At 68.1% G+C, this 55379-nt stretch carries 65 protein-coding genes and 1 riboswitch (2 of these 66 only partly in view); of the genes, 46 read left to right on the forward strand and 19 right to left on the reverse strand.

The annotated features are described in order from the left end of the window. Window positions 1-364, reverse strand: partial view of a class I SAM-dependent methyltransferase gene (locus tag O7605_RS29235; protein ID WP_269742192.1) — the 5' portion only. 296 nt of this gene lie to the left of the window's left edge; 364 of the gene's 660 nt are visible here — the first part of the coding sequence; its start codon is at window positions 362-364; its stop codon lies beyond the left edge, outside the window. Window positions 365-660: 296 nt separating this feature from the next. On the opposite strand from O7605_RS29235, the gene O7605_RS29240 reads away from it, so the two are divergent. Both O7605_RS29240 and O7605_RS29245 read left to right on the forward strand, forming a co-directional pair. Then, the gene (locus O7605_RS29240; RefSeq protein WP_269742193.1) at window positions 661-1338 is read left to right on the forward strand and encodes a hypothetical protein; all 678 of its coding nucleotides are present in this window, start codon (window positions 661-663) and stop codon (window positions 1336-1338) included. After that, complete coding sequence (locus O7605_RS29245) at window positions 1335-1685, forward strand: hypothetical protein (RefSeq protein WP_269742194.1); 351 nt, start codon at window positions 1335-1337, stop codon at window positions 1683-1685. Before O7605_RS29240 ends, O7605_RS29245 begins: the two co-directional genes overlap by 4 nt. Window positions 1686-1805: 120 nt before the next feature. Here O7605_RS29245 and O7605_RS29250 read toward each other — a convergent pair whose 3' ends face one another. Then, window positions 1806-2129: a VOC family protein gene (locus O7605_RS29250; protein ID WP_332317192.1), complete on the reverse strand. Its 324-nt coding sequence runs from the start codon at window positions 2127-2129 to the stop codon at window positions 1806-1808. A 245-nt stretch (window positions 2130-2374) separates the two neighbouring features. On the opposite strand from O7605_RS29250, the gene O7605_RS29255 reads away from it, so the two are divergent. From O7605_RS29255 to O7605_RS29265, 3 genes are all read left to right on the forward strand, one after another. Further along, window positions 2375-3265, forward strand: coding sequence for an alpha/beta fold hydrolase (locus tag O7605_RS29255; protein ID WP_269742195.1), 891 nt, complete (start codon window positions 2375-2377; stop codon window positions 3263-3265). Window positions 3266-3415: 150 nt separating this feature from the next. After that, window positions 3416-5149 carry a hypothetical protein gene (locus O7605_RS29260; RefSeq protein ID WP_269742196.1) on the forward strand — a complete coding sequence of 578 codons (1734 nt, stop codon included), beginning with the start codon at window positions 3416-3418 and terminating at the stop codon, window positions 5147-5149. A 15-nt stretch (window positions 5150-5164) separates the two neighbouring features. Beyond that, the gene (locus tag O7605_RS29265) at window positions 5165-5827 is read left to right on the forward strand and encodes a hypothetical protein (protein WP_269742197.1); all 663 of its coding nucleotides are present in this window, start codon (window positions 5165-5167) and stop codon (window positions 5825-5827) included. Window positions 5828-5909: 82 nt separating this feature from the next. Here the strand turns inward: O7605_RS29265 and O7605_RS29270 are convergent, their stop codons facing one another. Beyond that, a complete protein-coding gene (locus tag O7605_RS29270) occupies window positions 5910-6497 on the reverse strand; it encodes a TetR/AcrR family transcriptional regulator (RefSeq protein ID WP_443083974.1) in 588 nt (195 codons plus the stop codon). 145 nt (window positions 6498-6642) lie between these two features. On the opposite strand from O7605_RS29270, the gene O7605_RS29275 reads away from it, so the two are divergent. The 3 genes from O7605_RS29275 (at window position 6643) to O7605_RS29285 (ending at window position 9779) form a co-directional block, all read left to right on the forward strand. Continuing rightward, a complete protein-coding gene (locus tag O7605_RS29275; protein ID WP_269742198.1) occupies window positions 6643-7662 on the forward strand; it encodes an aldo/keto reductase in 1020 nt (339 codons plus the stop codon). Between the two features lie 290 nt (window positions 7663-7952). Beyond that, window positions 7953-8996 carry a hypothetical protein gene (locus tag O7605_RS29280; protein ID WP_269742199.1) on the forward strand — a complete coding sequence of 348 codons (1044 nt, stop codon included), beginning with the start codon at window positions 7953-7955 and terminating at the stop codon, window positions 8994-8996. A gap of 69 nt (window positions 8997-9065) precedes the next feature. Further along, window positions 9066-9779, forward strand: a complete 714-nt coding sequence (locus O7605_RS29285; RefSeq protein ID WP_269742200.1) for a VOC family protein — start codon at window positions 9066-9068, stop codon at window positions 9777-9779. Between the two features lie 264 nt (window positions 9780-10043). On the opposite strand, the gene O7605_RS29290 is transcribed toward O7605_RS29285, so the two are convergent. Next, on the reverse strand, window positions 10044-10307 hold the full coding sequence (locus O7605_RS29290) for a hypothetical protein (protein ID WP_269742201.1): 264 nt from the start codon (window positions 10305-10307) through the stop codon (window positions 10044-10046). A 167-nt stretch (window positions 10308-10474) separates the two neighbouring features. Here O7605_RS29290 and O7605_RS29295 point away from each other — a divergent pair, with 167 nt between their 5' ends. The 3 genes from O7605_RS29295 to O7605_RS29305 all read left to right on the forward strand — a co-directional run bounded on the left by O7605_RS29295 (window position 10475) and on the right by O7605_RS29305 (window position 13685). Next, the gene (locus tag O7605_RS29295; protein WP_269742202.1) at window positions 10475-10972 is read left to right on the forward strand and encodes a sigma-70 family RNA polymerase sigma factor; all 498 of its coding nucleotides are present in this window, start codon (window positions 10475-10477) and stop codon (window positions 10970-10972) included. An 11-nt stretch (window positions 10973-10983) separates the two neighbouring features. Next, window positions 10984-11964: a hypothetical protein gene (locus O7605_RS29300; RefSeq protein WP_269742203.1), complete on the forward strand. Its 981-nt coding sequence runs from the start codon at window positions 10984-10986 to the stop codon at window positions 11962-11964. Between the two features lie 641 nt (window positions 11965-12605). Beyond that, a complete protein-coding gene (locus tag O7605_RS29305) occupies window positions 12606-13685 on the forward strand; it encodes a trypsin-like serine peptidase (protein WP_269742204.1) in 1080 nt (359 codons plus the stop codon). 387 nt (window positions 13686-14072) lie between these two features. On the opposite strand, the gene O7605_RS29310 is transcribed toward O7605_RS29305, so the two are convergent. Beyond that, window positions 14073-14513 carry a hypothetical protein gene (locus tag O7605_RS29310; RefSeq protein WP_269742205.1) on the reverse strand — a complete coding sequence of 147 codons (441 nt, stop codon included), beginning with the start codon at window positions 14511-14513 and terminating at the stop codon, window positions 14073-14075. Between the two features lie 238 nt (window positions 14514-14751). Here O7605_RS29310 and O7605_RS29315 point away from each other — a divergent pair, with 238 nt between their 5' ends. The 4 genes from O7605_RS29315 (at window position 14752) to O7605_RS29330 (ending at window position 17406) form a co-directional block, all read left to right on the forward strand. Beyond that, entirely contained in the window at window positions 14752-15330 is a 579-nt protein-coding gene (locus tag O7605_RS29315) for a hypothetical protein (RefSeq protein ID WP_269742206.1), read from the forward strand. A 308-nt stretch (window positions 15331-15638) separates the two neighbouring features. Then, window positions 15639-16037 carry a PadR family transcriptional regulator gene (locus O7605_RS29320; RefSeq protein WP_269742207.1) on the forward strand — a complete coding sequence of 133 codons (399 nt, stop codon included), beginning with the start codon at window positions 15639-15641 and terminating at the stop codon, window positions 16035-16037. Then, on the forward strand, window positions 16012-16671 hold the full coding sequence (locus tag O7605_RS29325) for a hypothetical protein (protein WP_269742208.1): 660 nt from the start codon (window positions 16012-16014) through the stop codon (window positions 16669-16671). Before O7605_RS29320 ends, O7605_RS29325 begins: the two co-directional genes overlap by 26 nt. A 381-nt stretch (window positions 16672-17052) precedes the next feature. Beyond that, the gene (locus tag O7605_RS29330; protein WP_269742209.1) at window positions 17053-17406 is read left to right on the forward strand and encodes a DUF1801 domain-containing protein; all 354 of its coding nucleotides are present in this window, start codon (window positions 17053-17055) and stop codon (window positions 17404-17406) included. A 158-nt stretch (window positions 17407-17564) separates the two neighbouring features. Here the strand turns inward: O7605_RS29330 and O7605_RS29335 are convergent, their stop codons facing one another. Beyond that, window positions 17565-18074 (reverse strand): O-acetyl-ADP-ribose deacetylase, encoded by a 510-nt coding sequence (locus O7605_RS29335; protein ID WP_269742210.1) that lies wholly within the window; start codon window positions 18072-18074, stop codon window positions 17565-17567. Window positions 18075-18221: 147 nt separating this feature from the next. Between O7605_RS29335 and O7605_RS29340 the strand changes: the two genes are divergently transcribed. The 3 genes from O7605_RS29340 to O7605_RS29350 all read left to right on the forward strand — a co-directional run bounded on the left by O7605_RS29340 (window position 18222) and on the right by O7605_RS29350 (window position 21009). Next, window positions 18222-18953: a DinB family protein gene (locus O7605_RS29340; protein ID WP_269742211.1), complete on the forward strand. Its 732-nt coding sequence runs from the start codon at window positions 18222-18224 to the stop codon at window positions 18951-18953. 281 nt (window positions 18954-19234) lie between these two features. Further along, window positions 19235-20563 carry an IS4 family transposase gene (locus O7605_RS29345; RefSeq protein WP_269738909.1) on the forward strand — a complete coding sequence of 443 codons (1329 nt, stop codon included), beginning with the start codon at window positions 19235-19237 and terminating at the stop codon, window positions 20561-20563. Window positions 20564-20652: 89 nt separating this feature from the next. Beyond that, window positions 20653-21009 carry a hypothetical protein gene (locus O7605_RS29350; protein WP_443084014.1) on the forward strand — a complete coding sequence of 119 codons (357 nt, stop codon included), beginning with the start codon at window positions 20653-20655 and terminating at the stop codon, window positions 21007-21009. A gap of 54 nt (window positions 21010-21063) precedes the next feature. Here O7605_RS29350 and O7605_RS29355 read toward each other — a convergent pair whose 3' ends face one another. Both O7605_RS29355 and O7605_RS29360 read right to left on the reverse strand, forming a co-directional pair. After that, window positions 21064-22182, reverse strand: a complete 1119-nt coding sequence (locus tag O7605_RS29355; RefSeq protein ID WP_269741614.1) for an IS630 family transposase — start codon at window positions 22180-22182, stop codon at window positions 21064-21066. 184 nt (window positions 22183-22366) lie between these two features. Next, a complete protein-coding gene (locus O7605_RS29360; protein ID WP_269742213.1) occupies window positions 22367-23008 on the reverse strand; it encodes a hypothetical protein in 642 nt (213 codons plus the stop codon). A 146-nt stretch (window positions 23009-23154) separates the two neighbouring features. Here O7605_RS29360 and O7605_RS29365 point away from each other — a divergent pair, with 146 nt between their 5' ends. The 3 genes from O7605_RS29365 (at window position 23155) to O7605_RS29375 (ending at window position 25030) form a co-directional block, all read left to right on the forward strand. Continuing rightward, the gene (locus tag O7605_RS29365; RefSeq protein WP_269742214.1) at window positions 23155-23808 is read left to right on the forward strand and encodes a hypothetical protein; all 654 of its coding nucleotides are present in this window, start codon (window positions 23155-23157) and stop codon (window positions 23806-23808) included. An 86-nt stretch (window positions 23809-23894) separates the two neighbouring features. After that, window positions 23895-24539 carry an alpha/beta fold hydrolase gene (locus O7605_RS29370; protein ID WP_269742215.1) on the forward strand — a complete coding sequence of 215 codons (645 nt, stop codon included), beginning with the start codon at window positions 23895-23897 and terminating at the stop codon, window positions 24537-24539. A gap of 131 nt (window positions 24540-24670) precedes the next feature. Beyond that, window positions 24671-25030 carry a hypothetical protein gene (locus O7605_RS29375; protein ID WP_269742216.1) on the forward strand — a complete coding sequence of 120 codons (360 nt, stop codon included), beginning with the start codon at window positions 24671-24673 and terminating at the stop codon, window positions 25028-25030. A 343-nt stretch (window positions 25031-25373) separates the two neighbouring features. Here the strand turns inward: O7605_RS29375 and O7605_RS29380 are convergent, their stop codons facing one another. Both O7605_RS29380 and O7605_RS29385 read right to left on the reverse strand, forming a co-directional pair. After that, on the reverse strand, window positions 25374-25949 hold the full coding sequence (locus tag O7605_RS29380; RefSeq protein ID WP_269742217.1) for a DinB family protein: 576 nt from the start codon (window positions 25947-25949) through the stop codon (window positions 25374-25376). 114 nt (window positions 25950-26063) lie between these two features. After that, window positions 26064-26777, reverse strand: coding sequence for an alpha/beta hydrolase (locus tag O7605_RS29385; protein ID WP_269742218.1), 714 nt, complete (start codon window positions 26775-26777; stop codon window positions 26064-26066). Window positions 26778-26970: 193 nt separating this feature from the next. Between O7605_RS29385 and O7605_RS29390 the strand changes: the two genes are divergently transcribed. The 16 genes from O7605_RS29390 to O7605_RS29465 all read left to right on the forward strand — a co-directional run bounded on the left by O7605_RS29390 (window position 26971) and on the right by O7605_RS29465 (window position 40786). Continuing rightward, on the forward strand, window positions 26971-27270 hold the full coding sequence (locus tag O7605_RS29390) for a transposase (protein WP_269742219.1): 300 nt from the start codon (window positions 26971-26973) through the stop codon (window positions 27268-27270). A gap of 2 nt (window positions 27271-27272) precedes the next feature. After that, on the forward strand, window positions 27273-28157 hold the full coding sequence (locus O7605_RS29395; RefSeq protein ID WP_269742778.1) for an IS3 family transposase: 885 nt from the start codon (window positions 27273-27275) through the stop codon (window positions 28155-28157). A 55-nt stretch (window positions 28158-28212) separates the two neighbouring features. Then, window positions 28213-28794 carry a hypothetical protein gene (locus O7605_RS29400; RefSeq protein ID WP_269742220.1) on the forward strand — a complete coding sequence of 194 codons (582 nt, stop codon included), beginning with the start codon at window positions 28213-28215 and terminating at the stop codon, window positions 28792-28794. A 329-nt stretch (window positions 28795-29123) separates the two neighbouring features. Beyond that, complete coding sequence (locus O7605_RS29405; RefSeq protein ID WP_269742221.1) at window positions 29124-30299, forward strand: IS110 family transposase; 1176 nt, start codon at window positions 29124-29126, stop codon at window positions 30297-30299. A 111-nt stretch (window positions 30300-30410) separates the two neighbouring features. After that, window positions 30411-30974 carry a sugar O-acetyltransferase gene (locus tag O7605_RS29410; protein ID WP_269742222.1) on the forward strand — a complete coding sequence of 188 codons (564 nt, stop codon included), beginning with the start codon at window positions 30411-30413 and terminating at the stop codon, window positions 30972-30974. A 161-nt stretch (window positions 30975-31135) separates the two neighbouring features. Next, window positions 31136-31564, forward strand: coding sequence for a hypothetical protein (locus O7605_RS29415; protein WP_269742223.1), 429 nt, complete (start codon window positions 31136-31138; stop codon window positions 31562-31564). Beyond that, on the forward strand, window positions 31561-32424 hold the full coding sequence (locus O7605_RS29420; RefSeq protein WP_269742224.1) for a DUF5984 family protein: 864 nt from the start codon (window positions 31561-31563) through the stop codon (window positions 32422-32424). Before O7605_RS29415 ends, O7605_RS29420 begins: the two co-directional genes overlap by 4 nt. A gap of 99 nt (window positions 32425-32523) precedes the next feature. Beyond that, window positions 32524-33165 carry a DUF7003 family protein gene (locus tag O7605_RS29425; protein WP_269742225.1) on the forward strand — a complete coding sequence of 214 codons (642 nt, stop codon included), beginning with the start codon at window positions 32524-32526 and terminating at the stop codon, window positions 33163-33165. A 170-nt stretch (window positions 33166-33335) separates the two neighbouring features. Continuing rightward, window positions 33336-33557: a hypothetical protein gene (locus O7605_RS29430; RefSeq protein ID WP_269742226.1), complete on the forward strand. Its 222-nt coding sequence runs from the start codon at window positions 33336-33338 to the stop codon at window positions 33555-33557. A 372-nt stretch (window positions 33558-33929) separates the two neighbouring features. Then, window positions 33930-35249 (forward strand): IS701 family transposase, encoded by a 1320-nt coding sequence (locus O7605_RS29435; protein WP_443083905.1) that lies wholly within the window; start codon window positions 33930-33932, stop codon window positions 35247-35249. A 127-nt stretch (window positions 35250-35376) separates the two neighbouring features. Then, entirely contained in the window at window positions 35377-36696 is a 1320-nt protein-coding gene (locus O7605_RS29440; RefSeq protein ID WP_443083905.1) for an IS701 family transposase, read from the forward strand. A gap of 35 nt (window positions 36697-36731) precedes the next feature. Next, window positions 36732-36849: riboswitch (SAM riboswitch) on the forward strand. Continuing rightward, on the forward strand, window positions 36808-37491 hold the full coding sequence (locus O7605_RS29445; RefSeq protein WP_269742779.1) for a GNAT family N-acetyltransferase: 684 nt from the start codon (window positions 36808-36810) through the stop codon (window positions 37489-37491). It overlaps the preceding riboswitch by 42 nt. A 138-nt stretch (window positions 37492-37629) precedes the next feature. Next, on the forward strand, window positions 37630-38241 hold the full coding sequence (locus O7605_RS29450) for a DUF6368 family protein (protein ID WP_269742227.1): 612 nt from the start codon (window positions 37630-37632) through the stop codon (window positions 38239-38241). A 128-nt stretch (window positions 38242-38369) separates the two neighbouring features. Continuing rightward, on the forward strand, window positions 38370-39227 hold the full coding sequence (locus O7605_RS29455; protein ID WP_269742228.1) for a phosphotransferase family protein: 858 nt from the start codon (window positions 38370-38372) through the stop codon (window positions 39225-39227). After that, a complete protein-coding gene (locus O7605_RS29460; RefSeq protein WP_269742229.1) occupies window positions 39224-39568 on the forward strand; it encodes a hypothetical protein in 345 nt (114 codons plus the stop codon). The genes O7605_RS29455 and O7605_RS29460 overlap by 4 nt, the downstream gene beginning before the upstream one ends. A 267-nt stretch (window positions 39569-39835) precedes the next feature. After that, complete coding sequence (locus tag O7605_RS29465; protein WP_269742230.1) at window positions 39836-40786, forward strand: phosphotransferase enzyme family protein; 951 nt, start codon at window positions 39836-39838, stop codon at window positions 40784-40786. A 121-nt stretch (window positions 40787-40907) separates the two neighbouring features. On the opposite strand, the gene O7605_RS29470 is transcribed toward O7605_RS29465, so the two are convergent. Then, the gene (locus O7605_RS29470) at window positions 40908-41435 is read right to left on the reverse strand and encodes an SRPBCC family protein (protein ID WP_269742231.1); all 528 of its coding nucleotides are present in this window, start codon (window positions 41433-41435) and stop codon (window positions 40908-40910) included. Between the two features lie 167 nt (window positions 41436-41602). Here O7605_RS29470 and O7605_RS29475 point away from each other — a divergent pair, with 167 nt between their 5' ends. The 6 genes from O7605_RS29475 (at window position 41603) to O7605_RS29500 (ending at window position 46080) form a co-directional block, all read left to right on the forward strand. After that, complete coding sequence (locus O7605_RS29475; RefSeq protein WP_269742232.1) at window positions 41603-41962, forward strand: hypothetical protein; 360 nt, start codon at window positions 41603-41605, stop codon at window positions 41960-41962. Window positions 41963-42070: 108 nt separating this feature from the next. Next, complete coding sequence (locus O7605_RS29480) at window positions 42071-42580, forward strand: hypothetical protein (RefSeq protein WP_269742233.1); 510 nt, start codon at window positions 42071-42073, stop codon at window positions 42578-42580. Between the two features lie 208 nt (window positions 42581-42788). Then, window positions 42789-43529, forward strand: coding sequence for a glyoxalase (locus O7605_RS29485; protein WP_269742234.1), 741 nt, complete (start codon window positions 42789-42791; stop codon window positions 43527-43529). Window positions 43530-43948: 419 nt separating this feature from the next. After that, a complete protein-coding gene (locus tag O7605_RS29490) occupies window positions 43949-44785 on the forward strand; it encodes a hypothetical protein (RefSeq protein ID WP_269742235.1) in 837 nt (278 codons plus the stop codon). A 13-nt stretch (window positions 44786-44798) separates the two neighbouring features. Beyond that, entirely contained in the window at window positions 44799-45479 is a 681-nt protein-coding gene (locus O7605_RS29495; RefSeq protein ID WP_269742236.1) for an AEC family transporter, read from the forward strand. Between the two features lie 139 nt (window positions 45480-45618). Beyond that, window positions 45619-46080, forward strand: coding sequence for a GNAT family N-acetyltransferase (locus tag O7605_RS29500; protein WP_269742237.1), 462 nt, complete (start codon window positions 45619-45621; stop codon window positions 46078-46080). A 121-nt stretch (window positions 46081-46201) separates the two neighbouring features. Here the strand turns inward: O7605_RS29500 and O7605_RS29505 are convergent, their stop codons facing one another. After that, window positions 46202-47791, reverse strand: coding sequence for a DUF6194 family protein (locus O7605_RS29505; RefSeq protein ID WP_269742238.1), 1590 nt, complete (start codon window positions 47789-47791; stop codon window positions 46202-46204). Between the two features lie 54 nt (window positions 47792-47845). Here O7605_RS29505 and O7605_RS29510 point away from each other — a divergent pair, with 54 nt between their 5' ends. Beyond that, window positions 47846-48580, forward strand: coding sequence for a MerR family transcriptional regulator (locus tag O7605_RS29510; RefSeq protein ID WP_269742239.1), 735 nt, complete (start codon window positions 47846-47848; stop codon window positions 48578-48580). A gap of 97 nt (window positions 48581-48677) precedes the next feature. On the opposite strand, the gene O7605_RS29515 is transcribed toward O7605_RS29510, so the two are convergent. Next, window positions 48678-49910: a nuclear transport factor 2 family protein gene (locus tag O7605_RS29515; RefSeq protein WP_269742240.1), complete on the reverse strand. Its 1233-nt coding sequence runs from the start codon at window positions 49908-49910 to the stop codon at window positions 48678-48680. Window positions 49911-50004: 94 nt separating this feature from the next. After that, a complete protein-coding gene (locus O7605_RS29520) occupies window positions 50005-50430 on the reverse strand; it encodes a winged helix-turn-helix transcriptional regulator (RefSeq protein WP_269742241.1) in 426 nt (141 codons plus the stop codon). A 142-nt stretch (window positions 50431-50572) separates the two neighbouring features. Between O7605_RS29520 and O7605_RS29525 the strand changes: the two genes are divergently transcribed. Beyond that, on the forward strand, window positions 50573-51085 hold the full coding sequence (locus O7605_RS29525) for an SRPBCC domain-containing protein (RefSeq protein WP_269742242.1): 513 nt from the start codon (window positions 50573-50575) through the stop codon (window positions 51083-51085). A 177-nt stretch (window positions 51086-51262) separates the two neighbouring features. Here O7605_RS29525 and lepB read toward each other — a convergent pair whose 3' ends face one another. Next, the gene (gene lepB, locus O7605_RS29530) at window positions 51263-51784 is read right to left on the reverse strand and encodes a signal peptidase I (RefSeq protein ID WP_269742243.1); all 522 of its coding nucleotides are present in this window, start codon (window positions 51782-51784) and stop codon (window positions 51263-51265) included. A 163-nt stretch (window positions 51785-51947) separates the two neighbouring features. Between lepB and O7605_RS29535 the strand changes: the two genes are divergently transcribed. Further along, window positions 51948-52493, forward strand: a complete 546-nt coding sequence (locus O7605_RS29535) for a GNAT family N-acetyltransferase (RefSeq protein ID WP_269742244.1) — start codon at window positions 51948-51950, stop codon at window positions 52491-52493. A 17-nt stretch (window positions 52494-52510) separates the two neighbouring features. Here the strand turns inward: O7605_RS29535 and O7605_RS29540 are convergent, their stop codons facing one another. The 4 genes in view from O7605_RS29540 to O7605_RS29555 are tightly spaced (at most 14 nt apart) and all read right to left on the reverse strand, a layout consistent with a single transcriptional unit that may run on beyond the window. Then, window positions 52511-53086, reverse strand: coding sequence for a hypothetical protein (locus O7605_RS29540; RefSeq protein WP_269742245.1), 576 nt, complete (start codon window positions 53084-53086; stop codon window positions 52511-52513). Next, window positions 53083-54423, reverse strand: a complete 1341-nt coding sequence (locus O7605_RS29545; protein ID WP_269742246.1) for a hypothetical protein — start codon at window positions 54421-54423, stop codon at window positions 53083-53085. Before O7605_RS29545 ends, O7605_RS29540 begins: the two co-directional genes overlap by 4 nt. Then, the gene (locus O7605_RS29550) at window positions 54420-55226 is read right to left on the reverse strand and encodes an ABC transporter ATP-binding protein (protein ID WP_269742247.1); all 807 of its coding nucleotides are present in this window, start codon (window positions 55224-55226) and stop codon (window positions 54420-54422) included. Before O7605_RS29550 ends, O7605_RS29545 begins: the two co-directional genes overlap by 4 nt. A gap of 14 nt (window positions 55227-55240) precedes the next feature. Continuing rightward, window positions 55241-55379, reverse strand: the 3' end of a protein-coding gene (locus tag O7605_RS29555) for a zf-HC2 domain-containing protein (RefSeq protein WP_269742248.1). Its footprint extends 668 nt past the window's final position; only the last 139 of its 807 coding nucleotides appear in the window; its start codon lies off the right edge, out of view; the stop codon is at window positions 55241-55243.

The following is a 55379-nucleotide window of genomic DNA, read 5'->3' on the forward strand; positions in this document are numbered from 1 at the left end:
CCAGGAAGATCAACGAGTACCAGCACACCACCCCGGCCAGCGACGCGTCCCCGAACGGCAGTTCCCGCAGATCCGCGACCGCGTACCCGAAACCCGGATGCTCCCGCCGCGCCACCTCCACCATCCCGGGCGACAGATCCACCCCGCACGGCGCCAGGCCCCGGCCCGCGAGGTACGGAAGGAGTCGCCCGGTGCCGCAGCCCACGTCCGCGACCGCCACACCCACCGTCAAGGTCAGCTCGGCGAACAGGTCGAGCATCGTCCGCTCGACCGGCATGCTCTCCAGCACCCCGACCAGGTTCTCCGCATACCACTCCGACAACACATTGTGCGCGTCCCGCAGTTCCTCCGTACCGGCGTCCATCCCCCGCTGCCCCTCCCGTCCTCAGCCGTCGTGGCGGCGAACCTACCTCAGAACGCAGAGCCGAGCAGAAGGGAGCGCCGGAGGCCCCTGTTGACGCCGGCGGGTCAGGTCGTTGATGTCCAGGCGACGCGAACCGTTCCTGTCGCTGCCGGCTGACCGCACCGGCGTCGCGGTCGGCGACCCGGGTGCGGACGAGCCGGCATGTCGCGTCACGTCGCGCAAACCGTTAGGCTCACGGTGACCTACCTGGCGCTCAGGGGAGTCCGCGTTGAGGCGCGCTCACTGAGGAGTCTGCCATGGCATCTGCGCCGGGTCCGGTCACCGGGCAACCGATCTGGGACATGCTCGGTACCAGAATGCCGAGCGGGGTCCTCGGGCTGAGCGACCCCGACGTCCATCTGATCGACGGCCGCTGGGTCATGTTCATCGGCGGGTTCTCCACCAGTTTCCGTAACCGGCTCTACCAGGCACGCCTGCCCGCCGACACCGGACCAGAGCAGGCCGGCTGGGTGCTCGACCGGCGTCCGATCATCGCCGACCCGCCCAAAGGGGCGTGGGACGCGGGCGGCATGCACACCCCGAGCTACGTGCCACCCCACCATGCACACGGTGCGCGCATCTACTACGCGGGCCGCGGCGGCGCACGACACTACGGCCGGGGCAGCGAGTACGTGATCGGCGTCCTCACCCAGGATCCCCGAGGGCGATGGGCGCGACACGCGGCGCCGGTTCTGCGCGGATGGCCAGGCCGACCCAGCGTGCTCGAACCGCTCGTCATCGCCGTCGACAGCGGTTACCGAATGTGGTTTCTCGCCACACCGCACGAAGTCGCCCCCGGTGAGCAGCCCGACTACGAGCTGCGCGTGACTGACAGCACCGACGGTATCCGGTGGGATCCTTCCCGCCGCTTCACCGCAACCGAGGAAGGCTACTTCGACAACGCGGTCTACCCGACCCGGACGGGTGGGAGATGACACTCGCCCGCGGTACCAACCTGCACGGCACCACGCCCTACCCCGACCAGGGACTGTGGGTGATGCGAGCCGCGACGCCGTCGCCGGACCGCGCGGCCTGGTCGACGCCACAACGCGTTCTCGACACCGCCGCGCCCGCCATCCCATCGTGGATGGCGCGCGGAGTCTGTGGCCCCTCGGTCATCCCGCTCTCCGGCAGGCGACGACTCGTCTTCGTCACCGGCACCTACGACGTCGAATCCTGGTGGCAGGCCGCCCGACTGCGGATGACTCACGCACGACGTGTCGCTGTGCCATCACCCTTTTTTCTCGCCACCGGCACCATGAACGTGACCTACGTGAAGTGACCGCTCCAGTGCGTTCGCACCGGCAGGTTCAGACGCCGGCGAGACGAGCTGCCATGGCGGCGCGTAGCGGGCGCTTCGGGGCAGCGCTCCGGATGCCGAGACGTGGTGCTGACCATGGCATCAGGCGACGCAGAACTCGTTGCCCTCGGGGTCATGCATGACGACGTGCCCGAGGTCGTCGCCGTACCACTGCTCACGGACCACCGTCGCGCCGGCGGCGACCAACTCGGGCACTTTCTGCCGGATCAGTCGGGTGCGCTCGGCCATGTCCCAGGGGCCTGGACCGGCCACCCGGATATCGATGTGCATGCGGTTCTTGGCGGACTTGCCCTCGGGCACCTTGAGGAAGCCGATGGCGCGGCCCCGGCCATCCGGATCGACGATGGAGGCGTTGTCGGGCTCGTCGAAACCGGATTCCTTGACGTAGCCGAGGGCAGCGCCCAGAAGGCGGCGATCCGCTGGGGATCGTCGGCGTCACATCCCAAGGTCCAGAAAGTCGCCACGGCGCCAACGTACGCGAGCTACGACACGCTGTCATCGGGCACGACCGAGCGTCGGCCCACCCCGACGCCTGTGCCGCAACAGCACGCCCGATCGGCGGAACGTGTTGGACGAGTGCGTCTCGGCGATCTCCAGTGCGGCTGTCTGACATCGCAGAGCGGCCCGGCACGAACCGCCATACTGTCGCCATGGGCCTGGACGTGCGCAGCGACGACAACTGCCACCTGTGGGCCGAGCAGTCCGGCACCGGGCCGCCGCTGGTGCTCTGTCACGGCGGTCCGGGCCTGTGGGACTACCTCGCCCCGGTCGGCCGGCTGCTCGACGAGCATGCCCGCACCATCCGCTGGGACCAGCGCGGCTGTGGACGCTCGCAGCGGCGCGGACCGTACAGTGTCGCCCGCTTCGTCGCCGACCTCGACGCGGTACGCGACCAACTCGCCGGACCGGTCATGGCGCTGCTGGGCCACTCGTGGGGTGCGCACCTGGCGTTGCGGTACGCCATCGAGCACCCCGAACGGGTCAGCCACCTGATCTACGTGTCCGGAACCGGCATCGACCCCGAACGCGGCTGGCACCCGCACTACCAGCGGAACCTGAGACAGCGGCTCGGTCGCCATCTGGACCGCTGGGAGACGCTCGGCGCCCACGCCCGCACGCCCGCAGAACAACGCGAACGGGCGGTACTGCAATGGTCGGCCGACTTCGCCGACCCCGGCACCGCCCTGCGGCACGCCGAACGTATGGCCACCCCATGGCTGGGCATCAACCAGGACTGCAACCAGGCCCTCAACGCCGACGTCAAGCACGAACTCAAGGACTCCGACCTGGTCGTGCGGTGCCGAACGCTCGACCTGCCCGTACTGATCATCGACGGCGCCGAGGACATCCGCCCCCGCTGGGCCGTCGACTCACTGCACGAAGCGCTGCCGAACAGCCGACGGGTCAGCCTCGCCGGCTGCGGCCACCTGCCGTGGGTCGAGAACCCGCACGACTTCCGTGAAGCGGTGACCGCCTTCCTGACGCAACACAGTCACCAGACTCCCAGCCACGTTCACCGCGAACCCGCAAGTCCGCAGTAACGCTCGGATCGCGGCTACAGATCCCGCACTGACCTCGTCGACCTCACGCGACACCCACGCATTGGTATGACAGATCAGCGGCACCACCCGGTATTTACCGCAGCTTCTACATTGACTGGTGCTTGCTCGTCGTTGATGAATCGAGGTGTCATGAACTCCCCGACGCCCCCATCACCTCCGCCTTTTTCGCCAGTGCCGGCGCCGTTTCGGCCGCGACGGATCGGGCTGCTGATCGGTGGTTCGGCCCTGGCCATCCTGCTGATCTGCGCGATCAGCGCGATCATCGTCGTGCCCCGCATCACCGGTGATCTCAGTGAAGAGGAGGCACGAGTCACCGAGGCACAGGCCGCGGCGAACACCGCCGACCAGGAGTTGAGGCGGGCTGCCGAGCGGCTGCTCACCACGCCGGCGATCCGGTACGAGGGGTCGTTCACCGGACCGGACGGCGACCGCATTCGCATGGACGTCCGGGTGACCAATGAGGGCACGGTGCGAGGCAAGCTGACCACCGGCGGCCAGACCGCCGAGATCCTGGACCTGAGCGATCGCACCTTCATCCAGGTCGGCGCCGCGTTCTGGCGGAAGGCCGGGATCACCGACGGACGCGAGAAGGACTTCGCCAAGCAGTGGGTGCGCGTACCCGGCGACCTATTCGGATTCGACTTCGGTGACGTCCTGGCACCTGCTCTGTTCGCCACCGGCATGGTGCCGAGCATCGACGAGAACGGCTACCCACAGCAGGAGGAGTCACCCGAACTCGGCGCGATCCACTCGGTGGACGGCGTCGAGGCGCAAGCGGTGGTCCTCGGCGGTGTCACGTACCTGATCAGCACGGCCGAACCCAAGCAGCTGCTGGGAGTGAGCACCGTTCCGGTGACCGAGTCGGGGGGCGGCTTCCAGCCGATCGCATACCGGGTCAGTGACGTCGAGTTGCGGGCCACGCTGGAGGTCCTCACCGACGACGAGCGACAGTTGCTGTTCGACGAGGTGAAGCGTCAAATGGGCGTACTGTCGCAGGCCCTCGACAGTATCGTCCAGGTGTCGCTTACCGGTAAGGCGAGCCTCAGCCCCTGCACCACCAGCGGCTGCACCGCGAACCTGAAGCTCCGCAGCAGGGTGACGTCGGCGTCCAAATACGTGACGATCGGTAAGCAGGTCACCGTCGAGGTGGACATCACCATGACGTTGGACGGCAAGCTGGTGAAATTCTGCCCAGTGGTTCTGACCATGAAGCCGAAGGACACCAAAACGGCCCGATGCCGCGCGTCGTACTATATTCCGCCCGCTCGGAATCCCAAGACCCACCAGATTTACGCCGCGTACACGGCGGTCGCCCGGGCGGTGACCACGGCGGACGCCAAGAAGATGGCTGCGGACTTCGCCGACGAGATCGAACGCAATGGCGCGCTGGGCGTCAAGCCGCCGAACAAGTCGCACGAGTATCTGCCGCCCGGCGTGAGCCCGCCCACCCTGAACACCCGGCAGCAGCAAGCAAGGACCCGTGTCGAACAGCTCGCGAAGCAGGCCTGCGCTGACGTGCAGCGGTGGCCCGGGGAGTCCGCGCAGCACTGGGGCGACCGGGTGCACAGACGGCTCGCGGAACTCGTCGACGCGGAACCGGCGTCGGCCAACCTGTTCGCGGAGGTCGGCTACCTCAACGAGTCTCTCGCCAGACGGTGGAAGAATCCGGTCACCGGACGGGAGGGCTGGGAGAAGGGCGCCAAGGCACCGGATGTAGTGCTCGGCGTGAGCGAACTGGAACCGGAGCTCTTCCTCGATCTGAAGACCGGCGCCAAAGGGCTCGAGCTCAAGTGGTACGAAGACCTCAAGAGGCAGCTCCCGGAAAGGTACCAGAGCATTCCTGCGATCACGGTTCGATGCTGAGGAGGGGACGATCACGTGGATGTCGGCAAATGGGAAAAGGCCGTCGACGGGTACCTGCTACCCGCCCTGGGTGACGGCTGGCGGGCTGCGGACGGCCGGCTGGTGCGAGGGCTGGTCGGCTGGACCGCCCAGACGGTGCAGCCGCTACCACCACTGCGCCAACGGCCCACCTTCCAGGTGGAGGTGATCGTCTGGTTGCTCGCGGTGCCTATGACCGACGGATACACGTGCTCACGGCGCCTGGATGGCGTGTTCCCTGAGCCAGACGCCCTGGCTGGCTACGAACCGGTGATGGCCGACATCCGGGACGCCGTACTGCGGGAGGGTGTTCCGTTCCTGGACCGTTACGGGGATGTGGAGGGCTTCCTCGCTCACCAGCTGGAGCGGGAGGCCCGGGAGGCGGAGCGTGGCCTGAGCGCCCCGGAAATGCGGGCGTCCGAGCAACTCGTCTACCTGCATGTGATCCGCGGGGACTGGGACGCGGCGCTGGTCGCGGCAGCGCAGGCCGAGGAGGCCGGGGAGCTGAACCGTTCCAAGCCGCACCCGCTGCCCTGGAAAGAGGAGAGCCTTGCACGCGTTCGTGCGGTGATCGCCCTTGGCCCGGCCGGTGGCCGCGAGGCCCTCGCCCGGAACGCGGCCGCGACGGCGGCCGCGTTGTCCCTGCCGTACGACATGTAGCTCCCTGGAGCTCGGGCACGCACTGGCGATGAGCAGGCCGGGAACCGGCCGCCGTGGTGAATCACGGGTCCGATCCGGTCACCTATCGGACGCGAAGTCCAGCGACGAGGAGGTCGACCAGGCGGCGTGCGTCGTATCGGGGGTCGTTGCCCGCGCCGATGCAGAGATTGCCGACGCCGCGTAGCAGGCCGTAGGCGTCCATGTCGGGTCGGATCTCGTCGGCGGCGACGGCGGCGTCGAGGAGTTTGTCGCAGACCGGGACGAGCCGGTCGAGGAAGTAGGCGTGCAGGGTCTGGAAGGCGGCGTCGTCGGACTGGAGCGCGGCGGCGAGACCGTGCTTGGTGACCAGGAAGTCGACGAACAGGTCGATCCACTGCGCCAGTGCGGCGTGCGGTGTGTCGCTGTCGGCCAGTAGGGCCGGCCCCGCCTCGGCGCACGCCTCGATCTGGTGCCGGTAGACGGCGACGATGAGGTCGGCTCGGCTGGGGAAGTGGCGGTAGATCGTGCCCACGCCGACGCCCGCCCGCGTGGCGATGTCCCGCACGGGGACGTCGACGCCGGAGGTGACGAACGCCGCGGCGGCGGCGTCGAGCAGGGCCCTCTCGTTGCGCCGGGCGTCGGCCCGCTTGCGCGGGACCGGTTGCTCCGAGCCGCTGTCGATATCGGCCACGTCGAGTTACCTCCGTCACCTCGCTTGGCATCCGGAACGCTGTTCCGTATCGTACTTACCGGAACACCGCTCCGCTTGTTCAGCATAATGAACCGGGCGGGCTGCCACAAACCAACACCGCCGGACGTCTGTGAGGAGAACAGTCATGCGGTACCGCCCCTTGGGTCGCACTGGTGTGCAGGTCAGCACCCTCGTACTCGGCGCAATGAACTTCGGCAGGATCGGCAACACCACCCAGGACGACGCCACCGCCATCGTCGACGCGGCACTCGATGCGGGGATCAACCTCATCGACACCGCCGACGCCTACAGCGGCGGCCAGTCCGAGGAGATCATCGGCAAGGCCATCACCGGCCGCCGCGACGACGTCGTCCTGGCCACCAAGGCGACCCTGCCGATGGGCGACGGCCCCAACCAGCGGGGCGGCTCCCGCCGCTGGCTGGTCACCGCACTGGAGAACAGCCTGCGCCGCCTCGGCGTCGACCACGTCGATCTCTACCAGATGCACCGGTGGGATCCGACGACCAGCGACGACGAGACGCTGTCGGCGCTGACGGACCTGCAGCGCGCGGGCAAGATCCGCTACTTCGGCTCCTCGACCTTCCCCGCCTACCGCATCGTGCAGGCACAGTGGGCCGCCCGCGAGGGACGTCTGAGCCGGTACGTGACCGAGCAGCCGAACTACTCGATCCTGCAGCGTGGCATCGAGACCCACGTGCTGCCGGCGACGCAGGAGTACGGCATGGGCGTGCTGGCCTGGAGCCCGCTGGCATCGGGCTGGTTGTCCGGCGCGATCCGCGCCGGACAGGAAATCAGCACGAACCGCTCCGGCTTCATGCAGCAGCGCTTCGACGTCAGCATCCCCGCCAACCGCGCCAAGCTCGACGCCGTCGAGCAACTCGCCACAGTCGCCGACGAGGCCGGCCTCAGCATGATCCAGCTCGCGCTCGGCTTCGTCACCGCGCACCCGGGCGTGACGAGCGCGATCATCGGCCCCCGCACGATGGACCACCTCAGCTCGCAGCTCGCCGCCGCGGACACGGTGCTCTCGGCCGACGTGCTGGACGCGATCGACGCGATCGTGGCTCCCGGCGTCGACCTCGCCGCTCAGGAAAAGAACGACACCCCGCCCGCTCTGCTCGAGCCGGCGCTGCGCCGCCGCTGACCACTCCGGATGCCTGCCCTTCGCCGACACCGCCGACGCCGTGGGCAGTCTCGCCGAGGCGTCGATCACATAGCGGCCCTGGCCGGTCGGTCTGAATTGATCCCCGAGTCTCGATGGCTGCTGGCCGCTCCTGGTCGGCCGGGTCGTAGGGGGCTTCCGGGAGGCGCAACGGGACACCGAAGGGGCCGCTCCCCCGGCCGAGGGAGCGCATTCCCCGTTGTCGGGGAGGAGAGTCCGTACGTCACCGTAGAACCTTGGTTGATGACTGACGGTACTGCCAGGCCCGGGCGATGAGGGCGACATCGGCAACTGTCACCCGGATCCGGTCGTGGGCACTGGCGTGCGCTCTGTTCGTCGTCGGTGAGGTGGCTCTGCGGGTGTACTGGATCGCGGGTGGTCGGTGGGGGTATACCGCCTGCGACCGCACCGACCTGGTCGACCCGGCGGGCGGGTGCGGCGCGGCCCGGGTCGAGTCGCTGCCCTTCTGGGCGGGGTCGGGAGCGGTGGGAGTCGGTGCCGCCCTCGCGATGCTGATCGTGTGTGCGGTCCGCATCCCTGGCCGCTACCCGGCCGCGGGCAGCTGGGCGGCGGCCGCGCTGCTCCTGGCCGTCGCGTTCCCGTTGCACCTGGTCTTCGAAATCCCCGCGGCGTTGGTGGGACGCCCCTCGGACTGGCGTGACCTGGCCGCCCGGCTCGCCCTGGTGACCGGCGGTCTCCTGTTCGCCGGGCTCGCGACCGCCTGCGCTCCCCCGCGTACGGCGCGGGTGGTCCGATACCGGCCGGTGCCGCGATGGACTCGACGCTGGGCGTACGCGGCGGTCGCGCTACCGGTGGTCGGGTGGGCCGTGCCGCACGGACTGTGGGTGCTCGGCGTGCCGTTCGGCATCCCGCAGCGGCAATTGGACGACATCCACCAGCACCTCTCCAACTGGACGGGTGTGGCGATCACCCTCGTCCCACCGCTCGCCGGCCTGCTCGTCCTCGGGTTGGTCCAGCGGTGGGGACAGGAGTTCCCCGCCTGCCTACCGGGGCTGCGGGGCAGACCAGTTCCCCGGCTCCTGGCGGTGATCCCCGCCGGGATGGTGGCGCTCGCGCTGGTCACCTACGGCGTCCTGAGCGTCGCAGCGCTCGCGCGGCACGTGCTCAACGGCGACACGCCTTGGTCGGACGTGTGGGCAGGGTGGGCGGTGACCGGCACCCTGCTGGTGTTTCTCGGCTGGGGAGTGGCTCTGGGCGCCACCACCGCCGGCTACGCCCTCGCCACCGGCCTGATAGGGAGTCCGTCACAGATCCTCGTCCCCCCGACCGATCGGCATGGTCATGCGTACCACTGAACCCGGCCGCCGGGCAGGACCGTGGCCTGATCACCAGTTCGTGTCGGTGGGCTGGGGCAGGATGTGGCCATGACCGTGACAGCTCGCCTGGACCTGGCCATCTTCGACGCTGCGGACGTTGGCAAGGTCGGCTCGTTCTATGCCGAGTTGGCCGGCTGGGACATCGTCCGTCAGGACCCTGACCGGTTCGGCGTTCGGACTCCGGACGGCCAGGAGATCGAATTTCAACACGCTCCTGACCATGTCGGGCCGCGGTGGCCCGGGCAGGAGCACCCGCAGCAGTTCCACCTGGACCTGCAGACCGACGATCCCCAGGCACAGGCCGAACGGGCCGTCGCCCTCGGTGCGGTCCGGTTGGCCGACGGTCCTACCTGGATCACGCTGGCCGACCCGGCTGGTCATCCGTTCGATCTCTGCCAGGCGGACGGCGTCGGGCCGGTGATGAGGCTGTTCGCGGTGACGATCGACGCCCCCGACGCGTCAGCGCTGGCCCGCTTCTACGCCAGCCTCACCGGTATGGAGGTCACCTACGACGGCCCCGAGGGTGCGCTCGTCGCCGGTGGCGGTAAGAGCCTGATGTTCCAGCAGATCAGCGCCTACAACCCGCCCCGCTGGCCGGATCCGGCGTACCCGCAGCAAGCCCATCTCGACCTCATCGTCGACGACCTCGACGCAGGCGAGACCCGGGCACTGGAGCTGGGAGCCCGCCGGCTGAGAGCCGGCGGTGAACGCTTCAGAGTCTTCACAGACCCGGCCGGCCACCCGTTCTGCCTCATCCGCTAGCGCGCCAGGGCCACTGCCGTCCGGACGGAGGTGTCCGCCGGGCAAGTTGGCGGGTAGCGCCGGTGCGTCAACTCAGGGATGATCATCGTCATGTCCGAGCAAGGTCTAGCCGGAACCTGGCGTCGCATCATCCGAGGGGACGGCAAGTCCTGGGTCGCATTCGCCCACGGGACGTGCGTCGTACTGCCAAACCCCGGACCCAGCGTTGACCTCGCCGCCCAGGCCGTCGACATCCTGCGCGAGTACGGCCCCGTCTACGCCGGCTCACCTGCCGGAGACTTCAGTACCATCACCCTCGATCCTGGTCCCGGATGGGTGGTCTCCAGCCACCACAGTGACGTATTCACCTACGTAGGGCCGGACGAGGTCTCGGACGACAGCGATCTGGCCGTTGGTCTGTACGGACGCACAAAGCGAGACCAGGACGGCCATGAGCTTGACGTCGTACACGTCGAGGACAAACGGCCGCGGTGAATCGGGGACGAGCTCGCGCCCCAGGGCTCGCCTCAGCATGTGCGGCTCGACCATGGTTGACCTCCCTCGATCTTCGCCACTTCGGCTGTGACAGCTGCTCGATCGAGATCAGCCGTTACCACTCCGTCGATGGGTTCGCGTAGGGTTCAACACATTTGTCACCGCCATCCTCATGATCCACGGAAGATTTTTTCCTTGAGGGTAAATGGATCGGGGCGCTTGTGCGTGAACCCCGTGTGGAACGAGAACGGAAGGACTTCGCGGACTTCTATCAGGGCTTCCGGGACAACTGCCTGCGTGCCGTACTAGCTGGTACGGGCGATCGCGCGCTGGCTGAGGATCTGGTCGCTGAGGCGTTCGCGCGAGCCTGGGCCTCCTGGCCAAAGCTGAGCCACCATCCGGCACCGGCGGCATGGGTGGTGCGCACCGCCCTCAACATCCGGGTGTCCTGGTGGCGGCGACGCCGGCGGGAGGTGGCCCTCGACGGGCACGAGCGGCCGTCCCTCATCGAGGACGACCTCGACATGAACGACGCCCTGCTGGCGGCCGTTCGCCGGCTGCCGCAGCGGCAGCGTGAGGTGGTCGTGTTACGTATCTGGCTCGACCTGGACACCAGGTCCGTGGCTGCGGTGTTGGGCATCTCCGCCCCAACCGTAGCCGTCCATCTGTCCCGTGCCACCGCAACCCTGCGGGCGCAGCTTGCGCCCGCAGCCCGTTAGGAGATTCGATCATGAACGACGATGAGGTGTGGGACGCGGTGAAGCAGACCCTTTCCGACGTACAGATGGATCGTCCGGTCGAGGCGATCGAGCAGCGCGGCCGAGCCCGGCGGCGCAAGCGCCACGTGCTCGGCCTGGCCGCGGGCGGTGGCGTCGCGGCCGTGGCCGCGCTCGCCCTGGCCCTGCCATTCGGCACGGCCCCGGCTCCGACCGGCCCGGACAGTCAGGCCGGGGCCGCTTCCCCGGCATCGGCCGGCAACACCAGGCTCGTGTCCCTGGCAGCCAACCTCACCGCGGACAACGCCGCACTGCCGGGTGACGCGTCGCTGATCGTCGAGAAGGTCGACGTCCGTCGGGGCACCGTCCCATCTCGTACCCGCTACCACCTGTACACCGACAGCGGCGAGTACTACTACACGGAGGCCAGGGACGAACTCCCACGGGTGATCGCTCGTGGCGAGAACCTCGGCAACGGCTTCCACACCCGTGGGGTGGCGGCGGCGCGGTACGCGGCAGCCGGCGACCTCGCCAAAGCCCGGGAACAAATGATCAACTCTGTGTACGACGAGGGAAAGCCCCCTACCGACGCCGAACAGGACCGAACGGAGATCCTTCGGCAGAAGGGGGTCACAAACCCGCCGCCGCTCACCGATGAGGACCGGAAGAAGATCGCCGCCAACCACCTCTGGGTCAACAGCGTCGACGTGCTCTCCGCAGGGGGAGGCGACCCGAAGGTACGGGCGGGCGTGCTCCGCCTGATCTCCACCATCCCCGATGTCACCGTCGTGGACTCGACGACCGGCGGGCAGCCCACCCTGACCATCACCGCGAGGGTGTGGACGGACGACACCCAACAGGTGCTGACCATCAACGCCCAGAACGGGGTACCGATCAGTTCCAAGGTGACCTTCCCGGAGACGGGAACCACCTTCACGGGAACCTTCAAGGTCTCCCGCGTGACGGTGGCCGACATCAGCGCCAGCGAGTCCTGACCCTCGGCCCTGCACCATGCGCGCCGTCCGCTCACCTGGACGGCGCGCACGGACCGCGCCTGTGACAACCGTCGCTTGAATAGCTGGAGACGCAGTTCCTCAAGCTCATTTCAGTCCCCTTCGCGGTGCGGTGTGGTGCCGGGCCGGCCGCCTGAAGCAGCTCCAGGTCGGGCCGAGCCGGCACGCGGACGTGCATTTTGCGTTGGACCGGCCGGCTGGTGGTTTCAGCTGACTTGATCTCCATTCACCGAGACGACCCGGCGCGCGGAGCCGTAGCCGCCGTTGCCGAAGCATCCGGAATGGAGCGTTTCCCCTTCCTATATCTGTGGGCCATTCGAGCGCTTCTTCAATCGGCTGATTGCACTGCATGGGGGCAAGTCAAGGTCTGTCGCCGACCACGGACAAACTGCGATCGACCTTCGAACACCGACTTGCTGCCGAGGGGCCACGACATCGACAGTTGATCGGCGACTTCGGATCAACAACTGATCGACGGACGTCTGTCTGCTTTTCGACAACGGTGGTCCAGCGGCGTTTCACCTAGTCCAGTATGGCCGCATGACCAGCCGCAGCGAACCGAAACTCGATATCGACCGGGGTAATACCCGGCATCTCACACGGCCCGAGAAGAGGGATGTTCGATGAGAGCAGGAACAATCGGTGGTCGGCGCCTGAGGTACCCCATCCTGGCCCTGGCCTTGACCCTGCCGCTGCTGACCGTCGGCCAGCCGGCGCAGGGGGCTCCGCACGCCGACGGTGACAGCATCCGTCAGGTGGGCACGGCGGTCAGCGCCGAGGCGTGGGCGGCCGGCAGGCAGCGGCACGGCGCGCAGGTGACTGCCGACGCGGCGATCGAGGCGTACTGGACGCCCGAGCGGATGCGCAATGCCAGGCCCGTCGAGGAGTCTCCCTCGTACAAGGCCGCGGCACGGCGTTTCGCCCAGAGTGGGGGGACCTCGTCTGCCGCGCCGACCAACCGGTCCAGGCCGGTGGATGTGCCTCCGATGGCGGGACTGATGGGTACCCCGGGCATGTCCACGCAGGCCATCAACCCGAACCTCGGCTCCAACTACCCGACCGCCCGGTCGAACGGCAAGGTCTTCTTCAACATGGACGGCGGATCGTGGGTCTGCTCCGGCGCGGTCATCAACTCGGTCGGCTTCAACACCGTGTGGACGGCTGGCCACTGCATCCACGGCGGCCCCGGCAGCAGTCTCGCCACCAACTGGTCCTTCGTTCCGGCGTACGACGATGACCTGGCCAACCCTCGGCCGCACGGCACCTGGACGGCCCGCGAGCTGTGGACCTGGAGCAGTTGGATCGACAACTCCAACTGGGAGGCCGACATGGCCGTGGCCATCATGAACACCCGGAACGGCGTCCGCATCGTGAACCAGTTCGGCGGCCACGGCTTCCGTACGCACCAGGGCTTCACGGTCGGCATCAACAACTTCGGCTACCCGAGCGGCGCGCCGTTCGACGGCGGCAACCTGCTGAGGTGCAGCGGCAACTCGACCCAGTCCGGGGCGCGGATCCGCATCAACTGCGACCTGACCGCAGGCGCCAGCGGCGGCCCGTGGTTGATCAACTGGGATGGGAACTGGGGCTACCTCAACGGCGTCAACAGCACGCTCAACTCGTACACGGCACCGACCTTGTGGTGGTCACCCTATTTCGACGACACCGCGTCGGAGTTGTACAACTTCACCGCCGCTCGCTGATCGTTGTCCGGTGACAGACACTTGGTCCCGGTAGTGCGCCCTTGACCTGAGCGGGCCTTCTCCAATGGCAAATGATCGAGCGGCTGGTCGCCATTGGAGCCGGCCCGCGGGTCCTGCGGCCGAGTTCGTCTCGGCGATGTGTCCGGGCGGGAGAGCTGGTCGCGTGCTGGTACGCCGACGTCACGTTCATCGACAAGGGCGTCACAACTTCGAGGCAGTCGGCTGCGCGGCTTCGCGGAATTCCGATTGGTGACAGGAGCGCATGGACGATGCCTATGCCATTCGCTTTGCAACTCTGGACGCCGTGACACCGTGCTGCAGCGGCGCCACCGTCTCGCTCGACGACCTGGAGTACTACCGGCCAGCCGGTTGTTGCTCTGCGAGTCGTTACAGCAGGTCCAGCAGAGTCTCCATCCGGGTGGCCAGGACCAGATCCATGGTGCCTTCGACGCGGACACTGACCACTGCACTACCAGGTGGCTGCGCCAGCCGGATGACCAGCGGGGGCGTGCCTGCCAGCGGGTACTCGAACCAGCCGTCGGCTGCTTCGTCGTTCGTGTCATCGAGCGCACCGGTCAGCGCTGCCTCGTCCAGGTCGTCATACGCATAGCCGACGTAGGAGCTGATCTGCCGGAGCAACCGCACGACGTGTTCCTCGGTCACCCATCCCTCGACCTGCGCCACCACCTCACCCCGGACCGTGCCGTCCTGCGACAACGACCGCGCCGTCAGCAACTGTTCCGATTGCGGGTCGTACGAGTCGAGCCCGTACGCACCGGCCAGAAACGGCAGTGCGCTGGTGCCGTCCCAACCGTAGGGCAGTGTCACCCCGACGAATCGATCGGCGAGGTCAGTGCGACCCCATGGCTGCCGCCAACCCAGATCGTGGTGCCACGGAGCAATCATGTCGGCAAGGTCCGGCCAGCGGCGTAGCAACTCGGCGCGGAACGCCAGAACGCGCTCATCCGCTACCAGAGCGTGCGGGTGCGCGAGGGCCGCGTAGTGGCCTCAGTGGGTGACCGTGATGGGGTCGAGACTGTCAGTCGTCGCTCTTATGATCACGGCCATGCCGACTGCGTTCACCACCTTGTGGACCCATGACGTCTGCCGGGAGCTACGCCGCCACCGAGTCGGCGAGCGGCCCTCTGTGGCGTTCAGCGGAGTACACCAGTCTCTTCCCAGTTGGACCAGCGTCGGTGTCGGCGACGACGTCTTCGCGCTGCATGTCAATCGATGCGTGGTCTACCTGGTGAGCCGCCTGCGCGTCGTCGACAAGCAGCGGCGCGACTGTTGCGGCGCCGCCGCCACCACATGGCGTGACCCGTCCTATCCGGGTCACCACGCCTGGGCGATGCTCGGCGCCAATGGATGTGGGGCAAGCCCGATACACGTCGAAGCCACACCGATCCGCTTCGACGTCGCCGTCCCCGGCGACCTGCTCAGCACGCTCACCTGGCGCAACCGACGCGGAGACCAGCGCACCCTCAAGTACGTCGTCAACGGCCGTCTCGAACGCTCCGTCAGCCTCCAGGGTGTCTACCGTCTGACCGACGAATCCGCCGCCCAATTGGGTGCCCTGCTCGATGGGTCGCCGCCGCCGAGCGAGCGGGCGGAGGCCGATCACGCGCCTCACGGCAACCACTGAGCCAGCGTCGATACAACCGCAGCTCCGCACGTTCGACAACCAGCAACTGGGCCGACGCCACCTTTGGTGACGATCGCTACGCCAGATTCGTGCGCTCGATCTTCGTGGGGTGCGCGGTCAGACCTCGGTCGCTCTTCGGGCCGGACCGGTCACGGAACCCGGGCCGAGGGACTCCACGAGCGAGCGTGGTTGGTGAGGCGCCGCGACATGGAGCACCTGAGTGGCGCGGGTGGCTGATCTGAGCCGCTGTGACCCTTTTCCGGGACACCTATTGGGCGACGCATAGTACCGGCCGTACTATGTGCCACATGGTAGTGAAAAGCGAGGCCGGCGAGTCGGCCGACCGGCAGGCCCAGCTCCTGCGCGGCTGCTTGGACATGTGCCTGCTCGCGCTACTTGCCGCCGAGCCTGCGCACGGCTACCAACTCGTCCGCCGACTCGACACCGCCGGATTCGGAACGGTCAGCTACGGCACCGTCTACCCGTTGATCACCCGACTGCACCGCTTGGGACTCGTGGCCAACGCGATGCAGCCCAGCCCCAACGGCCCACCCCGCAAGGTCTACCGGCTCACCGAAAGCGGCCATCACCGACTGAACGTCTGGCGCGAGCAATGGACCCAGTTCGCCAGCGTCGTGAACGAAACCCTCACCGTCCGTCCACCGAATCCGGGAGATGACCATGAGCACGTCGACGCCAGCCGTTGACCACCTCCTCGCCGCCGCCGACCGAGAATGGCGCGCCCTCGGCATCCACCGTCATGACCGGGCCACCCTCGCTGCCGACCTGCGAAGCGAACTCGACGCCGCAACTGCCGACGGGATCGATCCTGCGACACTTCTCGGCACTGACCCCACCGAGTTCGCCCTGAGGATCGCCGAGGAAGCCGGCGTACAGCGGATCCCACCGCGCTACGGCCACGTGCTTGCCGTAGCGAGCGCGGGCGCAGTGCTCGCCCTCATCGCGGGATACATCCTGGTCATCGGCCTGCACCAGGCATTCGTGGCAGCATTCGACCTGCCGCGAGACGTACGCGTACCGGTGTGGCTTGCCGCTGGTGTCTTCTACGGCGCCGTCGCGGCGGTCGTCGTCGCCGGCGCCGTCCTCGCCGTGCGCATCACCCTGCGCGACATACCCCGCATCCGACACACCGCTACGCGAATGACACTGCTGCTGCCACCCACGATCGCCGCCGCCATCGCTGCCGCAGCCGCATTCGGCTGGGCGCTCGACTTCCCGCTCACCTCACTGGCAATCGGGACCGAAGCGACGATCGTCCTCGCCGCCTTCCTCGCCGCAACGGCGCTGGCCCGCCGCTGGTCCGTGACCGCGGCAGGCTAAGCCAGCCGATGTGACGCATCATCAGCGCCGTCGGCCGTTGGGCGAAGGACCACGAGACATGCCTCATGCCCGCGCCCATCACGAAGCCGAAAACGATGCTGCCGATAAGGGCATCCGCGTCTCGGCCGCGCAACCAGCGGCCGACACCAAAGTCACCTCCAGCGACGAGCGCTCGGCGGCTCCATCCGGACGACCACGCCGCGGCGGATCCGTTAGCCTGACTGCGGTGGTCCACCACCGACTGCGCTTCCACGTGACAGACCACGTGAATCATCGCGGAGAGACCTGAGCAGCTCAGGACATGTCCGGGTGGGGTGCGGCGCACTGTCGCGCCGACTTCAAACCGCCGGTGCCCGACATCGGTAGACGAAAGGACATGACATGTCGTCGAAGGACGAGAAGAACCTGACGCAGGTCGCCAACAAGATCTCGAAGATGGACGAGCCGACCCGTTCGACGATGCAGCGGGTGCACGACATCATCATGGCCGCGGCCCCAACCCTGAAGCCGCGCATCTGGTACGGCATGCCCGCCTACGCGAGGTCGGCGAGCACACCCGCGCTCGTCACGCTGCGCATGGACGAACGATTGAACCTCGCGATCACCGAGAAGGCAGCCTTCCGCGCGGCAGGCGGCGCGGACGGGGGGCTGATGCCGGCCGCGTGGTACTTCGAAACGGTGGATGCCGTCACTGAGAGGCGCATCACCGAGATCGTCCGCTCCGTGGTCGACTGATCGTCTGCTCCCCCGTCCCGGGATGAGGGTGGACCGCACCTCGTCACGGGGCGGGCCGAGGCAACGGCATGTGCGCTTACCTTGGCACGATCGGACGCAAGGCATCCACGATCGTCGTCACGCTGGGTAGCGCCCGATCCGCGGCAGATCCGGATGGGTCAGCCGGTGGCTGTCACTGCGGCTTGTAGGTGCTTGCGGGTGTCCTCGTCGAATGCGACGAGTCTTGCACGTTGGACGTTTGTCGAGGTGGACCTGATCGTTGCTACGGCGATCCGGGCGGCCTGGTCGGCGGGGAAGCCGTACACGCCGGTGGCGATTGCCGGGAAGGCGACGCTGCGGGCGCCGAGTTCGTCGGCGACCTGCAGGCTCCTGCGGTAGCAGGAGGCCAGAAGGTCGGCCTCACCGTGACCGCCGCCTTCCCAGATCGGCCCGACAGCATGGATGATGTGCCGCACCGGCGGGTCGAGGTCGAACGCCGGGGTAGCCATCGCGTCTCCCGGCTCGCAGGGGCCGATCGCACCGCCAGCCTGCGCCAGGCGAGGCCCAGCAGCGCGGTGAACCGCGCCGTCCACACCGCCGCCACCGAGCAGCGACTCGTTCGCGGCCGTGACGATAGCGTCCACGTGCTCCCGCGTGATGTCACCCATCACAATCTCGATCACGACCACAGCAGGATCCTGGCACACCGGACGACGGCACGCCGGCCCACCGTCGCCAACCGGGCAGCCACTTCATCCGGCCAGATCGAAAGCTCCCGCCACACGATCGGCGCCAGATCCAGGCGTTGCGTGTGCGGTGCGACCTAGCCTGTGTGTATGCGACGCTTCCACGATGAGGACCTCACCGGCGCTGAATTCCGCGAGTGCGACCTGAGTAGAGCGCGGATGGTCGGCGTGGTCATGCAGGACGCCGAGATCGACGGCCTGGTCACCAATCTTGTGGTAAACGGGGTCGAAGTGATGTCGTACGTCGAGGCGGAACTCGACCGTCGTCACCCGGTACGGCTGCTGATCCGCTCCGATCAGCCGGACGACCTGCGAGATGCCTGGCAGCAACTGGGCGCCGATTGGGCGAGGACTACCGAGCGGGTTCGGTTCATGTCCGAGGACAGCGAACATCGCGGCGTCGACGGCGAGTGGTCGATGGTCGACACCCTGCGCCACCTTGTCTTCGTGCACGACTCTTGGTTCCGACGCTGCGTGCTCGGGCTCACCGAGCCGTTCACGGCCATGGGACTGGGTCCACCGTTGGTCATGGACCAAGAGGACGGGCTCGACCCGTCCGCCCGACCGAGCCTCGACGAGGTGCTCGCCGTACGAGTCCGGCAGGCTTCAGAGATCGAGACATGGCTGGCCGAGGTCACGCCTGCTCAGCTCGCGAAGACCGCGCCGGTCCCGGACGACGACAGATGGCCCCCGTACGCCAAGGGGCGGACAGTGCGGCAATGCCTCGGCACCGTGCTCAACGAGGAATGGGAACACCACCGGTTCTGCAAGCGTGACCTGGACAAACTGTCGCACCAGGGTCTTCACCGGGTTGATGATTGAACCCTGAGCTTGCCGCTTACCTCCCGGGAGATGCGGTGTCGCTGCGGCCAAGACCGCTACGCCCCCAAGGGTGACCACAGCGGGTGTCGGAGGGAGAGCCCGGTGGGGTAGAGACGAGGCCTAGCGCCAATGCCGCTCAGTTAGGGAGACGGGGCGTCTGTCAAGAGCGTGTCGATAGACGAGGGCGGCGGGGTCTCGGTATAGAGGTTTGTCACTCCAAGACAGCCTCTGGACCGGGAGCCCCGCCGTTGGAACAGTGTGCCATTGCTCGGACCGCCACGGTGGCAGCCGGCCGGTTCGCGCCAGGTCATCTGGGTGAGTTGACGCAGCAGGTGCCCTTCGAGATGGTCGATGCCGTCCTGGCGCAGACGCGGGCGGTGCAGGCGCGGGTGCGGGATCTGCCGTCGCGGGTGGTGGTGTATCTGCTGCTCGCGGCGGGGTTGTTCACCGAGTTGGGTTATCGGCAGGTGTGGGCTCGGCTGGTTGCTGGTCTGGACGGGTTGCCGGTGGCGATGCCGACTTCCTCAGCCCTGTCTCAGGCTCGCCGTCGGGTTGGGGACAAACCTTTGGCAGCGTTGTTCCGGCTGGTGGCAGGTCCGCCTGCCGGGGCTGGGCGATGGCGAGGTCTGCTGGTGTGTGCAATCGACGGCACCAGCATGTTCGTGCCCGACAGCACGGCGAACCTCGCGGTCTATCCTCGTCAGGCCGGAACTCACGGCGGCTCGGGCTATCCGATGCTGCGGCTGGTCGCGGTCGTCGTGTGCGGCACGCGGACCCTCATCGATGCGGTGTTCACTCCCATCAGCACCGGCGAGTTGAGCTGCGCCGCTCGTCTGCTGGGCTGTCTGCACCCGGGCATGCTGCTGCTGGCCGATCGGGGCTTCGCTGCCCGCACGATGATCGAGCAGTTCGCCGGCACCGGCGCTGACCTACTCATCCGTGACAAGGACGACCGGCGGCTACCCGTCATCCGCCGCCATCACGACGGTTCCTGGCTGTCGGTCATCGGCACGATGAGCGTCCGGGTCGTCGACGCCGAGATCGTCGTGAGCATGAACGGCAAACGCCACATCGGCCGGTACCGGCTGATCACCACCCTCACCGACCAGCGCCGTTTCCCGGCCATGGACCTGGTCACCCTCTACCACCACCGCTGGGAGATCGAAACGGCATACCTGGAGTTGAAGTCCACCCTGCTGGGCGGACGGGTCCTGCGAGCCCGAACCCCGAACGGGATCAGTCAAGAGGTCCACGCCCTGCTCACCACCTACCAAGCGGTCCGGCTGGCGATGGCTGACGCCACCGCCAGCCGGCCCACGACCAACCCCGACCGGGCCAGCTTCACCATCGCCGTCCACGCCGCCCGAGACCAGATCACCCACGCCGCCGGTGTCATCGCCGACACCGTCATCGACCTCGTCGGAGCCATCGGCCGCGCCGTCCTGGCCGACCTGCTCCCCCCACGCCGCACCCGAATCAGCCCCCGCGTGGTCAAACGCGCGATCTCCAAACACCGCGCCAAAGGCACCATCGACCGCACCACCTACCACGCCACATTCAAGATCAACATCCTCGACGCGGCAGCATTGACAACCAACCCACCGCCCTAACTGAGCGGCGTTGGGCCTAGCGCGCGTTCTCAGCAGCCAGAAGCGGATGCGTGCAAGGCCCTGAAGTGCTTCCGCACACGTACGGCAGGATGGGCCTCGTGGGGATCACCGACCCGTGCGTGACCATCGCGGAAGCAACCTTCGTGGCACGGTTCTTTATCGATCCTCACGAGGACACCGTGCGGTGTGTAGCCAATGTCGATGTCGTCGTCGATCTTCCTGACGGCTCCAGGTGGGCGTTGACCACCTTCACCGTCGAGGAGTTCCGCCGCCTGCTTGCGAAATGGGTGGAGACCGGGGAGGTTGCGAACGGCAGCTACTTCTGGGCCGCTGACCAGCTGATCGTTCCAGAGCCAGGCCTACGAGCCATGACCACAGCGATCCGAGAACTGGTCCGCAGCGGGGAGATCACAAGCGTCGGCCTCCGATGCGAGGACTCGGACTGAAGTGGTCAGGGCGTGCCCGCTAGTGCCTTGACCACGAAGGTTCGCGGTGTTGGGTCAGGCTGCGAGGGCGGCGGGTTGGCCCCAGCGTTGTTGGCGTTCGCTGCGGATGCGGGCTCGTTCGCGGCGTTGGGCGGCCAGGACGTCGGGGTGGCGGGCGTTGGCGTTGCGCCAGCGCAGGTAGGTCTGCAGCTTTCGAGTCAGCGCCGGGTGGTTCGGGTGGTTGGAGCCGGCGATGACGAAGGTGCGTAGCGGCCCGAACTGGGCTTCGATCGGGTTGGCCCAGGAGGCGTAGGTCGGGGTGAAGCAGAGCTCGACCTTGTTGCGGGCCGCCCATGCCCGGATCTTGCGGCCTTTGTGCGCGGACAGGTTGTCCAGGATGACGTAGATCGGTGCCCCGTCCGGGCGGGCGGCGCGGATCGACGTGAGTGCGGCCAGGGTGTTCGCGGCGCTCTTGCGGCGCCGGACGACACCCCAGAGCTGGTCGTCGCCGACGGAGTAGCAGCCGTGGAACTGCCGGACGCCGTGCAGCTTGTGGTAGTTCGCGGGCAGCCGGTGCGGATGGCCTGCGGGTGCCCACCCGGCGCCGGGCTGGGGGCGGATCACGAGGGGTCCGAACTCGTCGAAGGCGAACACCCGTTGTGGGAAGTGGGTGCTGACGTACTCGATCCGGGCGAGTTTGGCATCGCGCTGCGGGTCGGTGGACTCCTTCCACGTCTTGGTCCGCTGGAAGGTGATCCGGTGCCGGTGCAGGATCTGCCGCAACCGTTCCCGCCCGATCCGGACCCGGCGGGTGGCATGCAGGCGCAGGTGGTCGGCGAGCTTGCGGATGCTCCACCGGGTGAACGGCCGCCCCAGCTTCTCGGGGCGGGTGTTGGCCGTCTCGACGATGAACTGCTCTTCGTCGCTACTGATGTGGCGGGGACGGCCACCCGCCCACTGAGGGTCCAGGCTGGCCATCCCCATCTCGTTGAACCGGTGAATGACCTGCCGGATCGTGTCCTCATCGGCTTGGACCAAGCGGGCGATCGCCGGCACCGTGTTCCCACCGGCCGAGGCGAGCACGACCATCGCCCGCCGTAGTCGGATCGGAGAACCGGTTCCCCGGCGGGTGATTCTGAGCAGCTGCTGACCTTCCTGGTCACTCAGCCGCCGCACGCGTACAAGATCTGCCACCGCCACAGCCTGACCCGCACAACGCCGCCCGCCCGACAGGCCGCGCGGCGTGTCAACCAACACCGTGAACGTTCGTGGTCACGGCACTAGGGATGGGCTCAGGATGGGTGTCATCGCACGCATGGCGGCAGATCCGGATGCCGGTTCGGCGGCGGTCGGTGGCTCCTGTCCGGGTCAGGAGCAGTCAAATCGGTGGGCGTGGGGACGCTGTGGGCATGATGTGCAGACGAAGATGTAGACGCCGCCGGCGTCGCCGAGCATCAATCCTGCCGGGTTCTGAAGTGACCGCCACGGATGGTCGTCCGGACTGTCGAAGCCCCAGCCGATCATTGCGGGCCAGCGCGATCCACCGCCGCTCGTCGCCGCGGCTGAACTCCCAGCTGGCGATGGTGAGCAGGTGCCACGCTTCGGTGTCCTCGTGGGGCGGGGGCATCGCCGTCAGTCGGGGTCCGATCGCTGATCGTCGCCGCCAGTGCAAGCGTGGCAGTGGAGCACTCCACGGGTCGTGGTCGAACGGGCACCACAGCACCTGCAGCACGTCCGAGCCCTCCGGGAACGGCAGCTCGGGCACATCGTCGGCAAGTAGTTGCAGGACCGGCACGAGTGGCACCTCAGCCTCGGCGGGGTGATCGTCCAGACCGTCACCGTCACCGTCACAGGTCGGCCAGGGCTCGTTCGCCGGCCACAGCAGCGGCCCGCCCACGGAGCTCTGCTCGACCGACGGCGAGCCCTTACGTGCATGCAGCCGAATGGTCGTTCGCGCGAACCCACGCAACTGCGGGAAGACCGCGTCCATGTCGATCGGAGGCAGCGGGGTGGTATGCACGGCCGAGATCGTACGGGCAAGCAGCCTCCCGTCTCCCCGAACGCCTCGCCGGCAGGCGTGATCGGCGGATGCCAGACGAGGTTGTCGCCCGCGTAGGCACCGGGCCGGTGCGGTAACGACGGTTGGCTGTCCGGCATCCTGAGGTGGTGACAGATCCGGAGCTGTTCCTGAGGTTCGCACACGGGCGCCGCGATGGGCTGCACTGCTACGTGGCCCGTGCCGACGAGGCGGATATGCCTGGCCCGATGTGGCCGGGGCTGTGGGAGCAGGATTATTCAGACGATGTGGATCTGAATCCGTGGTGTCGGTACGCGATCAACAACGACGACGGTGAGGCCCTGGCGGTGTGGCGGGCGCTGGCCTGGGAGCTGACCGCGGGCCGGAGCCGGTCCGCCGTTCCCGCCTACTACCGCGACGAGGCAGCTCAGCTGCGGGGCATGAACCGTGAGGCGGTGCAGTTGGTCCGCTGGGAGTACGAGGTCGACGTCGAGCAGGCCGACTGGCTCACCGCGGATATCGGGTTTGTCCCGGCTCGCGCCTGCGTGCCGCTACGGCCGATGCTGGACCCGTGGCAACGAGAACACGCCGGCTTCGCCGGTCTGTTCAACGTGACCAGCTTCCGGCACCTCACCGACCTTGCTCTGGCCGTCGCCGGCGACGCCACCTCGGAGATCACGCTGTTCGCGCTCCACGATCCAGGCCGGGCCAACGTGCTGGCCGCTACGTTGAATCAGGCGCACCGCCCGGACCTGACCAAGATTTCGGCAGTCGCGGGACGATGCTTCCGGCCCGGTGCGTGATTCTGCCGTGAGGTCGCCGGTGGTTGGCCGTATGGCGTATCGGGCGGCGCTACTGACTGTCGTACCCCTGTGCGAGGCTTTGGCGCATGGCGACCTTCGTTCTGATCCACGGCGGTGGCGGCAGTTCCTGGGACTGGCATCTGCTGGCCCCTGAGCTGGCCGGACGGGGCCACGACGTGGTGGTGCCGGCGTTGCCGATCGAGGACAGGGCGGCAGGCTTCGCCGAGTTCTGTGACACGGTCGTCAATGCCGTCGGCGATCGCAGCGACCTCGTGGTCGTCGGACACTCGTATGGTGCGTTCACGGCGCCGCTGGTCGCTGACAAGCTGCCTGTGCGGCTCATTGTCCTGCTCACTCCCATGATCCCGAAACCGGGTGAGAGTCCCGGCGACTGGTGGGGCAACACCGGTCACCGCAGCGGGGAGGGGCTCAGTGAGGAGGAACAGTTCTACAACGGCGTGCCGGCCGAGATCGTCGCGGAGGCTTCTGCGCATGACCGCGACCAGGTCAGCGCAGAATGGAACGAGCCGTGGCCCCTGGATGCGTGGCCGGACGTGCCGACGAGGGTGCTCATCGCCCGCGAAGACCGGTTCTTCCCGCCCGAGTTCCAGCGCCGCGTTGCGGCCGACCGCCTCGATGCCGTACCGGATGAAATCGACGGTGGTCACGCGGTGGCGCTCAGCCATCCGAAGCAACTCGCCGACCAGCTGACCGCATACCTGCCGCGCTGAAGACGCTGCGCCCGGTGCGGTCACTGCATCGACACTGTGGTGAAGGCTCGAGTTGCGCTGTACGGCGAACCTTGCTCGGATTGATCGACACAACCTCGTTCCATCACGAGGAGAGGGCGATAGTGCGTAGGTTGCTGTTCTTTCTGGCCTGCGTGGCGGCGGGCGTCGGCCTTCTGATCCTGTTCAGTGCCGGTGAGGGCGCCGGCTTGTGGCTCGGCATAACAGCCGGCGGCTTTCTGATGCTGGGCGGAGCCATCGGCGGCCGATGGGGTCGCGGGCAGGTGGCCAAGGGCGTGCAGGCCCCCCGCCTGACCACGACGGGTCTGATGGTCTTGGGGCTGTGCGCATTGGCGGGCATCATGCTCGTCTGGCGGCCCTCTGTAGGAGCCGGTTTGCCGATGGTCCCCTTCTTGCTCTGCATGGCGATCGCGGCGCTTTTGATGGTGCCCGTCGGTCTGATGGGTGACAACGCAGACAGGCGGCGCGACTGATGCGCTCAACTCGGCAAAAGCCGTGTCTCCGCAGCGCGGACGGCGGCTAGTACTCCAGCCGCACCTGATGAAGTTGGAGTCTTCGCTGGTAGTGGGCTGTTCTGGCGCGGTATTGGTGTCGTCGTCGCCATCGTGACCATCGATGGATGTGGTCGAAGGGTCGGGTGGTGGTGATCAGGTGTGCCAGGAGACGGCGGACCTCGCCGAGGGTGAGAGGAATGAGGCCGTCATCGGATCCGCTGCCCCCTTTTGGCCTGTGCGGCGATGACGGCGAGGTAGGCGTGGGCGCACAGAACGCGGATTGCGTTGCACTTCACCCCTCGTCTGTGGGTACATCCTTTCCTCATCTGTTGAATCGGTCGGCGATCGCTGTCAGCCGCCGGGTGTGGGCCGGCCAGTCGGTGGCGTCGGGGATGTTGCTGTGGCGCGGCAGTAGGCCAACGGAGCCGTCCAGTTGCTCGCGGATGATGTCGGCGTGGCCGGCGTGGCGCTGCAGGTCGACGGTCTTGTGCACCATGATCTCGTGGAGCGTGACCGCCTTGCCGCCCCAGTGAGCAACGTGCCCGATCGTATCCAGCGGCAGGGTGGCGATGGTCTCGTCGGCGAATGCCTGCACGCGACGGTAGAGGTCGATGATCCCCGCTGCAGTCTCGGTTTCGGTGGCGTACCAGCCGGCCAGCGGGTCGGGGTCATCAGGGGACACGAGTTCATCCGGTGTGGGCCATTCACGGCCGAACGTAGGGCCGAAGTAAATCGCCTCAGTGTTCAAGGCGTGCTTGACAAGGCCCAGCAGGTTCGTGCCGGCCGGCGTAAGAGGCAACCGCTGGTCCCGCTCGGAGACGCCCTCCAGCTTCCAAAGCAGCGCATCCCGCGCCCCTTGGAGGTAGTCCTTCAGCACGTCTTTGGGCGCGGCGACCATACAGCGATCCTGCCACGCCCGTGGCGAGCAGCCCGTCGTCGGCAGGAACGAAGCCCGGCCGCGCAGCGAGACGGCAGGTAGCGCGCCCGCTCGGCGGCATCCGCGGGCACCGGTTCAATCGGCTGCCGAGCCCCACCTCGCGGTGATGGTGAGGATGCGAGCGGTGACCGCGTCCGGGTCAACGAGTTGATGGAGGTGGCCGCCGGGAACCTCCGCGACGCGCCAACCCCGTGTCCGTGACTCCTGCGCCATGCGGTCGTACGGCGGCCCGAACAACAGGTACCCGCATGGTCGATCATCCCAGCCTGCGGGCACCGGGAACTGCTGCTCGTAGTAGCTCAACGGCAGCCGGGGCTGCTCTGCCGAGACCATCGACCTGGTCCGAGGATCGGGCAACAGCGACGCGACGGCTTCCTCCTCCCACCATGTCGTCCACTGCGGCAACCGACCTTCCGTCGCCACCGAACGCAGATAGGCCAGCCGCTCGGGTGACGCGGCAGGCGTCGGCCCGGAACGCGAGGGCAGGCTGGCATCGACGAACAAGCAGCCAACGACCGGACGCCCGGCCGCCGGTACGACAGCCGGAACCACAAGACCGGCATTGCTGTGGGCAACCAGCACGATCGGCTGGCCGTCCGGCAGCTGGGAGACGCTGTCGCTGACAGCGGCGGCGACCCCCGGCCAGAACGGCGGCTCGCCGACTGCGGCCACGTGGACCAACGACGGCACCACCGCAGCCGCGTCCAGGGCCCTCAGCCTGGCCGCTACGGGAGCCCAGGTCACAGGACCCAACAACAAGCTGTGCAGCAATACGAGCGCGGGCTTCACCCGCCCACCATCCACGACGGCGCCTGGCGGCCGCCACCCCAGCCGCAGGACGGTAGCGAACAAGCGGCCTGCCCCGTAAGCCCGGATCGCGGCAGATCCGTGCATGGCGGAGTGGTCCCATTGATCCGCTCTTTCGGGCCCGCCTGCCCTTCCCCTCGTAGCGTGGAGGCCAGAGCTTGAGGGATAGAGGTTCATGGCTGAGACGAGACGCCAGTTCGATCCGGAATTCCGCGCGGGCGCGGTGCGCATCGTGCGGGAGACGGGTAAGTCGATCGCGCAGGTTGCTCGCGACCTGGGGGTCAACAGCGGGACTCTGGCTAACTGGGTGAAGAGGGACCGCGAGAGGCGCGGTGAGGCCGCTGCGGGGCAGTTGGCCGAGGACGAGCGGGCGGAGCTGGCACGGTTGCGGCGGGAGAACGCGGAGCTGGCGATGGAGCGTGATGTCCTCAAGCGATCCGTGGTCCTGTGGGTCAAGGAAGCGACGGGCTGGTGAGCGTGGCCGGGTTCATCGCTTCCCAGAGGACCGAGCATTGCGTGCCGCACGCGGTGGCCTGTCGGGCCCTGGGGGTGTCCGAGTCCTGGTTCTACAAGTGGCGTGACCGGCGGCCAACGCGCCGCGATGACCGGCGTGTCCGGCTGGCGGACGCGGTCCAGAAGGTGTTCGACGACTCGGCCGGCACCTACGGCAGCCCGCGCATCCGCATCGAGCTGCGCGAGTCCGGTTGGCAGGTCTCCGACAACACGATCGCGCAGCTCATGGCCGAGCGGGGCTTGGCCGCCCGGGCCAGGCGTCGCCGGCGGAACCTGACTCGCCAGGGCACACGTCCGGCCGCGCCGGACCTGGTCAAGCGGGCGTTCACCGCGCCGGCGCCGGATGTCGCCTGGTGCGGCGACATGACCGAGATCCGCACCGACGAGGGCAAGCTCTACCTCGCCACCGTCATCGACCTGTACTCCCGTCGGATCCTCGGCTACGCGATGGGCGCCCACCACGACGCCGGGCTGGTCGTCGCCGCGCTGAACATGGCCGCCGTCACCCGCGGCGGCAACGTCGAAGGGGTGATCTTTCACAGCGACAGGGGCAGCGAATACTGCTCGGCCGACTTCGCCCGGGCCTGCGCCCGGTGGAAGGTGCGCCAGTCGATGGGCCGGGTCGGGTCGTGCTTCGACAACGCCGTCGCCGAGGCCACCTTCTCCACCATCAAGGTCGAGTACGTCCACCGCCGCCACTTCCGCACCCGCACCGAAGCCCGCCTGAAGATTGCCACCTGGATTACCGACTTCTATAACCGGCGCCGCCGGCACTCCGTCTGCGACTGGCGATCCCCCATCGACTACGAACGATCAGCGACCCGCGCACTGGAGCCGCAGGCCGCATAACGGAGCCCTCCACGATTCCAGGGGATTGACACGCCTGTTGCCGGAGACTGGTGGGGTGAGTAACGAGCAGCGAGGCGTGATCCTTTACGGCTATGGAGTTGACGCCGTGGCCGAAGCACTGCGGGAGCTCGATCAGCGGTATGTACCGGTCGATGCGGCTGCATCGGAGTCAGGGCAGGTGTTGGTCGTGTGTTGCCCTGACGGAGCGGAGGCAGATGCCGTGCGAGAGGCGGCACCGGGTATCGCCTGGCTGGTGGTTGAGCTGTACCGACCAGAGGATGAGGTACAGCACGCTCGTGATGTTCGGCTGTGGCTGAACACCTCTCAAGTCGAGCCCAAGTCGGCGGCGATGGCAATTGACCAGCCTGATCTCGTGACTTGGTACGAGGTCATCCATCCCATTCGCGTCGGCACGGTCGACGATGGCGCAGGTCGGGATGACTACAGCAACCTCACCTTCAACCTGCCGGATGGAAATCGGATGGTGGCGCACGCGGTCCAGGCGGGTCTAACAGCGCCGCCGTGTCTGCCACCAGGTGCCGAGATGGTGCTACCAACGGATGATCTCTGGGTGTTGTCCCAGTTCCCGTCGCTCGGAAAACTGATATGCCGGACTTGCGCAGCCCGGCACGCGTGATGCGGTCTCGGTCGACGCACAGCTCGGCCATGCTCGCTCATCGGCCCAATCGGACCCAGTCTGAGGATCCCGTGACGCAGAGCGACGACCGGTCCGCGGCTACTTATTTAATTGGATCTACGACCCGTGCCCGGCCAGGCTGGGTCGAGGTAGCTGGCGGGTTCGCTCTCTTCGCGGCTGTCCACTGGATCCGGGGGTGTGACTCTCATCTGGCATGCGCCCGCCGGCTACCGTCCGGGGAGTGGCCCAAGAGGGGTTTGTGCAGCTCAAAGTAGCTTTGCCCTCTCTGTCGACATCAATCGGTCTGACGGTGAGGGAGGAACCAGCACATGAGTCGCGTGATGATCGGGATGGATCCGCACAAGCGGTCGGCCACGATCGAAGCCATCGACGAGCGGGAAAAAGTCCTGACCCGGGGCCGTTTCGGCACCGACAGCGACGGCTACCGACAGATGCTGGCGGCCGGCCGCGCGTTCAGCGACCGGGTGTGGGCGGTCGAGGGCTGCAACGGTGTGGGCCGGCACATCGCCCAGCGGCTCATCGCCGACGGCGAGACGGTCCTCGACGTACCGGCCAAACTGTCCGCACGGGTGCGGGTCTTCGACACCGGCCAGGGCCGCAAGACCGACCCGGTCGACGCGCACAGCGTCGCAGTCGCCGGCCTGCGCAGCCGCGGCCTGCGCACCGTCACTCCCGACGACGTCACGGTCGTAATCCGGCTACTCGTTGAGCGCCGCGACGAACTCGGCCGGACCCGCACCGAGACCGTCAGCCGCATCCATCACCTGCTGCTCGAACTCATCCCAGGCGGAGCGAAGAAGTTCCTCACCCGTGGCCAGGCCAGCTACCTGCTGCGCACCGCGCCGCCACCGAACGGCATCGTCGCCCAGGCCCGCCACGATCTGGCCCGCGAACTCATCGAGGAACTGACCACGATCGACGCTAAGATCCGGGCGGCGGACAAGCAGCTGCGTCAACTCATCACCGCGCACGGCAGCACCCTGACCGACCTGCACGGCATCGGCCCGTCCGGGGCAGCCCGCCTGATCGGCGACATCGGCGACATCGGCCGGTTCCGCACCGCCGCGCACTTCGCATCCTGGAACGGCACCGCCCCGCTCGAGGCGTCCTCCGGCGACCAGCGCCGCCACCGGCTCTCCCGCGCCGGCAACCGACGCATCAACCGGGTCCTGCACATCATGGCCGTCGTCCAACTACGCCACGACACGCCCGGCCGCGCCTACTACCGGCGCCGCCTCGCCGAGGGCAAAACCACGATGGAATCTCTCCGCGCCCTCAAACGCCACCTGTCCGACGTTGTCTACAAGCGGATGCTGCACGACACCAGAACCAGCGGAGCTGGAGAAACGGGCCCGGGAGGACACTCGGGAGCGACTCTGCAATCCAGCGCGGACGGCCTGATCCCGACAGCCGCCTCTTCGGACAAGTCACAACCCGGACCCGCCACCAAACAGCCTAGAACAAAACCTGCCATGACCCCTTGACCTAGAGGGGAACCAGATCCGGACGTTTGATGAGGAGCCACGATCACGGAGTGATGTATTCCCTGCCTGGGTCGTCACGCAGTCTCTGACTCGCCGTGCCAGGATCGTCTCGTGCGCAACGAGGAACGGCTACGAACACGGACGCCCGAGTCCCGAGCCTTCGCGCAGCGCGTACAGCTCGTCATGAACCTGACCTCGCGCCTCAACGTGCTGCCGTTTGACGACCTCGACGCGCGCAGGACGGTACTGACCGAGATCTTCGGTAAACCGATCCCTGACTCGCTGTCCGTCCTGCCTCCGTTCTACTGCGACTACGGGCTTGGAGCATCGTTCGGAGAGCGCGTGTTCATTAACCAGGGATGCTTCTTTCTCGACTACGGGGGTATCACCATCGGCGACCGCGTCCTGATTGGTCCCCGAGTGACTCTGAGCACGGCCGGACATCCCGTCGAGCTCCACGAGCGGTACGACTTCATCAAGCACGCGCCCATCGTCATCGAGGATGATGTGTGGATCGGTGCCGCGGTCACGGTCACCCCTGGAGTGACAATCGGTCGGGGCTCGGTCGTCGGCGCGGGCGCCGTTGTCGCGAAGGACGTGCCGCCGCTGAGTGTGGTAACGGCAACAAGCGTTGTCGAGCGAAAGCGTCTCAAGCCAGCGTCTACCGCAACCTGAACCTGCGGCTCACCCACGCACATCGGCTACTTGACGGAAAGGCGATAGCTGGCGTCATCCGGTCCACCGGCCAGTGCAGGCAGCGATGAAACCCTGGCAGGCGGCGCGCTCGGGAGGCGGCAGATCAGTGTGCCGGTGACCAGGTGCAGAATCATGTGCTCATGGATGTAGAACAGATCGTGGGCTCGTTCGTGGTGGAGATCGGAGTTCGGCAGACATGGCCGTTCGTCGGGCTCTGCGACAACCGATCCGCACCCGCCCAGGAGACGCGCCTGTACATCGACGCTTCCTGGACCATCGAGGCAACCACCTCCACCAGCGGCGGCGTAGAGAACGACATTCGTTGGCTGACCACAGCCTCGGCACTCAACAACACAACGATCGACACCGCGTGGATCGACGAAGACGGCGGGCTGCACCTGACCACCGATTCCGGGCTTGCTCTGGCCGTATCAGGCGAGCCAGAGCCGTACACCACTGGCGAGCCCTGGCTTCTGAGCGGCTGGCGTCCGTTTGATCAGGCACACGTTATCGCGGCAGATCCGGGCTCTCCATCGACCGCCGGACGTCAAGGGATACTGCCTCGATGATGAGGTTCCGGTTCGAGCTGTACCCACTGGACGGGGTGTCGCCGTGGGGCAGTGACCAGCCGAGGCTCCACTGGTTCGGGCTCACCGAGGGCTGGTACTGGCTCGAAGCAGGCAGGCAGGAGCTGCTGCGCCGTACCCGGCAGGTTCACCCGCATCCCTACATCGACTACTACCTGGCCCGGCTCTGGGAAGACGTCATTGTCCTTACTCCCGAAGTGCTGGAGCCGATACCCGACGATCTACAGCCGTTCATCGCCTCCGACGCCGCGCAGTGGACGTGTGACCCGCTCGAGTTCGTGGCCGAACCGGATGAGGAACGGACTGACGACGGGAACGCGGACGTGCCCGACCATCCAGTCGTCACGGCCGCGATCTGGCACGGCGAGCACAACCTCGACTTTGGTTACCTGCGCAATCCTCCCAAGATCCGGTTCTGGCGTACCATGCGCGACGATCGCGACGAGATCACCATGGATTGGCGGCACGAGGACGATGGCGAGATCGGTTTCACCGCCGACCCCACAGTCCGGCTCAGCGTCCCGACCACCGCGTACCTTGAGGCCGTGCACACCCTCAACCGCGAGCTGATGGACACCATGGGACAGCGGATCGAGGAGCTGGAACACCGCCGTGGACTACCTGGCGTGGACCTTGACCTCATCCATCTGCGGCGGGAACACGAAGACCGCCGGCACTGGTTTGTCAAGAACCTTGACCGCTCCCCAAAGACCGACTGGAGCGTTGTTCGCCACGGTGCCCGCCTGCTGCTTGGTGACGTTCAACGGGCCGACGCCCGACGGGCTAAGCAATCCTGCGAGCACCTGACCGGGACAGCATCCGCTCATCGGCCACGTCCGTAAGGAACCCGGGCTGACTCGGCGGGACGCTGCGTAGCGCCCGGCTCGCGGCATGTGCGTGTACCGATCATGGTGGAGAACCCGTGGCTACACTCCACGATCATGCGCTCTGCCGAGATCCTCGACCAGTTCGACACCGCAGCCGCGGGCTTCACGTTTCCGGACCTGGGCCACGGCTACTACTACGCGGTCGATGCCCGGCTTCACGCCTACCGCGACGCGCAGCGATGGGCGCTCATCGTTGAAACGTTGGGATACTCGCCCAGGGCTGGCAACCTCATCGACGTCCTTCACGTCTTCGGCAACTGTCTGACCGAGGGCGAACCGGGTTACGTCAACGAGGACTTCCTCAGCCGGGTCGACAACTGGGACGAGATCGAGGACGTTGACCAGCCCGAGACCTATCAGGGAGCATCGATTGTGGTACGAGGCCGACGGATCGCAGTAGCCGCCGACCGGGGCGAGGATCTGGTCGACGTGCTTCGCCGGCTCGTGCCGGACCACCGGGATCTGCTCCTGGCCGACGAAGTCGAGCTGCGGCGGCGAATCCCGGCCGACATCCCAGAGATCATGCGGCTGGATCAGTGGCACCACCCCGACCTTCTCCAGGACACACCTCCCAGCCAGTCAATCACCTTCCGCCAGCTCGCCGACGTACTGACGACAGGAGACGTGAGCCGGTACGCTCCAGACACGCCACCCAACACGCACTGGTCCAACTGGCCAGAGTCCGGGAACCTGTAGCACGCCCGATCGCGTACCGGCAGCGGCTATGAGCGTGCATGCCGGGCTGATCACATCCGCTCATCGGCTACGAGCGGACGCTGACCGGGCGCGCGGTCTGCGGCAGAAGAGTGAGTCGGTCGGTCCGTGGCACTGGTTGGGCGCCGGTCCTTCGATGCGATTATCGGGTGATGAGCCTGCTCACGGGACTTTGGCGCATTTTCGAGCGCTGCCAGGCACCCCGTACCGATCGAAAAGCTGTCGAGGATTTCGTCTACGAACAGGCCGACCTGCTTCGGAACGGGAAGGTGACGAAAGAGCAGGTGATCGACGTCATCACCGAACGTTTCCCGGAGATGACACCAAGACAGGTCACTAATGCTCTCGCTCGTGGCCTCTTCTTGTCTCGGTAATCAGGTATAGAGACGGGGAACCTCTGCCGGTCCATGCCCCACTCGCAGCGCGGGAAGCCCGGCAGACTTGTGATCCTCGCGGTGCGTCACAAGCGCTTGTTGATGCCACCGCCCTGTCCGCGGCATGAGCGTGCATCGAATCTTGCGAGGCACTGCGGCGGGGGTTCGATCTGGGGAACCGTTGGCCGACCAAGTAGCGGCCCGGTGACGGCGAAGGCGGTGGCGTCGCGCGTTGTTTCGGGGTCGCGGTGTGGTTGTGCCGCTTGTTAGTACGGCAGCCGCCGTTTGAGATGTCGCTGGTGGGGCCGGGTAGACGAGGTGCGGCCACCGCGTGATCGTCTGTCTGCTGTGGACATAACTTCAGATCTGGCGGTGGCCGCGTGCCACAGCGTAAACCCTGCCCGGTGGCGGCGGGTTCTGGCCGGGGTGTGTGATGCGTTCGCGGGTCGGTTCGGGCGGGTCGAGCCGCGGCGGGCTGCGGCGGCGTTCGTGACCGGGCTGCTGGCGGATATCGAGGTCAAGACGTGCTGGCAGTTGGCGGAGCAGGCCGGGCATGCGCGGCCGGATGCGATGCAGAGGTTGTTGTATCGGGCGGTGTGGGATGCCGACGCCGTCCGCGACGATCTGCGTGACGTGGTCGTGGCCCGGTTCGGTGACTCGGACGCGGTGCTGGTCGTTGACGAGACCGGGGATCTGAAGAAGGGCACGCATACGGTTGGGGTGCAACGCCAGTACACCGGCACCGCCGGCCGGATCGAGAACGCGCAGGTAGGGGTGTTCTGTGGCTACGCCAGCCGGCATGGGCACACACTGATCGACCGCCGGGTCTACCTGCCGGTGTCGTGGACCGATGACCGGGACAGATGCCAGGCCGCCGGAGTTCCCGACGAGGTCGTCTTCGCCACGAAGTCCGAGCTGGCCGCCGACATGATCACCGCTGCCCTCGACGCCGGCGTCCCCGCTGGGTGGGCGGCTGCGGACGAGGCCTACGGCAACAGCAGTGTCTTCCGTGCTCGCCTGCGTGAACACCACCTGGGCTACGTCCTGGCCGTGTCCCGCAGCCACCTGGTCCCTCTCGACGGCGGGAAGACTCGGGTGCGGGCTGACCGGGTCGCCGCCGGCCTGCCGGCCTCGGCGTGGCAGCGCCGCAGCGCTGGCGCCGGATCCAAGGGCCCGCGTTTCTACGACTGGGCCTGGCTCGACGACGTCTGCACCGACGCCGACCCCGACGACGGCGGCCACCACAGCCTCCTGATCCGCCGCAACACCACCACCGGTGAACTGGCCTTCTACCGCTGCTGGACACCCAGACCGGCCACCCTCGCCCAGCTCGTGAGGGTCGCCGGCATCCGCTGGACGGTCGAGGAAAGCTTCCAAGCCGCCAAGGGCCAGGTCGGCCTCGACCAACACCAAGTCCGCCGCTGGGACTCCTGGCACCGCTTCACCACCCTCGCCCTGGCCGCCCTCGCCGTCTTGGCGATCTGCGCCGCCGAAGCCGACGATGATTCCACCGACACCGGTCTGATCAAGCTGACCGTCAACGAGACCCGCCGGCTGATCAACACCCTCGTACTCCGCCCGATCCGCGACCTCGCCCACCGTCTGCGCTGGTCAGACTGGCGCCGCCGCCATCAAGCCCGAGCCCGCCAAGCCCACTACACCCGACGCCTCAACCTCGAACTCCAGCCATGATCCCGAACGGCGGCTGCCGTATTAGTACGGCAGCCGCCGTTTGAGATGTCGCTGGTGGGGCCGGGTAGACGAGGTGCGGCCACCGCGTGATCGTCTGTCTGCTGTGGACATAACTTCAGATCTGGCGGTGGCCGCGTGCCACAGCGTAAACCCTGCCCGGTGGCGGCGGGTTCTGGCCGGGGTGTGTGATGCGTTCGCGGGTCGGTTCGGGCGGGTCGAGCCGCGGCGGGCTGCGGCGGCGTTCGTGACCGGGCTGCTGGCGGATATCGAGGTCAAGACGTGCTGGCAGTTGGCGGAGCAGGCCGGGCATGCGCGGCCGGATGCGATGCAGAGGTTGTTGTATCGGGCGGTGTGGGATGCCGACGCCGTCCGCGACGATCTGCGTGACGTGGTCGTGGCCCGGTTCGGTGACTCGGACGCGGTGCTGGTCGTTGACGAGACCGGGGATCTGAAGAAGGGCACGCATACGGTTGGGGTGCAACGCCAGTACACCGGCACCGCCGGCCGGATCGAGAACGCGCAGGTAGGGGTGTTCTGTGGCTACGCCAGCCGGCATGGGCACACACTGATCGACCGCCGGGTCTACCTGCCGGTGTCGTGGACCGATGACCGGGACAGATGCCAGGCCGCCGGAGTTCCCGACGAGGTCGTCTTCGCCACGAAGTCCGAGCTGGCCGCCGACATGATCACCGCTGCCCTCGACGCCGGCGTCCCCGCTGGGTGGGCGGCTGCGGACGAGGCCTACGGCAACAGCAGTGTCTTCCGTGCTCGCCTGCGTGAACACCACCTGGGCTACGTCCTGGCCGTGTCCCGCAGCCACCTGGTCCCTCTCGACGGCGGGAAGACTCGGGTGCGGGCTGACCGGGTCGCCGCCGGCCTGCCGGCCTCGGCGTGGCAGCGCCGCAGCGCTGGCGCCGGATCCAAGGGCCCGCGTTTCTACGACTGGGCCTGGCTCGACGACGTCTGCACCGACGCCGACCCCGACGACGGCGGCCACCACAGCCTCCTGATCCGCCGCAACACCACCACCGGTGAACTGGCCTTCTACCGCTGCTGGACACCCAGACCGGCCACCCTCGCCCAGCTCGTGAGGGTCGCCGGCATCCGCTGGACGGTCGAGGAAAGCTTCCAAGCCGCCAAGGGCCAGGTCGGCCTCGACCAACACCAAGTCCGCCGCTGGGACTCCTGGCACCGCTTCACCACCCTCGCCCTGGCCGCCCTCGCCGTCTTGGCGATCTGCGCCGCCGAAGCCGACGATGATTCCACCGACACCGGTCTGATCAAGCTGACCGTCAACGAGACCCGCCGGCTGATCAACACCCTCGTACTCCGCCCGATCCGCGACCTCGCCCACCGTCTGCGCTGGTCAGACTGGCGCCGCCGCCATCAAGCCCGAGCCCGCCAAGCCCACTACACCCGACGCCTCAACCTCGAACTCCAGCCATGATCCCGAACGGCGGCTGCCGTATTAGGGTCGTTCCAGGTCATGAGTGCCAGCGCGAAGCCCCGGCTTGCTGGCCGGCAACCCTCCGTCTCCGTGGGTGGGGTGCCCCGGGTGATGACCTGGCTCGCTGCGGATCGCATCGGGCAAGCCGCGGACGGAGAGACCATGCCATTTCCCATGACGCGTACCGCCCGCGTTCTCGACGGCGATCTCGTTCGGCTGGAGCCATTGGATTACCGGCACGCCGCCGATTTGGCTGCAGCGGCCGAGGAGGACCGAACTTCCTACCGCTTCACCTGGGTGCCCACCGCCGCCGAGGTCAGCGATTACATCGACGCACAGTTGAGCCGGGCGAGTGAGGGAAGGCTGGTGCCGTACGCGCAGGTGGCAAAGGTCAGTGGACGCGCCGTCGGCGTAACGGCCTACTGGGATCCCCGGTTCTTGCCCGACCGCGATGCGCCCTACGCGGTGGAGGTGGGTTTCACCTGGCTGGCAGCGTCGGCGCAGCGCACTGGGATGAACACGGAGGCGAAGCTCCTGCTTTTCGCGAACGCGTTCGAGGTGTGGAAGGTGGTCCGCGTCGATCTCAAGACCGATGCCCGCAACACGGTCTCCCGCAAAGCGATCGAGCGTACGGGGGCCCGGCTCGAAGGTGTCCTACGGTGCTGGTCGCGGTCTTGGGCACCGGGCGAGGCGGGCCTGCTGCGAGACTCCGCCATGTACTCGATCATCAATTCGGAATGGCCGGCCTGCCGGACCGCACTGCAGGCGCAGGTCGGACGGGTCAAGAATCGCTGATCCGACAACCAGAGGCGTGATGGGAGACGGTAGGCGCTCAACGGTACGACCGGATGCCAGTGCCGCCGACCTCCGCTATGCGATGTGACGGCCGATTCGGCGGCAGGTGCGGATACCCGGTGTCCTCAGCCGTGGTGCATGCTTGTCATCGTGGCTGGACCTTCCGCCGCGGTTCTGCTGCCAGGCGGGTGGACTGCTGACGAAGACGTCAGGGAGTTCCGGGTGTGGCTGTCGGAGTCGCTCAGCCCAGCCGGAGATAACTGGTGGGTGCTGCGGGAACCGCGCAGCCTAGACATGGCGGAGCCGTCGCCGACGACCGGGCCGATGCTCATCGAACCCGATCCTTACGAATGCGACGACGCTGATGAGGATGCCTGCTTGACACGGGCGGCGGGCTTCCTTCCGATCACCCAGATCGTCCTGGCCGCAGCAGTCAACGGCAAGGATGACCACCGGTTGCTCGCCCAGTTCGCGGTGGCGATAGCCCGCCGATACGGCGGCCTCATAGATCTCGACAGCATGCTTCCGGTACCCCCACCGCCGGAGGTCTCCGCTCTATCGGCCCTGGAGTCCGGCACTGGCCGCCGACGATGGGAGGACCGTTCCAGGGCAACTCTCGCCACCCTTCACGGACGGTGGCACGAGATTCCCTACCGGACCGCGTGGGACGAGGTTGCCGTGCGCCATGTCGTCGATGCCGACCTCCTCGACTCATGGCTTCACCATCCGCTCTTCCGGATGGTGAAGTGATCAACTCTTGCCGAACCGTCCGCACATCGGCCACGAGCGGAGGCTGACCGGGCGCGCGGTCTGCGGCAGATCCGGGTGCAGTCGCCGTCGCCGCCGCTCTCGTTGGCTGGCGCAGGGGAGGCAGAATTGTGGCTGCTGCGCTGAATGCGCTGAGTTACGGTGCTCCGATGCAGGCGGATGCGGCCCACCGGGCGACACAGGCAGCCATGTCGATCGCCTCGTCGCTCGGTCTGATCGCCGATGACGTCGCTGTCCTGCACAACTCGAACAAGCTCACTCTGCGTCTGCAGCCCTGCGACGTGCTGGCGCAGGTGGCACCGGCGGCGCATCAGAGCGCCCAGCTTGAAGTAGATATTGCTCAGCGACTGTTCGAGGTCGGGAGCCCGGTGGCCGCGCTGGCAGCACCCGGGGTCTTCGTCTGGGACGACTACGTGGTCACCCTGTGGACCTACTACGAGCCGGTGACTCAAGCGAACCCACCTGCGGATTACGCCAGCGCGCTCGAACGTCTGCACGCCGGAATGCGCCGGGTCGATTTGCTCACCCCGCACTTCACGGACCGGGTTTCCGAGGCCCAAACGCTCGTGGCCGACCACGACCGGACGCCGAACCTGACCGACGCGGACCGGGTCTTTCTCGCCGGCACCTTGGACCGCCTGCGCCGAGCGGTCAGCGATAGCGGCCGGCCCGAACAACTCTTGCACGGCGAACCTCACCCGGGCAACCTGCTGTCGACCCCGATTGGCCTGCTCTTCATCGACTTCGAGACGTGCTGCCGGGGGCCCATCGAGTTCGACCTGGCCCACGCACCCGACGAGGTCGCAGACCTCTACCCGGGCGTCGATCATCATCTGCTCCGAGATTGCCGGACCCTCATGCTGGCGATGATCACTACGTGGCGTTGGGATCGCGACGACCAATTCCCCGACGGCCACAGGCTCGGCATCCAGTGGCTGAGCGAACTCGGGAAGGCGACGGCTCGGTGAATGACGAAGCACTGTCGTGGGCTGAAGTCCTCTCGATGATCGAGCACCGTCTCGGGATGTACGTCGGGCGTCCAAGGTACGACCGTGCATTCGCGGTTGTAACCGGATTCGACCTTGCGCGCGGGTGCGGTGAACTCGCGGGCTTTCAGCAGTGGATGTCCGAACGCCATCTTCACAGCCCGCTGACTTTCTGGGCGCTGGTACTGGCCGAGACCTTCGGCGACCAGGCAGACGAAAGCCGCCTGGTCACCGATGAGGATCATCAACTGGCAACCGGCAGCCTCTGCCAGCGTCTTCGAGAGTTCCTTAACCTCAGCGATGACGCCCAACGAGCACCCTGACCGCGGCAGATCCGTGCATGAAGGGGGGAGACCCACGCCCGCGAAGTGTGCGTGGCGATGTTGGCCTGGGTTAGCGTCGGTCGGGCGATGTTCGATGGCGTCGCGGCCTTGGTCCTTGTGGCCCTGGTCCCCTGCTTTGGACTCGCGAGCACTCCCGTGCTATTCCGGGTGGCTTTCTCCGGCGGTGCTCGAAGCGCATGCCGCGTGCGTGCGTCGTCGCGAGGTCGTGCCGGTTGTGTTGTAGTGGGCGTTGTGGATGCTGCGGAGTTGGCTGACCGGTTCGGGCTCGGCCGGGCCCGGGAGTTGTCCGACGGGCCGGTCGCTCGGGGCCGGCAGGGTGAGGTGTGGCGGCTTGAGACGGTGGACGGCCGGTGGGCGGTGAAGGTGCCGTTCCACGAGTCTGGCGAGGACCGAGTGCGGATGTCGGCCCGGTTCCAGGAGGCGGCGTGGGCCGCTGGCGTACCGGCACCGGCGGTGCGACGCGCCACCGATGGGCGTGTCCTGGCCCGGGTGGGTGGCCGGCAGGTGCGGGTGTACGAGTGGGTCGATCTCGAAGCACCCGATCCGGGTGTGGACCCGGCCCTGGTGGGCGCCGCGGTGGCCGCGATCCACCGGGTGGTGGTCCCTGCCGGTGGTCACGTGGACCCGTGGTACACGGCACCGGTGGGCGCGCCCGCCTGGGACAGGCTGGTCGAGCGGCTGCGCCAGGCCGGGGCGCCGTTCGCCGGCCGGCTGGCGGCGCTGCGCGATGAACTGGTCGCGTTGGAGTCGTGGCTGGAGCAGCCGGTGTCGTTGCGGACGTGTCACCGCGACCTGTGGGCCGACAACATCCTGCCGACGGCCCAGGGCGGGGTGTGCGTGATCGACTGGGAGAACAGCGGACCGGCCGACCCGGGTCAGGAACTCGCCTGTGTGTTGTTCGAGTTCGGCCGGTCAGATCCAGGCCGGGCACGCGCGCTGATGTCGGCGTACGCGGCGGGAAGCGGTCCGGCGACGGTCGCCCGCCCCGGCGATTTCTCGATGCTCATCGCGCAACTGGGCCACATCGCCGAGATCGCCGCCACGGACTGGCTGGAGCCGAATGTTCGTCACCCGGACCGGGCCAGCGCCGCGGCGTGGATCGGCGAGATACTCGACGAACCGCACACCCGCGAGGTGCTCGGCGCACTCCTACACGCGGTCTCCGGCACTACCCCACCCGGGCAGCCCGGGCCGTAGCACCCCGGCCGAACCGGGATCCTGGACGGCCAGCCTCACCACGCAGGCACGCCTTGTCGCGGCAGATCCGTGCGTTGCTGGAAGCCGCCTGGGGTGCTGACCCTCATGGAGATAGTCGGCCTCAAGTGCTGCGGTGACGGCTGCCCGGTTCGGGGCGATTGGATTTCCCGGTTTCGTCGGGAAGTTGCGGCTGGTGGGCTTGTGCCAGGTAGGTGATGTGGGCTGCCCGTTGTATCAGCAGCCGGCGTAGGTACGGCGCGATGAGTGCCCAGGTGACCGCTGCGCCCAGCGGTCCCAGGGGCGCGGTGATGGTCATGCGGTCGGTCATCTGTGTGCGTAGGTCGTCGAGGTTCTGGAAGTGGTGCTCGTGGCGCAGGGCTCGGAAGGGGCCTCGGGTCTGTTCGTCAACGAAGTGGTGCGGCCGTTTGTAGGCGGTGATTCGGCTGGTCATGCGCCAGGGCAGTCCGAGATGGCGGGCGTGGAAGGTGACTTCGTCGCCGAGGGCGAGTTGACGTCGTCCGGTGCTGGTCGTGGCCGTCTCACGGCTGGCGGGCAGGGATGCGGTGTGCACGTCGACGTCGAGGGTCAGGTCGTACACCACACCTGGGGCTGCGTTGATGACGGACACGACCTCGATGAGCGCCGGCACGTAGCGAGCCTAACCCTGGGCGATCCCGCAGGCCGCCAGGCCATAGCTACGTCCTCACGCCACAGCGGCCGGGCACCAATCTGGTCTCCGCGGGGAGCGTTCTGCGGAAGAGTGTGGCCTTGGTGTTTAGGCTCGCTGGCGGCGAGCCGAAGCGAGACGATGTACGGATGGCCAGTCCGAACGAAGAGAAGCAGGGCGAGGTTGGCTGGTTCTGCGTTCGCTGCGTCTTCCGCGTGGGTGGCGACTCGGCGAGCCAGGTGTACGAGGAACGGTTGACGCTGTGGCGCGTCGAGGGTTTCGACGAGGCGATCGCGTTGGCCGAGGACGAGGCCCTCGGGTATGCGGCGGAGCAGTCCGACATGGACTTTGTGGGACTCTCCCAGGCGTATCGGCTGTTTGATGAGCCCGGGCATGGGGCGGAGGTCTTCTCGCTGCTGCGGGCCAGCGATCTGAATCCGCCGGCCTACCTGACGAGGTTCTTCGACACCGGCGAGGAGAAACAGGGCGACACTGATCCCGGCACCTGACCGAGCGTCGCCCCTGTTTCCCGCAAGCCTGCGCCCATCTCACCCCCGAACGGCAGATGAGTGAACAGCTATGCCTGGCGGGTGGGGTAAATGTGTAATCTGTCGGTCGTGGCGCGAAACGATCGTCAGGTGTTTCGGTACCTGGTGGACTTTGGTGACGGCGAACGAGATGTCGTGTCGTTACTCGAACCTGACTGGGTGTTTCAGCACGGGCTGCACCCGGAGGCGGTCATGGCGGTCGTTCGTGAGGGCGCGGACCAGGAGGACTTCCTGGCACCCGCTGACGTACAGGAGAACGGCCCGTTCCTTCGGCTGTTGTCGAGGGTCGTCTTCGAGAGCATTGACCAGTGCGGCTCACTTCGACGGCAGGCGGAGATCCAGGGCAGCGGCTACGTCTATCTACTAGACGAACGCAAGCCCGATCCCGGGGGACGAGTTGCGCCGGACGACGTCGTCGGTGTGGTTGACGTCAGTAACGGCAAGCCGGTGGCTGGCTCTTACCAGCACAATCCACGCCACCGGCTGCTCACCGCGGCCGGATGGTTCCAGCTGCCCGCAGAGATCGAGGCGGCACTACATAGCCGGCTACGCGCCCGAGCCAACGATCAGCCGGCGTGAGGAAAGTGCACTATTCTCGGCGCGCTCGACCATCCCAGGCTTGGGGGTGGCGTCACCTTCGGTGACGATCGCTGCGCGGCATGAGCGTGCGCGACGATGCAGCTCTGTCAAGTCCGCAACGATCGTCGAGTTCTCGCATGTGCGTGATGGTCGCGGGTTTGGCAGACTGCTGCGTCGCCTGCCCTGTTGAACAAATGAGGTGCTGACGATGCTTGACGAAGGTGTCCAGCCCAACGAGACCACCGTGCCGATGCTGCCCTGTGTGGCACCGGAGGAAACCCTGGCCTTCTGGCGCGCCCTGGGCTTCGCCGTGACCTACGAACAGACGAAGCCCTACCTGTACCTGGCGTTCCGGTGGCGCGGTTTCGAGCTGCACTACGGGCGCGCGTCCAGCAACCTGGACCCGTCGGAGAACACCGGCGGATGCCTGGTAATGGTCGATACGGTCGCGCCGTACCATGCAGCGTTCACCGAGGCGATGCGCCGCACGTACGGAAAGGTGCTTGCCAAAGGGCTACCTCGGATAACGCGGTACCGGCCCGGGGCCTCACGGTTCACCGTCACGGATCCGTCGGGAAACTCGATCATTTTCATCCAGCGGGACGAGCCGACGGAGTTGGAGTACGGCGGCTCCAAGCAGCTGCAAGGGCTCGCCCGGGTTCTGGACAACGCGCGGATCCTGCGCGAGTTCAAGAACGACGACCGGCATGCCTTCCGAGCCCTGAACTCGGGACTGCGCCGCCACGGCGACAGCGCACCGGCCGTGCAGCAGGCAATGGCGCTGGCCGTGCTCATCGAGCTGTCGACGGCACTGGAGGAGTCGGAACGGGTGCCGGAGTGGGGCGGCAGGCTTCGGCAACTCAGCCTGACCATGGAGGAGCGTCGTCAGGTTGAGTCCATCGTTGCCGACCCCACGCTGCTCGAGCGATGGATGCCCGCCACGGCCTGACTGACGCACCGGCCACCCTGTGACGCCGATGAGGAGGACTCCACACCGTCATAGCAGCACGACCCGTCGCGTTCGTCTGTTGGCCTATACAACGTACGCGGTGAATTTCGCCGGTCCGCCGGTGTCGGCCGCATCAGGGGCTCAATGACGCACTGTCATCGGCATGAGCGAACGTCTCCCGGCAAGGCAGCGCAGAACCGCGGCGCACCTCGCGGGATCAGGACGCCGCACCAACTACGACCTTCGGGGACCAGCATGTGCGGGCCTGCTGCACTGTGCGCTGGACGCACCACCGACGGCACCGGTGAGCCCGCCGTCCGCGATCGGCCGCCACCACCGCACACCGCGAGTCGGTCCGGTGGCGAATCGTCTTGCTCGACCGTGGGCGGGGAGGGCAGGGTTGGCAGATGCATCCGGGGATGGCAGGCCCTCGTCTGCCGGCGCTACGGCGTGGCCTGACGCACCCGGCGGTCTGGTCGGTGCCGGCGATGGCGCTGCTCGTGCTCGTGGCCATGCCGTTCAACGACGCGTTCTACGGCCTCTTCGTCAACTATGACGGGCAGGGTGAGGCGCAGCAGCACGAGCTGATGCACAGCACGCGCATCTTCCGCTACACCTCCGGCCTCCTCTGCGGGCAGGTGTTGGCGTTGCTGGCCGGCATCGCCCTCGCCGGCCGGAACGCACAGGCGAGGGCGCTGGCGGTGGCGGTGGCGGTCCCGCTCTCGGTGCTCCTGGCCGGGGTGGCCGTCGCGGCCGCGTACCCGCTCGCCCGGGGCCGCGAGGGCGTCTCCTTCACGACCCCGGCACTCGACGACCCGATCCTGGTGCGGGTCCTCCTGTCCGAGGCGGCCGCCTACCCGTTCTACGCCGCTGCTGGCGTCGGCCTCGGCGCGCTGCTCGGGGAGCGTCTGCGGCGACCCGCGACGCGCTGGCCGCTCGTGCTCCTGCTCCTGCTCGGCTGGTTCGTCACCACCATGACGGGACTGCTGCAGGACGACCGGTTCGCGGCGCCGTACGCGCTGCTGTGGACCGTCCCACCGATCGCGGCCGGCACGGCGATCGCACTGGCCGGACTGTCGACGGATGTCTGGGCCGTACCGCCCGTGACAGTGGGCGACTGGGGACGCGGCGCCAGCACGGCCCTGCTGGTGAGCGCCGCCGCGTACGCCCTGGGGTTGAACCTGCTCGCCCACTGGACCCGTCGCGCGCGTGGCGAAGGACGGCGTGTCGCCGGCCCGCCGGTGAGGCCCGGGTGAGATTGGTGTCGGCGTGAGCTGGCTCTTCGATCGCGAGCCCGGCGAACGGCCGATCCGGGGTATGGCCCCCGGGTACGTGAACTCGGCGAACCTCGGCATCCCGATCGCCACGCAGGTTCTTGGCAACGTGTCGTTCCTGGCTGAGGTGGTGTTGCTGCAGGTGCTGGTGGTGACGCCGGTGATCCTGGTCGCCCTGGACCGGCACAGCGACCCGGCCGGGCGAGTGCGGGTCCGCCGTATCGCCTCCTTGCCGGTACGCAACCCGGTGATCCTGGCATCGCTGCTCGGTGTCGCGTGCTCGGCTGCCGGCCTGCGTCCGCCGTCGGCCGTCGGCGCGTCGCTCGCCCTGCTGTCGGGGGCCGCGGTACCGGCCGCCCTGGTCGCGCTCGGTGCGTCGCTGCACCGCACAGCGCCGTCGCGGGCGGAGCCGGCCGGGTCGGTCGAGTTGGCGATGGTCACCGGGCTGAAGCTCGTCGCACAGCCCGCCATCGCGTACGCGGCCGGGCTGGCCCTGCACCTGTCCGCACCACAGTTGCTCGCCGTGGTGGTGTGCGCGGGCCTACCGACAGCGCAGAACACATTCGTCTTCGCCCAGGAGTACGGCGTCGGTGAGGCGATGGCCAACCGGGCGGTGCTGGTTACCACGACGCTGTCGCTGGCCACCCTGGCCGCGGTGGCGGCGCTCCTCGGGTAGGTCCGTCAACTGGCCGGTCCGGCAATCATGGACGCGCGGCCGTCCAGCACCTCGGATCGGCGGCAGCTGAGTTAATCCGTTGCCCGTTGTCCCCCCGATGCGGATGATCCGGTCCGTGGGCCTTCCGCATACCGGGGCTATGGATTCGCCGGCACCTCGGCGCGCTGCCCCCGAGGATGCCCGAGCGGTCGCCGACCTTCTCATCCGGTCCCGCCGGGCCGCGATCGGCACCATCCCTGACGCGGTCCACGCGGATGACGAGGTTCGCGAGTGGATCCGCGCCGTCGTCATTCCCGAGCGAGAAGTATGGCTGATGGAGGACGCCGGCGACCGACCGCTGGCGGTGCTGGTGCTGGATGAGGGCTGGGTCGACCAGCTCTATGTCGACCCGGCCTGCACCGGCAGGGGGTTGGGCTCCCAGCTCATCGAGTTCGCGAAGTCCCGCCGGCCGGCGGGTCTACAGCTGTGGACGTTCGCGACCAACACCGGGGCGCAGCGGTTCTACCTTCGGCACGGTTTCAGCGTGGCGGAAACGACCGACGGGTCCGGCAACGAGGAGAAGGCGCCCGACATCCGCTTTGTCTGGTCGGCACCACCGTAGCCGCCGAGGCGACCGCCGACGGACGATCGGGTGGTGCCCGGTGGGCGGCACGTCTCTTGGCCGTCCCGATGATGGTGATGACGTCGGGACCGGCCGGGATGTGCCAAGCCAGTCGCAAGCCTCAGCCCTGCTGGTCAACCGCTCGGCGCGCGGCACGTTCGTGGCGGTCGACTGCTCGGGCGTGGGCGATGGTGAGGAGCCGGTCGATCTCGGGCAGCAGCTGCGGGCCGGGCATGACGATGCTGCCGAAGCCGTGAAGCGCGTAGCCGGGGTGCGGCACGAGGGTGTCAAGCCGGGCGAAGTCGAACTCGTGCCGGTGCTCTTCGAAGTCCTTGGGTGGGAAGCCGAACAGCCTCTCGAACTCGGCTCGGCCCAGGTCGAGGTTGAGGCGAAAGACGCCGGGGCGGTCGAGTTGGGAGGCTTCGTCGAAGCCGGGCACGTCGTGCTCGACGATGGTGGCGAACGGTCGGCGGCGGTCCGCTCCGGCGTAGAAGAACCGCTCGCCCCAGGCAGCCTCGGGTGATCCGTTCTCCTCGCTCGCCACGATCTGCTCGACGCCGGGCAGCGCGACAATCCGGCCGGCGAGCACGGCCGCGTCGACGCCGGTCGGGATGTGCAGCACCGCGTCGGCGTGTTCGATGGTGGCCCGGTCCAGCGGGAAGTAGCGGTGGTCGTGCGTTCTCTGCTCGGCCGGTTCTACCTCGGCTGCCCGGACGTACCGGGGAAGGGTGCTTTCCTGCTGGAGTCTGCCTTCGTAGGTCGCCGGAAGGGGCGCCCCGATGCCGAGCGCCGGGCTCGCGCCGAGGCTGCCGACGATCACCGCGTATCGGTCGCCGAGCAGCGATGCGACGATCGCCCCGGCGCCGGCCCACGACAGGTCCGTTCCGGCCGTCGTCATCGTGCTCGGCTGGCGCTGGAGATGCGTGTTGTGCGCGAAGGCCAACGTGGGTCCGCGGTGCGCCTCGGCGGAGCGGATGGCGAGCAGGTTTTCGGCCATCAGCGCGTCCCGGACTCCGGCCAGGCGGGCGAAGCGCTGCTCTCGCGGAAGTGGTGCGGCGGCTGCGGCGTGGTAGCGCAGCAATGCGACCGCGGATGTGGCGTACACGAGCGCCGCCGGCCAGCCCTCGGTCCGCCGGGGTGCCTGCAGGTACAACTCGGTCAGCAGGTCGTCGGCGATCACCCGCAGGCGCTGGGCGTCGACGGAGCGCCCGATCGACCTGCCCGGCTCCCAGATCGCGGCCGTATCGTTCCACCGCGCCTCGTCCCCGACCAGGTCGTCGATCTCCGCTGATCGGTCGAGGTCGAGGAAGTCACAAAGCCGGATGAGGTGGCGCCGTGGACTCGGGGCGCCCTCCATCTCCAGCGGGGCGTCGAAGCCGTGGAACGTCAGGCGCTCGAGAGCCGGCCGTCCCGCGTTCCACTCGCGCATCCTCAGCAGCAGGTCGCGGTTGGCCGGGGCGCCGCCGAACCCGTGGCTGAACCCTTCGGCGAGCGCACGGTCGAGTGTGACGGAGTCACCGCCCTGGACGAACTCGTCGGCGATCAGCCCCGCGGCACGGTCGCTCTCCAACGCGATCGACCGGTAGCCGCACGCGGCCAGCGACATGAAGACCTCGTTGCGGATCTGAAGGAAGGCGGACTCACCATGCGTCGGCTCACCGAGCGCGAGCAGCGTCGGCGGTACGGCGAGCAGGTCAAGAGGAGACGTCATTGCATCGACCGTATCGTTGAACCACCGGTTGAGACTCACGACCGATGGAGCACGGTGACAGCCACAGAACCCTCCAACCCGGGGGTACGCCGACCAGTCGACCTCGCCCGCCGGCACGGCCTGTCCACGCAGGCCGTGCGCAACTACGAACGAGACGGCGTACTGCCGCCCGCCCAGCGCAGCCCCGCCGGCTACCGCCAGTTCACCGACCGACACGCCAGGGCACTGAGCGCCTATCTCGCGCTGATCGCAGGCCACGGCTACGCGACCGCCGGCGACATCATGCGCGCCGTCAACCGGGGCGAGACCGACAGCGCGTTGCGCACGATCGACCACAGCCATGCCCTGCTGCAGCGCGACCGACAGACCCTGGACGCGGTCGAGACGGCGGTCGCGACCCTCACCGGTACGCAGTCACCACCGCAGAGCTGGAAAGCCGTGCCGATCAGCGTGCTGGCCCACCGACTCGACGTACGACCCGCGACCCTGCGCAAGTGGGAGCGGGCCGGAATCCTGCAGCCGACGCGCGACCCGGCGACCCGCTACCGCGTCTACTCACCAGACGACGTCCGCGACGCCGAACTCGCTCACCTGCTGCGCCGCGGCGGGCATCGGCTCGATCACATCTCCGCCGTGCTGAGTCGGGTACGCGACGCCGGTGGCACCGAACCGCTCGCCGTGTCGCTGCGCCAGTGGCGGGCACACCTCACCCGCCGCGGCCGCGCCATGCTCACCGGCGCTGCCCGGCTCGCCGAATACCTCGACGCCGACACAGATCCACCGCACTGAAGCTGCCTCGTCGGCGCGGTGGGCGCCGTGGCGTCCGTCGGTCTGTTTCGACGACAAGCTCACCTGCGCCGACCGCCGATGGGGCGACGCACACCAGCTACGCCCTACACTGCTGCACCGCGTCGACGGGGATGGGCGAGTGGCCCTCGTGAGCGCTCATCGTCCGTCGGGCGCTCCGGTGGTAGGCCTTGTTCGCGATGCGCCACCGGCCATCGACGTAGGCCAGTAGAAAGATGTCGGTGAAGACGTCCTCACCGTGCCAGAGCGTCATCGACGCGGTCGCGACGGTGCCGTGGACGTCGATGGCGTCGATGCGGCGAGAGCGGCTGGGTTCGTCCGGGGCCGGCCGGCCGCGGAAGAGCGCGCAGTACTCGTCAAGGCGCCACGATACGAATTCGCCGTCGCGGATCCCCTCGATGTGGGCGGTGGGCAGGAACGCGTCGCGGAAGTGGGCGGGATTTCCGGTGGCGTGTCCGCGAATGTAGGCGTGTAGCGGTTCGCGCACAGCATCAGTCACGGCGGGAGCGGTGGCGGCAACCGCGATGTCCGCCTCAGGGTCGGCGACGGCGCCGGCCAGGTCCGCTGCGCTACGCAGGGGCGTGTCTGACGCGGCAGCCAGCAGTGCCATGTCCTTGGCCAGCGCGCCGATCGTGAATTCGGCCCTGGCCGTGGCAGCGGCCGACTGGCTTGTGAGGAAGCTCCGCTTGCGCGCAACGAGTCCGCCGAGCTGGCCGAGTTCGAGGACGTCGAGCACCTGGGCGCGTGGCAGGCCCAACGCGTCGGCTTGCCGCAGCGTGTCACGCAGCGCCAGGACGGCGCCCGCGAGACCACTGTTGGCGACCAGCTTGAGTGCGGCGGCGGTGGGGACGTCGTCGACGTGCCGCACGGTGCCGAGCGCTTCCAGCACCGGGCGGACCCGGTCGAGGGTGCCCTGGTCGGCGGCGGCGAGGATCTGCAGGGTGCCAGCGGCGGCAGCCGGTACGGAGCCGAGCACGGGCGCGTGGACGTAGGACGGACCGAGCCACCGGGCCAACCGTGACGCCTCCGCGGGCGCGACCGTGCTGGTGTTCACGACGATCGTGCCCGTTCGCAGCGAGCCGCGGACCCGCTCGACGACCCGCTGACAGGCTTCGCCGTCGAACAGGGCCAACAGAACGGTGCCGGCCTCCGCCACGGCTTCGTTCGGGTCGCCGGTGACCTCGACAGTGGCCCCCGCGCGCCCGGACCGTGTCCAACCGACGACGCGCCAATCGAGGTCGGCGAGTCGTGTCGCTATCGCGGAGCCCAGGCGGCCCAGGCCGAGAACGGCGATCGTGTGTGGTGCGGTCATCCTACGTACTCTGGGGCACCGCGATGGATGCGACAAGCGCAGATTCAGCAGGGCAGCCATGCGGGCTACGCATATCGCGCGGACCGTGGCCCGGCTATGGGTAGGGCCGGGTGGCTGTGTTCGCGGCAGGCGCCTGGTCGAACTCGTCGCGGTTTCGGGCGATGTCGCGCTGATGGTCGCGGATCCAGCACACCAGTCCGTCCACGGCCTCGCTCAGGGAACGGCCGAGTGGCGTCAGGGCATATTCCACCCTCGGGGGTACGTGCGGGTATGCGGTCCGGGTCACCAGCCCATCGCGGGTGAGCCCGCGCAGCGTCTGGCTGAGCATCCGTTGGGAGATGCCCGCGACCTGCTCGTGCAGCGCGGTGAAGCGCAACGGGCCGGCCGCCAGGACCGTGATGGTCAGCAGCGTCCACTTGTCGCCGACCCGCGCCAGTACGTCACGGACGAGTTCGATCGTCCGCACACAGTCCGGCGCGACCCCGCGCTGTGCGAGTTCGGCGCCAAGGGAGCGTGGCATGGCTGTCGTTCCCCATCCGTCAGTAACTGACTTCAAAGTGCGTATCGGGAAGCCGGACTAAAACCGGTGGACGCACGTTCTCACTGATCGTAACTGGGTGTGCGGCCACCCTCGCTGTGGCCGTGACAGCGGGAGGAACGGCATGGTCCGACACGACACGTTCACGATCTCGCGGCACCTCGACGTGCCGCCGGGCGAGGTCTTCACCGCCTTCGCCGACACCACGATCAGACGGCGGTGGTTCCGGCTCCCCGGCCACGCAGCCTCGTACGAGCACGACTTCCGAGTGGGCGGAGGCGAGACGGCCCGCAGCACCTACACCGGGCTGGACACCGCGCCCGAACGGCTGGAGTACCGGTCGCGATACATCGACATCTTGGGCGTCCGCCGGATCGTCTACAACTACGAGGCCATCATCGACGACCAACTGCGCTGGACCTCGCTGGTCACCGTCCAACTCGACGCCGAGACGCACGGAACCCGCCTGCACTGGACCGAACAGGCCGCCTTCGTCAGGTACACGGGGGACGGTGGTACCGACCTGGCGCACCTACGCGGCGCGACCGTACTGCGGCTGAACGGCCTCGACGCGGCCCTGCAGCCCCGACCTCCGCGTCGCCCCCCGGTGGACGTGCGTACTGGATTGCGGGATTGATCGCGCAGCACCACGTCTTTGAAACGTCCTCCCCACGCCGCCGTCGCAGCCCACGAACGTCTGTGGCCGGCCTTGCAGGTCCCGTTCGGAATGCGACGGACGAGGATCAAGACCCGGCCAGGTCCCAGCGCCCGACCAGCGCGTCGCCGCTCTCTCGGGGTGCCAGGTGCGCCCTGGTCAGTCGACCATCACGGCGAAGACCGACGACACCGGCACCGGCCCGGCACACCGGGAGTCGGTCGACCGGGCGCGGCTGTCGCCCAGGACGAAGACGGAGTCGGGCGGCACGGTGACGGGGGCGAACCGGCGCGGCCCGCAGAGGCCCGGGTTCGGCGGCTCGTCGAGCGACGCGTCCTCGGCCACATACGGCTCGGCCACCGGTTCACCGTCGACCGTCACCCTGCCCGAGGTGTCGCAGCAGGCGATGGTTTCGCCGCCGATCGCGACGGCGCGTTTGAGTAGCGGCACGTCCCGGTCACCCCAGCGGCCGCCGGGGGAACGGAACAGGACGACATCGCCACGCCGCGCCTGATAGGTACCGGCCACTGTCCTTGCGGTGACAGCCTGGCCGGCCATGACCGTCGGCTCCATACTGACCCCACCCTGGGTGAACTCTTCGGTGGCTCCCGTCTGGGTCGCGTCACCGTCGCCGCAGCCGGCAACAGCCATCACGAGAAGAAGTACCATCAGTCTGCGCATCCGACGGATGCTGCCAGAATTGGCAGTGCCGTGCGGTCCGCTGGGCTCGGAGCTACCTTTGATCGAACATCGGGCCACGTGGTGTGTGGCGCTTGGTCACCTCTGGCTTCGCTCGCCGCGAATCCGGTCGGCGAGCGTGCGGGTGCGGCCCTACGATGCGGCGGTGCGTTCCTCGCTGACTGTTCGCCCGGCCCGGGTCGATGACGTCGCCCGGATGGCGTACGTGCATGTTCGGTGCTGGCAGGAGACGTATCGACGCCTCATGTCGGACTCGGTACTGGATGATCCGGGCTTCCCGGCTGTTCGGGAACGGTTCTGGACTGCTGCGCTGACCGACAAGCGCTATCGCGAGAACCGGGCGGCTGTGGCCGAGCGGGAGGGCGAAATGGTCGGGATCGCCATGTCGGGGCCGCCGCCGGACGCCGCGGCGACCTGGGCGAGGCAACTGTATGTGCTCTATGTGCTTGCCACCGATCATGGTAGGGGCGCTGGGCGGGCGTTGTTGCAGGCCGTTGTCGACCCCGCCGAGTCGGCGGCGCTGTGGGTGACCGATCCGAACCCGCGCGCGCAGGCGTTCTACCGCAAGCACGGCTTCGTTGCTGACGGGACCGCCCAGGTCGCGGACGGCGTGCGGGAGATTCGCATGGTCCGCGACGCGGGTCGGACCAGTGACCGCCGTGCTCCGGCTCAGGCCCGGGCGACTCGGTGATCCGCCGGCACGGGTGCTCAGCGGCGAGCTCCGAGAAGGGCGTGGGTGACCACGCCGACGACGGCGATGGTCGCGGCGCAGGCAGCGGCCGAGGTGGTGGCGGCCGGCTGCAGCATCCAGGTCAGGATCTCCTGGTACAGATGCCCGCTCGCCGGCCCGGACAGGATCACCACGAGCGTCCACCCGACCGGGAGAAGCCAGGCCCACTGCGCACCCCAGACCGCTCCGACGGCGAGGAGTCCACCGAGCCCGGCGGCGTTGCGGATCGTCAGCGCCGCCGTCGCCAGCGGTGCGCCGGTCAGCGCCGGCGCCGCGGCGACGAGCGTCGCGGTGGCCATCACCGCCAGGATGTGCGCGGCACGGCGCGGCGGCCACGGGAGGGATGCCGTCCGCTCCAACGCGGGATCGGCGCCGGCGAGCCCGGGCCCGAACGCGACGGTGGCGACGAGTGTCGACAACAACGCGACCGCGAGCCTGAGTCGCGGTTCCTCGGCCGTCTGGCCCAGCCCCCACAACACGAGTACGCCGGCCGCCGCCGCCCCGACGGCGGCCGGGACACTCCGGCACCGCAGGTACAACGTGAGCCACCTCATGGGTGGTCACCGACCAGAAGGTCGAGCAGGTTCACCTCGGTGCAGGCCAGCGCCGCTCTCCGCAGCGCGGCGACGCGGTCCCGCTGCGCGGCCGCCGGGAACCCGCGAAGGGTCTGCCACGCCTGACGCGCCGCGTCGCGGTCCGGGCCGTCCGGTGGCGCGCTGTCGGCCAGCCAGGCGGCCGCGGCCAGCCGCGCGACGCGGTTCGCCCGGGCCGCGTCGGGGTTTCCGACGGGGTACGCACACGGCCGGGTGCCCGCTCCGTCCAGGAGACGCCACCGCAACTCGTCGGGGGTTGCCTTCGCGCCACCCCAGGGCGCGAGCTCGAGTTCCACGAGCAGCACGTCCCCCGGTTGTGGTGTCGGCCGGTTCTCGTACCAGGATTCGGGTGTTTCGTGGACCGAGGTCGGTGCCTGCGGGAGCTTCGCCGACATCGTCGCGAGCGCCTGCCGCGCCGGATCCCGCAGCTCCGCCAGCGCGCTGGCGTGGACCCGGGTGACACACACCTGCGGCCCCGGTCCGGCGGCGCAGACCAGCGCGGCGGCCGCCGCGTCGGGCACCGGCAGCCGCTGCCGGCCGTCCGGGAGTATCGCCAGGGCCACCACGGCCGCCACCACGGCGGGCAGGGCCGCCGCCATCCGGGCGGTGCGGGTGGCGCAGAGGAAGCCGGCGAGCGCGCTCACCGCCAGGCCGACCAGCCACACGGTGTGGGCGACGCTGACTCTGCCCAGCACCGTCACGAAGTCGCCCCAGAACCCGAACGGTGACGGAGTCAGCAGATGGACGATCTTCGGCACGTGGGCGTACCCCCGGTCGGTGATGGCGACGAGCGCCACGGTGGCACCGACGACGGCGGTGGCGGGTGGGGTCAGGCGGAACGGGGCGAGCGCCCCGACGGTCATGCCCAGCCAGACGCCGGACACCATCCACAGCACACCGACCCCGGCTATCACGATGGACTGCCCCGGCAGGTAGCTCGCGTACGCCGCGACCTGGGCCGCGCCGCCGACGTACATCAGGACGTAGCCGGTGGCCCCGGCGAGCGCCATCGCCGTGGCCGCCGGTAGCACCCGCTGCCACCGCGGACGGGCGGTCGCCGCGACCAGTTCCTCGGTGCGGCAGCGGCGGTCGCGGCCGGCCTGCCATGCGCCCAGGCCGAGCGCCATGGGCCAGAGGATGAACAGGTACTCCCGCTGCCAGAGCGCCAGCAGCATCCAGCGGCCTCCCCAACCGCCCAGGGCGACATAGAGCAGCGCGGTGCCGACCAGCGCGGCGCCCAGCGCCATCCACGGCGCCACCGACCGATGGGTCTCGATGCGCAGGATCCGGCCGGTCATCCGGTGCGCTCCCCCGCCGCGCGATGCCGGCGCAACAGCTCGGTGTACCCGCGTTCGGCCGAACTGTCGCCCGCCCCCTCGCGGCCCAGTTCCACCAGATCCGCCGGAGCACCGTGGAACACCAGCCGACCCGCATCCATCAGCACCACGTTCGTGCAGGCAGCGACCACGTCCTCCACCAGGTGGGTGGAGACGACGACACAGGTGTGCTCGCCCAGTTCGCGCAGCAACGAGCGGAAGGCCAACCGCTGCTCGGGATCGAGACCGACCGTGGGCTCGTCCAGCAGCAGGATCTCCGGATCGTTGACGATCGCCTGCGCGATGCCGGCTCGCCGTACCATCCCACCGGACAGCGACTTCATGCGTGAGTCGCCACGCTCGGCCAGCCTCACGCGTTCCAACGCACGCTGGACCGCGTCCGGGATGTCGTGCGCCGGCACCTCCTTCAGCCAGGCGAGGTATTCGACGAACTCCCGCACCGTGAACCGGCCGTAGAACCCGAATTCCTGCGGAAGGTAGCCGATCGACCGGCGCAACGTCCGCAGGTCGGGTCGTGCGTGCACGGGGTGACCGAGTAGTTCGAGCACGCCGCCGGCCGGGCGCGACACGGTCGCGAGCGCCCGCATCAGCGTCGTCTTGCCGGCACCGTTGGGCCCGAGCAGCCCGTGCACGCCGTTGCCCATCGACAGGTCGAGGCCATCGACGGCAAGGCGCCTGCCCGCTCGTACCCGAAGCTCCACCGCCCGGATCGCCCACGCGTACGTCGTCGGTGCCAGGAGGGCGGCACTTATCCCTTTCCTCATTCCGTACCTTCTTCTCATCGGAGCTCCGCGTAACCACTGCGACGAGGCAGGAGGACGAGAGCCACCACCACGGTCAGCGCCGCCCAGCCCGGCAGGGCGGCCTCGGTCAGCAGCACCGGCAACCGGGCGGTGACGATGCTCGGTCCGACGACC

Source organism: Verrucosispora sp. WMMA2121 (assembly GCF_027460185.1).
In the GTDB taxonomy this organism is placed as follows: Bacteria; Actinomycetota; Actinomycetes; order Mycobacteriales; family Micromonosporaceae; genus Micromonospora; species Micromonospora palythoicola.

Excerpts from the sequence above, each read along its gene's own strand:
- O7605_RS29240 (WP_269742193.1), top strand. The coding sequence starts at position 661 with ATGGCATCTGCGCCGGGTCCGGTCACCGGGCAACCGATCTGGGACATG.
- O7605_RS29245 (WP_269742194.1), top strand. The coding sequence starts at position 1,335 with ATGACACTCGCCCGCGGTACCAACCTGCACGGCACCACGCCCTACCCC.
- O7605_RS29255 (WP_269742195.1), top strand. The coding sequence starts at position 2,375 with ATGGGCCTGGACGTGCGCAGCGACGACAACTGCCACCTGTGGGCCGAG.
- O7605_RS29260 (WP_269742196.1), top strand. The coding sequence starts at position 3,416 with ATGAACTCCCCGACGCCCCCATCACCTCCGCCTTTTTCGCCAGTGCCG.
- O7605_RS29275 (WP_269742198.1), top strand. The coding sequence starts at position 6,643 with ATGCGGTACCGCCCCTTGGGTCGCACTGGTGTGCAGGTCAGCACCCTC.
- O7605_RS29280 (WP_269742199.1), top strand. The coding sequence starts at position 7,953 with ATGAGGGCGACATCGGCAACTGTCACCCGGATCCGGTCGTGGGCACTG.
- O7605_RS29285 (WP_269742200.1), top strand. The coding sequence starts at position 9,066 with ATGACCGTGACAGCTCGCCTGGACCTGGCCATCTTCGACGCTGCGGAC.
- O7605_RS29290 (WP_269742201.1), bottom strand. The coding sequence starts at position 10,307 with ATGGTCGAGCCGCACATGCTGAGGCGAGCCCTGGGGCGCGAGCTCGTC.
- O7605_RS29300 (WP_269742203.1), top strand. The coding sequence starts at position 10,984 with ATGAACGACGATGAGGTGTGGGACGCGGTGAAGCAGACCCTTTCCGAC.
- O7605_RS29305 (WP_269742204.1), top strand. The coding sequence starts at position 12,606 with ATGAGAGCAGGAACAATCGGTGGTCGGCGCCTGAGGTACCCCATCCTG.
- O7605_RS29315 (WP_269742206.1), top strand. The coding sequence starts at position 14,752 with ATGCCGACTGCGTTCACCACCTTGTGGACCCATGACGTCTGCCGGGAG.
- O7605_RS29320 (WP_269742207.1), top strand. The coding sequence starts at position 15,639 with ATGGTAGTGAAAAGCGAGGCCGGCGAGTCGGCCGACCGGCAGGCCCAG.
- O7605_RS29325 (WP_269742208.1), top strand. The coding sequence starts at position 16,012 with ATGAGCACGTCGACGCCAGCCGTTGACCACCTCCTCGCCGCCGCCGAC.
- O7605_RS29330 (WP_269742209.1), top strand. The coding sequence starts at position 17,053 with ATGTCGTCGAAGGACGAGAAGAACCTGACGCAGGTCGCCAACAAGATC.
- O7605_RS29340 (WP_269742211.1), top strand. The coding sequence starts at position 18,222 with ATGCGACGCTTCCACGATGAGGACCTCACCGGCGCTGAATTCCGCGAG.
- O7605_RS29350 (WP_443084014.1), top strand. The coding sequence starts at position 20,653 with ATGGGCCTCGTGGGGATCACCGACCCGTGCGTGACCATCGCGGAAGCA.
- O7605_RS29370 (WP_269742215.1), top strand. The coding sequence starts at position 23,895 with ATGGCGACCTTCGTTCTGATCCACGGCGGTGGCGGCAGTTCCTGGGAC.
- O7605_RS29380 (WP_269742217.1), bottom strand. The coding sequence starts at position 25,949 with ATGGTCGCCGCGCCCAAAGACGTGCTGAAGGACTACCTCCAAGGGGCG.
- O7605_RS29390 (WP_269742219.1), top strand. The coding sequence starts at position 26,971 with ATGGCTGAGACGAGACGCCAGTTCGATCCGGAATTCCGCGCGGGCGCG.
- O7605_RS29405 (WP_269742221.1), top strand. The coding sequence starts at position 29,124 with ATGAGTCGCGTGATGATCGGGATGGATCCGCACAAGCGGTCGGCCACG.
- O7605_RS29415 (WP_269742223.1), top strand. The coding sequence starts at position 31,136 with ATGGATGTAGAACAGATCGTGGGCTCGTTCGTGGTGGAGATCGGAGTT.
- O7605_RS29420 (WP_269742224.1), top strand. The coding sequence starts at position 31,561 with ATGATGAGGTTCCGGTTCGAGCTGTACCCACTGGACGGGGTGTCGCCG.
- O7605_RS29425 (WP_269742225.1), top strand. The coding sequence starts at position 32,524 with ATGCGCTCTGCCGAGATCCTCGACCAGTTCGACACCGCAGCCGCGGGC.
- O7605_RS29430 (WP_269742226.1), top strand. The coding sequence starts at position 33,336 with ATGAGCCTGCTCACGGGACTTTGGCGCATTTTCGAGCGCTGCCAGGCA.
- O7605_RS29445 (WP_269742779.1), top strand. The coding sequence starts at position 36,808 with ATGACCTGGCTCGCTGCGGATCGCATCGGGCAAGCCGCGGACGGAGAG.
- O7605_RS29450 (WP_269742227.1), top strand. The coding sequence starts at position 37,630 with ATGCTTGTCATCGTGGCTGGACCTTCCGCCGCGGTTCTGCTGCCAGGC.
- O7605_RS29475 (WP_269742232.1), top strand. The coding sequence starts at position 41,603 with ATGGCCAGTCCGAACGAAGAGAAGCAGGGCGAGGTTGGCTGGTTCTGC.
- O7605_RS29485 (WP_269742234.1), top strand. The coding sequence starts at position 42,789 with ATGCTTGACGAAGGTGTCCAGCCCAACGAGACCACCGTGCCGATGCTG.
- O7605_RS29490 (WP_269742235.1), top strand. The coding sequence starts at position 43,949 with ATGGCAGGCCCTCGTCTGCCGGCGCTACGGCGTGGCCTGACGCACCCG.
- O7605_RS29500 (WP_269742237.1), top strand. The coding sequence starts at position 45,619 with ATGGATTCGCCGGCACCTCGGCGCGCTGCCCCCGAGGATGCCCGAGCG.
- O7605_RS29505 (WP_269742238.1), bottom strand. The coding sequence starts at position 47,791 with ATGACGTCTCCTCTTGACCTGCTCGCCGTACCGCCGACGCTGCTCGCG.
- O7605_RS29515 (WP_269742240.1), bottom strand. The coding sequence starts at position 49,910 with ATGACCGCACCACACACGATCGCCGTTCTCGGCCTGGGCCGCCTGGGC.
- O7605_RS29520 (WP_269742241.1), bottom strand. The coding sequence starts at position 50,430 with ATGCCACGCTCCCTTGGCGCCGAACTCGCACAGCGCGGGGTCGCGCCG.
- O7605_RS29525 (WP_269742242.1), top strand. The coding sequence starts at position 50,573 with ATGGTCCGACACGACACGTTCACGATCTCGCGGCACCTCGACGTGCCG.
- lepB (WP_269742243.1), bottom strand. The coding sequence starts at position 51,784 with ATGCGCAGACTGATGGTACTTCTTCTCGTGATGGCTGTTGCCGGCTGC.
- O7605_RS29540 (WP_269742245.1), bottom strand. The coding sequence starts at position 53,086 with ATGAGGTGGCTCACGTTGTACCTGCGGTGCCGGAGTGTCCCGGCCGCC.
- O7605_RS29545 (WP_269742246.1), bottom strand. The coding sequence starts at position 54,423 with ATGACCGGCCGGATCCTGCGCATCGAGACCCATCGGTCGGTGGCGCCG.
- O7605_RS29550 (WP_269742247.1), bottom strand. The coding sequence starts at position 55,226 with ATGAGGAAAGGGATAAGTGCCGCCCTCCTGGCACCGACGACGTACGCG.